Genomic DNA, 53516 nt, shown 5'->3' on the forward strand with positions numbered 1-53516 from the left:
TCACCGGGCTCTTCGAGTCGATCGGCGGCATCGCCCGCGCCGACGGCGACGACCTGATGCTCGACGAGGACACCGTCGACGGGGGCGTCGCCAACGCGGTCCGCGGCAACGACGGCAGGTTCCCGCCGGACTTCAGGCTCAGCAAGTCGGGGCGGGAGGACGCCGTATGACCACGGCCGAGCCGCCGCTGACCGGCTGTCTCGTCGTCGACCTGTCCACGGGCATCGCCGGCGCCTACTGCACGAAGATCCTCGCCGACGGCGGTGCGGAGGTCGTCAAGGTCGAGCCCCCGGAAGGCGACCCGCTACGGCGGTGGACGGCGTCCGGCGCCGATCTCGGACCCGGCCATGACGGGGCCCTGTTCAGCTTTCTGGCCTGCTCGAAGAAGAGCGTCGTAAGGGAACCGGCTCTGGTGCGTGGGCTGTTGGAGTCGGCGGACGTGGCGGTGTGGTCACCGGGTTCGCCCTTGTCTCCTCAGGAGATCCACCGCGCCCACCCCCACCTGGTCGTCACGTCGATCACGCCCTTCGGGTTGGAAGGGCCCTGGAAGGACCGCCCGGCCACCGAGTTCACCCTGCAGGCCTGGTCCGGCGGGATCATCGGGCTCGGGCGGGGCGCGCCGGACCGGGCGCCGGTGTGCGTGGGCGGGCAGGTCGGCGACTGGGCGTCGGGGGCGTTCGCGGCGGCCGCGACCATGGTGTCCCGGATGCGCGGAGGCGGCGAACTGGTCGACCTGTCCATGCTCGAAGCGCACATCCTCGCCCTGACCTATCACCCGGTCACCTTCTGGGACATGCTCGACCGGCCGTGGCAGCGGACCCGCAGACTGAACGTGCCGGGCGTGGCCGCGGCGAAGGACGGGCTCGTCGCGCTCGGCTGCGCGACGGCCCAACAGTTCTTCGACCTGTGTGCGATGGTCGGCCACCCGGAGTGGATCGACGAGGAGAACCCCTTCTCGATCATCGCGCGGGCAGGCGAGGTGGCCCCGGTGATCCAGGAGTGGATCGCGGGCCGCACGATGGCCGAGATCCGCGAGCTGGCCACCGCCTTCCGCATCCCCAACTCCCCTGTGGTCAACGGCTCCAACGCCGCAGCCATGGACCACTTCGAAGCACGCGGCACTTTCGTGCGCAACCCGCGCGACGGCTTCCTGCAGCCCGGTCCGCCCTATCGCCTGGGGTCGGCGCGACTACGGCCGCCCGGACCCGCCCCGCGGCTCGGTGAGCACACGGAAAGCAGCCGTACGACACCAAAAGTCGCTGATCAGGGCCTCTCTTTCAGCGGCCTGCGGGTCCTCGACATGACCGCCTTCTGGGCCGGCCCCTCCTGCACCCATGTCCTCGGGATGCTCGGCGCCGAGGTGATCCACCTGGAGTCCACGGCGCGGCCCGACGGCACCCGGCTGATCGCGGGTGTGCCGCCGAGCGTGGACCAGTGGTGGGAGCGGTCCCCGATCTTCGCGGGCCTCAACACCGGCAAGAAGAGCCTGACTCTGAACATCCAGAGCGAGCGCGGCCGTGAGGTGCTGCGCGAGCTGATCGCGACCTGCGACGTGATCGTCGAGAACTACACCCCGCGGGTGCTGGACCAACTCGGCCTGGACTACGAGGCGGTACGGCGGATCCGTCCCGACGCCATCGTGGTCCGCATGCCCGGCTTCGGCCTCGACGGGCCCTGGCGCGACAACGCCGCCTTCGCCTTCGTCATCGAGGACGCGGCGGGTCTGACCTGGCTCACCGGGCATCCCGACCAGAATCCGGTCGAGCCCTACTCGATCGGCGACCCCAACGCGGGCGTCCACGCGCTGAACGGCCTGCTGCTGGCCCTGGAACACCGTCGCCGAACCGGTGAGGGAACCCTGGTGGAGGCCGCCATGGTCGACGCGGCCCTCAACGTGGCGGCGGAGCAGGTCATCGAGTACTCGGCGTACGGCGCTCTGCTGGAGCGGGCCGGTAACCGGGGTCCGGCCGCGGCCCCGCAGAACCTCTATCTCACCGCCGACCTCGACGAGTTCGGAGCGCGGGACTCCTGGGTCGCGATCGCCGTGGCCACGGATCAGCAGTGGGAGGCGCTGCGGGCGACCCTCGGCCGGCCCGAATGGCCTCTCGGTCCCGACTGGCGCCGCGCGCACCAGGACGACATCGACGAACACCTCTCCGCGTGGTGCGGCGAGCGCGGCGCGGACGAGATCGTCGGCAGTCTCTGGTCCGCCGGGGTCCCCGTGGGCAAGGTCCTCCAGCCGCACCGCCAGGCCGAGTTGGAGCAACTGCGGTCACGCGGCTTCTTCGAGGAGGTGGACCACCCTGTCAACGGCCCGGCTCGGTACAGCACTTGGCCGGTACGGCTCTCCCGGGGCCCGGACCGCCACCACGTACGCCCGGCCCCGCTGCTCGGCGAGCACAATCATGAGCTGTTGTCCCAACTGGGGCTTACGGAACAGGAGATCGCCGCGCTGGAATCCGAGGGAGTCATCGGCCGGGCACCGGCCCGGTAGAGGAGTCGCCATGAAACCGAGGATCGGAATGATGCTCGCCAGCACAGTGGACAGCACGAGTGTCGTGGTCGTCCGCTGGTCGGCAGGCGATCAGCAGGTGACCTGCGGAGGCTCACCGATGGTCGATGCCGCTCAGCTGGAGGTCACGCCTCAAGGGCCGACCACCACGGGGCAGTCGGACGGAACGCTGCTGGGCAAGCGGTACGCCACCGAGGACGACACGGTCGAGCTGCTGTGCACCAGGCCCGGTGCGGGCACGCTCGCGGTGGGCGGAGTCCCGCTGGTCGTGAAGAGCGCCAAGCCGCTGCCTGCCTCCGACTGACGGGGCCCACGGCCGGCTGGACTGGGGACGTGTGCCGCGCTCATGGCGCCCGAGGAACGCCGCTCCGGCAGGAGGAACCGACCCGGGGACCGGGCCACCGCTCCCGCCGGAGCACCCGTTCGCCCGGAGCGTGGGAGCACGGCCGACACCCCGACGACGCCATGTCCCGCTGAGTGGCCCGCAGTTGAGGCCGAAGAGAGGCTCGGGGCGAGAAATCCATTGGCCGGCCCGCGCCCGACGCGGCAGGATGATCGCGCGATGTGGACCCGGCGAGGGGAACGGTGGATGAGGCGGAACCGTCTCGGCAAGGCCGACGTGCACGTCACGGAGCTGGGCTTCGGTGGTGGTCCGCTCGGCGGGCTCTTCGCACCACTGGACGACGAGACCGCCGCGGGTGCCCTCAAGGCGGCCTGGGACGGCGGGATCCGCTACTTCGACACCTCTCCGCACTACGGCATCGGCCACTCGGAGCGCCGCACCGGCGCGCTGCTGCGGAGCAAGTCGCGCGACGGGTTCACCCTGTCCACGAAGGTCGGCCGGCTGCTGGTCCCGCAGGACCCGGCGGGCCGTACGGACGAGAGCTTCTCGGTGCCCGCCACCCACCGCAGGGTGTGGGACTTCACGCGGGACGGCGTCCTGCGCAGTGTGGCGGACTCGCTGGAGCGGATGGGCGTCGACCGCGTCGACGTGCTGTTCCTGCACGACGCGGAAAACCGTTTCGAGGACGCGCTGCGCGACGGTTACCCGGCCCTCGCCGAACTGCGCGCGCAGGGCGTGGTCGGCGCTATCGGTGCCGGGATGTACCACCCCGGCAAGCTGACCCGGCTGGTCGAGGAGACAGACGTCGACGTCGTCATGCTGTCCGGCCGCTACACGCTCCTGGACACCAGCGCACTCGACGAACTCCTCCCCGCGTGCGTGGAGCGGGGCGTCTCGGTGCTCGCGGCGTCCGTCTTCAACTCGGGCCTGCTCGCCTCGGCCCGCCCCACCGAGGGGGCCACCTTCGACTACGCCCCGGCCGCACCGCGGCTGCTGGAGCGCGCGCACCGCCTCGCGGATGTCTGCGAGGCCCACGGTGTGAGCCTCCCGGAGCTCGCGATGGCCTTCCCGCTGCGGCACCCGGCGGTCGCGGGCATCGTCGTCGGCATGCGCACGGCGGACGAAGTGCACAGCAGCCTGGCCGCGTTCGGCACGGAGATCCCGGCACGGCTGTGGGAAGACCTGCGCGGCGAGGGGCTTCTGGACGAGCGGGCGCCTGTGATGTGACCCTCACACCCACCGAGTTCATTTAATGCGCATCCAGTATGCGTATTTGATAGCCTCCCTTTCGTGAGGTTGACGAAGTTCACCGACCTGGCGCTGCGCGCCGTGATGCGCCTGGCGGTCTCCCCGCGGGACGAGTCGCCGACCACCCGGGAGGTGGCGGAGGCCATGGACGTGCCGACCGCGCACATGGCGAAGGCGATCAGCCGTCTGCAGCATCTCGGGGTCCTGGAGGCCCGCCGGGGCCGCGGCGGCGGACTGACCCTGACCGAACTGGGCCGACAGGCCTCGGTCGGCTGGCTGGTGCGCGAGCTGGAAGGCGAGGAGGAGGTCGTCGCCTGCGAGGGCGATCCCCCCTGCCCGCTGCGCGCGGCCTGCCGACTGCGCCGAGCGCTGCGCGACGCACAGGAGGCCTTCTACGCCGCGCTCGACCCCCTCACGGTGACCGATCTGGTGCGCTCCCCCACCGGACCCGTTCTCGTCGGACTGACCGGCCACCGCCCCGAGTGAGCGGCCCCCGCCACCCCCGGCATCCCGCACCATTAAATGCGAAGATCTTTTACCAATTAAGGAGACCTCGTGCTGTCCGAGCAGTCCGCCCCTGTCGTCCGCGCCACGCTGCCCGTCGTCGGTGCCGCCATCGGCGAGATCACCGCGAACTTCTACGCCAGGCTCTTCGACGACCGACCCGAGCTCCTGCGCGACCTGTTCAACCGCGGCAACCAGGCCAACGGGGAGCAGCAGAAGGCGCTGGCGGGCTCCATCGCCGCGTTCGCGACACTGCTCGTCGAACACCCCGGGTGCCGGCCGGACACGATGCTCGCGCGGATCGCCCACAAGCACGCCTCGCTCGGCATCACCTCGGAGCAGTACAAACTCGTCCACCAGCACCTCTTCGCCGCGATCGGCGAAGTCCTCGGTGACGCGGTGACCCCCGAGGTGGCCGCCGCGTGGGACGAGGTGTACTGGCTGATGGCCAACGCCCTCATCGCCCTGGAAACCCGTCTCTACCAGGACTCCGGCACCCCGGAGGGCGAGGTCTGGCGGCGGATGGACGTCGTCGAGCGGCACGAGGAGACCCCCGACACGGTCTCCTTCGTCCTGCGCCCCGCCGACGGCACCCCGGCGGCGGCCTTCCGCCCGGGCCAGTACGTCAGCGTCCGCACCGAACTCCCCGACGGCGCCCGCCAGATACGCCAGTACAGCCTCTCCGGGGCACCGAAGGACCCGACCTGGCGCATCACCGTGAAGCGCGTCCGTGCCGACGCCGGCCCCGCGGGCGAGGTGTCCTCCTGGCTGCACGAGCACGCCCGCCCCGATGACACGCTCACCGTCTCCGCGCCGTTCGGCGACCTCGTACTCCCCGACGACGACGGGCCGTTGCTCCTGGCGTCCGCCGGGATCGGCAGCACCCCGATGCTGTCCATGCTCCACCACCTGGCCGCCACGGGCTCGACCCGCCCGGTGATCGTCATGCACGCCGACCGCACCGTGGCCGACCACGCCCACCGCGCCGAACAGCGCCGACTCGTCAAAGCACTCCCGAACGCCGAACTGCACCTGTGGTACGAGGAGTTGGGCGAGAGCACCCCGGAGGCGTCCGCCGGTCTGGCCGACCCGGACTCTCTCGACCTGCCCGACGGCGTGACCGCGTACCTGTGCGGCCCGCTCCCCTTCATGCGCGCGGTCCGCGGCGATCTGCTCCACCGCGGCCTGCCTGCTCACGCCGTCCACTACGAGGTCTTCGGCCCCGACCTCTGGCTCGGCGCCGAATAGCCGACCGACGCCACGGACCGTCACCCCGGAGGACGTCACCTACTACGGCCGTACCACTCACCCCCACCGGGTTCCGCGCAGCGCGCCCATGGATTGGGGCCCGGGTCCCCCAAGACCCCACGGCCGGCGGGCGGGTCCCGCCGGGCTGCGGGCCGCCTATCCCTGGGGTGGCTGCGAGGGGATGCTGCCCGTCACCGCCAGGTCCCGGTACCACAGGGCGCTGTCCTTGAGCGTGCGGCGCTGGGTCTCGTAGTCGACGTGGACGATGCCGAAGCGCTTCGCGTAGCCGTAGCCCCATTCGAAGTTGTCGAGAAGTGACCACGCGAAGTATCCGCGCAGATCGACGCCGGCGAGGAGCGCACGGTGGGCCGCGGTGAGATGGCGACGGAGGTAGTCGACACGCTCGGGGTCGTGGACGGCGCGGCTGCCGTCGGGGCGGGTGGAGAGGTCGTCGTCGAAGGCCGCGCCGTTCTCGGTGATCACCAGGGGCTGCTCCGGGAACCGGGCGTGCAGGTCCAGGAGGAGCTCTTCGAGTCCGTCGGGGTCGATGTTCCAGCCCATGGCGGTGTGCGGACCGTCCTGTGCGACGAACTCGACGTCGGGTGAGCCGGGCCAGGGCGAGCCGCCCATGTCCTTGTGTCCGTCATTGTTCTGACGGGGTGTCACACCGTCCCAGAGTCGGACGGTGGTGGTGGCGTAGTAGTTGACGCCGAGCAGGTCCAGCGGCTGGTGGATCCGGGCGAGGTCGCCGTCCTGGACGAGCGCCCAGTCCGTGACGGCGGCGGTGTCCTCGACGAGGTCCCGCGGGTAGTGACCGCGCAGGAGGGGTTCGGTGAAGGCGCGGTTGGCCAGCGCGTCGATACGGCGTACGGCCTCGTCGGCACCCTCGCCCTCGCCCCTCAGGACGTGGAAGTTGAGGGTGACGGAGTACTGCGGATCGTTGGTGGTGACCGCCCTGAGCTGCTGAACGGCCAGGCCGTGGGCGAGGTTGAGATGGTGGACGGCGGTCAGTGCCGCGGCACCGTCGCTGCGGCCGGGGGCGTGGGCGCCGGATCCGTAGCCGAGGTAGGCGCTGCACCACGGTTCGTTCAGCGTCGTCCAGATCGCGACGCGGTCGCCGAGAGCCTCGCCGGCGACTCGTGCGTAGTCGGCGAAGGCGAAAGCGGTCTCGCGGTTCGTCCAGCCGCCCTCGTCCTCCAGGGCCTGGGGCAGGTCCCAGTGGTAGAGGGTCGCCACGGGGGTGATGCCACGGTCGAGCAGTCCGTCGACCATGCGGTTGTAGAAGTCCAGCCCCTTGGGGTTGGCGGGGCCCCGGCCGGTGGGCTGGATCCGCGGCCAGGCGAGGGAGAACCGGTAGGCCCGCAGGCCCAGGGACGCCATGAGGTCGAGGTCGTCATCGAGCCGGTGGTAGTGGTCGGCCGCGACGTCACCGGTGTCGCCGTTCCACGTTCTGCCCGGTGTGTGGGAGTAGGTGTCCCAGATCGAGGGACCGCGTCCGTCCTCGGTGGCGGCGCCTTCGATCTGGTAGGCGGCGGTAGCGGCCCCGAGGAGGAAGTGGGCGGGGAACGCGGGCTGCTGAGAGTCCGTGGTGGCCATGCGTATCTCTCCCATGCCTTGGGGGTTGTGGGTCGCATCAGAGATGTTAACGTTAACAAGCCGCCAGGCTCCCCGCCCCGACGAATCCCGCTACGGCCCCGCCCGCCCCGGAGATCGCCCCGTGCCGACCTTCTCCGACCCCGTTCTCGCCGGCAGCCATCCGGACCCCTCGATCTGCCGGGCCGGGGAGGACTACCACCTGGTCACGTCGTCGTTCGCGTTCCATCCCGGGATTCCGGTCCCTGGTGCGCCGGTTCGAGTACACGGCTGTCCAGCAATGACCCTGGTTTCAGGAACCCGGACGCGGCGGGGCGGTGCTGTGTCGTACGACGAGCTCCGGTGTGAGCTTCTGCCGTTCCGGCTGCTCTCCGCCGAGCATCCGCACCAGGAGTTCGATGGCGCTGCCGCCGAGGTGGGCGAAGTCCTGTCGGACCGTGGTCAGGGCGGGCACCAGGTAGCCGGCGCCCTTCATGTCGTCGAAACCGACGAGTGACACGTCCCGCGGTACCTTCACGCCGCGTTCCGCGAAGGCCGCCAGCGCACCCATGGCCATCTGGTCGTTTCCGGCGAACACCGCGGTCGGCAGGCCCGCGCCGTCCGCGCAGAGCCGGTGCGCGAGCCGGAATCCGCTCTCGGCGCTGAAGTCGCCTTCCAGCAGGGCGCCTTCCGCTCCGGCGGCGGTGAGTTCGGCCTGCCAGCCGTCGACGCGGGCCCGGGCGTCGAACGTGCGCAGTGCGCCGGTGAGATGGGCGATATGCCGGTGTCCGAGGCCGAGGAGGTGGCGAACCGCCAGCCGGGCGCCGAGTTCCTGGTCGACCTCGACGAAGCCCAGAACGGGGTTGGGCCCGCTGCCGGACATCACCACCGCCACCGGCACCCCGAGGGAGAGCCCGGCCAGTGCCTCCACCACGACCGGCCGGTCGGCGACCACCGCGATCGCCTCCACCGACTGGTCGGTGAGCCGTCGCAGCGTCTCCATGAGGTCGGCGGTGGTGCTCTCGCCCTGCCGGCTGGCCAGGCTCACCCAGTAACCGGCCTGTTTGGCGGCCGTCTCCACGCCCAGGAGAATGCGCGGCAGCTCGAACAGCTCCGAGCCGACGATCACCACACCGATCGTCGAGGAACGCCGGCTCTTGAGGGCCCTGGCGACACTGTTGCGGCGGTAGCCCAGCTTCTGGATCGCCGCCTCGACCCGGGTCCGGGTCTCCGGCCGGACCGACGGATGGCCGTTGACGACGCGGGAGACGGTGATGTGCGAGACGCCCGCCTCCCGGGCCACGTCCATCATGCCTGGCGGCCGGTCCATGAACCTCGTTCCTCCGCCCTCGACTCCCCGGGCGGCCTCTCGCCCACCGCCGATACTGTCACAGGCGTTCACACCACCGCCGAAGTCCACGACCGGTGGGCTCAGGCGTCCCGCGCCGTGTGCACGCGCTGTCCCTCGACGAAGGTCTGGAGGACCCGCGTGCCGGCGATCTCCTCGGGCGGACCCGCGAACGGATCCCGGTCGAGTACGACGAGATCGGCGGACTTGCCGACGGTGATGCTGCCGCTGATGTCGTCGAGGCGGTTCACCTGGGCGCTGCCCGCCGTGTACGCAGCGATGGCGGTGCCCAGGTCGAGTCGCTGGTCCGGTAGGAACTCCGGGGTGTTGCCGGGGGCGTCGGGTGCGATGCGGTTGACGGCGACATGGGTCGCCTGGAGCGGGTCGGGGCTGCCGACCGGCCAGTCGCTGCCGGCGGCCGGGGCGGCACCCGCGCGCGGCCGATCACCGGGCGTGGCGGGACGTCCACCAGGACCTGGACCCGCAGACGTACCCGGCGCTCACGGCCGAACCCCAGGGGCTGCCCGGCATGGCGGACAGCTCATTCGAGGAGACGGTGGATTTCCTGCTGGAGGCGCTGCCAGCGAGGGCGCCGGGGCGCTGAGCCTGCACAGGGCTCGGACGCCCTCCTCGGACTCGGCCCGGGGCTCCGCGTTCACCCAGGCCCCGGAGCCACCGTCTCGACGGCAGTGCACCACCGTCGACCTGGGCGCCCTCGACGGCACCTGAGGCTCGGGGTTCGCTCTCGACCGTGACACGGTGGCCGGCGGCTGCGCGATCGCCGGAGAGTTCGCATGGCACGCCTCCGCGCACAACCGGCCCACGCGCGTCATGACTGGCCCGGGATGGTCGGGAGAACGTGGAGCGCGGGCTCACGCTCACGCCCGCCACGGCCAACTCGTCGCGACGGGGCCCACGTTGGACGGCACCCGGCCGACGGAAGCACCGGCCGGGTGCCGTACGGCGGACAAGGGGCGCGAATGCGACGTAGGGCCTTGACTCCCACCTCGCCCCTCGGACATCTGCGCAGGAGCATCACACAGGCTGCACACGGACTTTCGAAAGCCTCGCTACTTTTGCCTCCGGCTCGATCCTCCGTGCGAACGAGACCGGCCACGGCCATAGGGCCGATGGTGCAGTCGACTCAGGAAGACCAGATGGACTACTGCTCCTCGTGCCGTCGGCATCTCAACGGCGCCCTGGCGTGTGCCGGATGCGGCGCCTACGCCCCCGACATCGCTCCTCCCGTCCAGATCCACACGACGGGTGTGTCGGCGGCCGCGGCATGGGACGAAGCGCCCATCCGGCACGACGCGGGGCACTACGAGGACCCGGCGGCCGTGGCCGACTCGCCCGAGCTCCCGTCCGACGACGTGGCGGACGCGCCGGTCGCGCCGGAGGGCCGGGCGGCGCGGCGACGCCAGCGCGCCCGCTGGAAGAAGAACCAGCGCAAGGCCGTGGTCGCGACCGCCGTCGCCCTCGTGGGCGGTGGCCTGACCGTCTCGGCGATGAGCCAGCAGTCCGGTGCGCGACCCCAGGCGGCCACCTCGCCGGACAACCGGTCCATGGGCATGGCGGAGTTGCCGACCTCGGACGACACCCCCACGGTGTCGACTCCGGCCGAGGCGCACCAGGCCGCCACGACCACGCCCGCCACCAAGGCCGGCTCGCACCGGCGGACGGCCGACTCGGCGTCCACCACGACCCGGTCGTCGGTCCACACGGACTCCGCCGCCTCCCCGGCGCCCACCGCGACGGCCGCCCCACGGTCGCGGTCCCAGTCGCAGGCCACGCTCTCGACGTCGGTATCGACCGATGTCGGCACCACCGACACGACGACGAAGCAGACTCCTTCGTCCACGGCCACGGACACCACGACGACCACGACAACGACGACGGCCACCGACAGCTCCTCCGCTTCACAGACGACCCCCTCGTCGTCGGCGACCGAGCCCACCGGCCTGTGTGTGCTCAACCTGCTCTGCATCAGCTGATCACGGCGGAAGCGCGGCGAGACCCGGAAGAACGGGTCTCGCCGCGCTCTCTTGCGTCCGGGGGCATGACACCGTGAAGGTAGGCATGTAGATTGCGGCCGTCCATAACGTGCGCAACATCACGTTCGCCGCGAGGCCGCTGAGGCCTGCTTTCGCTCAACACAGCGCAAGGTCAACCAAACTGACTCGCCCTCATTCACCCTTCTGTCAGGAGGAGCCCTATGCGACGGCGCATTCCCGGGCTTGCGATAGCGGTGGTCACGATCGTCGGTGCGGCCGGATGTGGATCCTCGTCCGACTCGACGAGCGGTGCGTCCGCCTCGGGCAGCGGCAAGACCACCGAGGTCAAGGTGGGTATCGTCCCGATCGTCGATGTGGCACCGCTGTACCTGGGGAAGCAGAAGGGCTTCTTCAGCAGCCGCGGCATCGATCTGGCGATGGTGAGCGCCCAGGGTGGCGCCGCGATCGTTCCCGGCGTGGTGAGCGGCCAGTTCCAGTTCGGGTTCAGCAACCCCACCTCGCTGATGCTCGCCCAGACCAAGGGGATCGCGGTCAAGTCGGTCATCAACGCGTGCACCACGACGGGAAACACCACGACCGACGTCACGGGCGTGATGGTCAAGAAGGACAGCCCCATCAAGTCCGCGAAGGAACTCGCGGGACACACCGTGGCGGTCAACACCCTGAAGAACATCGGGGACACCGTGGTGCGTGAGGCGGTCCGCAAGGACGGCGGCGACCCGTCGAAGGTCAAGTTCGTGGAGATGGCTTTCGACCAGATGCCGGCCGCTCTCGCCGGTGGCCAGGTGGACGCGGCCTGGATGGGCGAGCCCGCGCAGACGATCGCGAGGTCCCAGGGCGCCCGTTCCGTGACGGCACCGTTCGCCGAGACCGACCCCGAGCTCACCCTGGCGACGTACTTCACCTCGACCAAGCTGACGCAGGAGAACCCCGACCTGGTCAAGCGGTTCAAGGAAGCGGTCGCCGAGTCGCTCACCTACGCCTCCGCGCACCAGGACGAGGCGCGCCAGGCCGCCACCACCTACACCAAGATCGACGCGACGGTGCTGAAGAACCTCACGCTCCCCCTGTGGCCGACCGAGACCAACCTGGCCTCCGTGGAGAAGCTGGCCTCGCTCGGTGAACAGGACGGCCTCTTCGGCGACGCCAAGCCCGACCCGAAGGCGCTGTTCCAGTGACTCCCTCGACCGTCGCGCCTGTCAGCCCGCCCGGCACGCACCGGGGCGGTGACGGCCTGCCGAGGTGACGCGGTCTCAGAGCGGTGGCGCCGCCTGCGTCGAGGTGGCCTCGGGAGACAGATGGACCGCCTGCGCTTCCGCCGCGTTCCTACGGCGCCCGCGCAGGCGGCGGATCCACCCGGCGACCGCCACACAGGCGGCGGTTGTCGCGATCAGCACGAGCCGCCCCTCTCCTCCGCGACCGGGGCGTGCGGGTGCGGACGTCCCCTCGCCCAGTCCTCGGCAGCCGCCACCCCGTCGAACGCGGCGGCGGGGCAACCGAGGATCAGTGGCGCCGCCTTGACCAGCTTCCCGGCCCGGCGCACACCCAGGGGCGTACAGCGCCGTTTCAACTCGGAGACGCTGGCGAGCCGTTCGCATGCGAGCAAATGCACGAGACGTGGACGCCGTTCGCAAGTTGCACCTTGAAACATTTCCCCGACCGGGGTTCCGGCGCGCACCGGCCCCCGCATGCCCCGAGGCCACCCCGGGCGGGCAGGTCCGGTACGTTCCCGTTCATGGACCGGCAGGAACGTTCACCATCCCGATCCCCGCTGCCCTGGGGCACGCTGAAGCGCGATCAGATCGTGGTGGCCGCGCTCACCATCGCCCGTGACGAGGGCTTGGAGGCTCTCAGCATCCGCCGGCTGGCGGACCGGCTCGGCGTGTCCCGCATGGCGCTGTACCGCCACATCTCCGACAAGGACGATCTGCTCGACATGGTGGCCGACGCCATCGCCGACCGCGATCTGGCGGTGCCGGAGGCCCATGACGGCACCTGGGAGGAGCGGCTGCGTGCGCTCGCCCGGGCGATGCGCACCCAGTTGCTGGCCTACAAGGGTCTGACCGACCTGATCGTCACCCGCGGCAATCGCGGCTCCAGTGTCCTGAAGCTGACCGAGGCGATTCTGGCCATCCTCGACGACGCGGGATTCGACGCCCACTGGGCGGCCCGCTACTACCAGTCCGTCATCGACGTCCTGGTCGGCCGCGTCCACCGCGAGCTGAACTCCACGCTCACCAGCCCCGAGCGGGCCGAGCGGATGACCGCCGCCGCGATGGCACACCCTCCGCAGGCCTGGCCTCGGCTGCGGGAGGTCGGTCCACATCTGCAGACCGTCACCGCCGAGGAGATCTACGAGACGGAGGTCGAGCTCCTCATCGGCGGCCTGCGCTCCGCCCCGCAACGCCGTGAGCGCTCCCACGGCTCCACACCCGCCGTGACCGGCCAGGAGGACGACCATCCTCTCGGCTGCCCGTTGTGCGAGCCGCCGAGCCCGCCTGCGACTGCCTGATCAGGACCGCGCCGGCTCGGCTTCCGATGCCGGCGCGGCACCCCGGCGCGGCATGGCGAGCGTGGCGACGAGCGCGGCCACGGCGACGAGCGCGAACAGGATGAATCCGTGGGTGTAACCGGCGACGTCAGGCAGGGCGGGGATCCTGGGCGACGGCGAGGCCGCGAGCAGCGCTGACGCGATCTGAGCGCCGAGGGCGCCGCCGACCGTACGGACGATGGTGTTCACACCGACCGCCACGCCCGTGTGACGGGGCTCGACCGAGGCGACCACCAGATTGCCCAGGGCCGCGAACGCCAGACCGTAGCCCGTCCCGACGAGCACACCGGTCAGGCAGAAGTCCCACACACTGCCGTGGGCGACGGCGAGCCAGGCGAAGGCCACCGCGGCACAGCCGGCGCCGGCGCACATCGGCACCCGGGGCCCGAACCGCTCGGTCAGACGGCCGGACAGCGGGCTCGCGATCAGGGTGAAGACGCCCACGGGGAGCATGACGAGGCCCGCGCCTGCGGCGGACAGAGTGAAGCCGTACCCTCCGGCCTCGGGCGTCTCGACGAAGCGCGGGATCAGTGTGATCGAGCCGAACATCGCGGCACCGATGATGAAGGCGATCAGGTTGGCCGCGGCGAACGCACGCACCTTCAGCAGCCGCAGGTCGATGAGCGGGTCCGCGGACCGCAGTTCGACGACCGCGAACGCCGCGAGCAGGACGGCGGCGCCGACGAACAGGGAGAGGATTCCGGCCGACTCCCAGCCCCAGGTGTTGCCCTCGCTGATCGCCAGCAGCAGGCAGACCAGAGCACCCGAGAGAATCACGGCACCGACGAGGTCGATCCGGCCGCCCGATGCCCCCTTGCCGGCCGGCAGGAACCGGATTCCGGCGAGCGCGACGATCGCGAGGGCCAGGGTCAGCCAGGACAGCGACTCCGTGCCGAAGGCCTCCACGAGCGGCCCGGCGATCACCATGCCGGCCGCACCGCCGACGCCGAACATCGCGCTGAGCACGGCCACCACCCTCGGGATCCGGGCGGGTGGGACGGACGTCCGCACGATGCCCATCGCCAGCGGGAAGACACCGCCCGCCACGCCCTGGAGCACCCGCCCGGTGACGAGCACTCCGAGGGAGCCGAGATGAGTGCCGAGTGCCGCGACCAGCGCGCCGACCGCGAACGAGCTCAGGCAGCCCACCAGCACCCGACGGTAGCCGCGGGCGTCCCCGAGGCGGCCGGCGATCGGCACGGAGATGGCACTGGCCAGCATGAACGACGTGAGCACCCACGCCACGCCGGTCGATGACGTGCCCAGGTCGCTCTGGAGGCTGGGCAGGGCCGCGACCACGACCGTCTGCGCCAGGCTGGCGCCGCAGGCCGCGACCAGCAGCGCGGCCACCACGGCCCGTCCCTCCGATCCGGCTCCGCTCGGGCTGTCCACGTGCGTCTGCTGGGCGGTCACGTCACGTCCTCGGGGTCTGGTGCGACTGTCCGTTCTCCGGCAGGCTACGAGCTTGCGGACACTGTCCACAAGATAATGTTCAAGCCAGGACGATCACTCACTCCCGTTGCCGGCCCACCTCGGGACCGTCAAGGTGCGCCTGGGACGAGGCGGCCCACGTGGTCGATCCGCTCTCCTGAGGCGCGGACGCCTACCTGCTCTCTCGCGTACCGACACGACTGGAGCGCAGGGCGGCGGAGATCCGGGAACGCTGCACCCAGGCCCTGGGGCGACGAAGCATGCTGGTCACGCTCGGGGGACGGGAGCGTTCGCTCGCCGACTTCACCGGGCTGGCGGCTGCGGCCGGGCTGTGCGCACGACGGTGGGCCATCCCCTCCTGCCGTCAACTCATCGAATGCACAGCCGAGTTGGCGGAACCTTCTCCACCGCACCGACCAGTCCCGGTCCGCCTCTCGCCGAACCCACCGGGAACCGGTCCCGGGCGTAAGCGGGCCCGAAGCCGCGGCTCAGGCCCAGGCAGTCACCGGCACGAACGAGCTGTCCTGCCGGAACAGATCCGTCCCGTCCGTCCGCTCGACCCGGAGTTGGTAGTTGTAGTGGCGCAGGTAGTACCCGGGATAGTTGTACGACTCCCAGCGGATCGAGCCCGACGACGAGCCCGTGCGGGCGATGAAGGTGGCGTCCTTGGCGAAGGTCGATGTGCCGTCGTTGGCGTCGAAGCGGGCGCGGAAGTCCCAGTGGCGCAGGTAGTTGCCGGAGGAGTCGCGGAAGGAGTAGCCACCCGAGTCGGCGAGGCCCGCGACGACCGTGAAGGTGGACGCCGTCTTCTCGGCCGACGTGCTGGAGCCGGTCACCACCGGGAGGTTGAGCAGCGAGGACTGCGTCTGCCAGTAGCGCGTGGAGTAGTTGGCCGACTGGAAGGAACGCGTGACGTTCTTGGCGAGCGAAGGTCCGCCGGACACCGTCTCCTTGATGACCGTGAAGTGCCGGGCCGTGCCTGAGACGACCGGCAGCGCGGTCGGGGCCGACCAGGTCGCGAAGGTGTCGTAGCTGTCGCTGTAGTAGTAGTTCCCGTCGCCGTAACCGTCGAAGAAGATCCGCCAGCCGCCGTTGTCGAGCTGGATCACGGACGGGCCCTCGCGGTAACTGCCCCAGCCCGCCCAGTCACCCGTCCTGGAGATCGTGTAGGGCCCCGTCAGGGACGACGCCGTCGCGTACTCGATGTACTTCGCCGTCTCGTTCTTGGTGAAGGCGTGGTACGTCGAGCCGACCTTCACGATGTACGTGTCGATGTGGTTCGAGCCGATGCCGGAAAGCGCCACCGGTGAACTCCACGCCGTGAGCGCCGAGTTCCTCGCCTTCAGCAGATACGGCGTGAAGATCCATTCGTCGCTGGTGACCGAGCAGGACACGATGACGTTCACGCTGCCGTCGCTGTCGACGAACCACTCCGGTGCCCACGCGCGGGACAGGTTGGCGATCGGGACCGTGTAGTCGTACAGGAAGGTCCAGTTGGTCCGGTCGGAGCTGCGGGCGAAGCCGATGGTGGTGCTGACGTCCTGCCAGGTGTGGGTGGTGTAGGTGACGTAGTAGTAGCCGTCCGTGTGCTTGAAGACGCTCGCGTCGCGGATTCTGTTGCTGGGCGGCGTGTAGGCGGAGGACTTGAGCAGCCGGAAGTCCGTGGCGTCGTCGGACTGGTAGACGTTCACGGTGCCGTCGTTGCTGTTGAGGAAGGGCACGACGGTGTACCGCGTCGCGTAACCGCTCGGCGGGGCGGCGGCGAAGGCCGAGCCGGGCAGTTCACCCAGCAGGACGGCCGAGGCGGGCAGGGCCGCCATCGCGCGCAGCAGGGTACGCCGGGAGGGTGTGGGGGGTCGTGAGGTCACGGGCGGCTCTCCCTCGAAAAAGAAGTCGGCTCTAATGTCCGACATACCGAACAGAGTTCGGAAAGTCGGTCAGACGGTAAGGCGGTGACCGGAACACGTCAATCCCCTTGCGCACCATCATGTTTCGTCGAAGCGCTTTCCGACGTTACCGTTCGGTAGATTGCTCGGTCCGTAGCCGGAGGTGTCCCCGTATGACGTACGAGCGTTCCGCAGGGTTGGTGGCGACCGCCCGAGCGCTGGCCGACGGCGAGGTCACCGCCCTGGCCCTCGTCGAGCAGACCCTGGCGCGGATCGAGGCCTCCCAGGGCTCCCTCAACGCCTTCCGGATCGTACGGACGCAAGCCGCCCTCACCGAGGCCGAGGCCGCGGACGCCGAACTTGCGGCCGGGGTGCGGAAACCGTTGCTCGGAGTGCCCGTCGCCGTCAAGGACGACATGGACGTGGCCGGCGAGCCCACCGCGTTCGGCTGTCAGGGGGAGTTCCCGGCGGTCGCCAGGGACGGCGAGGCGGTACGGCGGCTGCGGGCGGCCGGCGCCGTGATCGTCGGCAAGACCAACACCTGCGAGCTCGGGCAGTGGCCCTTCACCGAGGGGCCCGCGTTCGGGGCGACCCGCAACCCGTGGAGCCTCGGGCATACGCCGGGCGGCTCGTCCGGCGGGTCCGCCGCGGCCGTCGCCGCCGGTCTCGTGCCCGCCGCGCTCGGCTCGGACGGGGCGGGTTCGGTACGGATTCCCGCGTCCTGGACCCATCTCGTCGGCATCAAGCCGCAGCGCGGCCGTATCTCCACCTGGCCGCGCGGCGAGTCCTTCCAGGGCATCACCGTCAACGGCACACTGGCCCGCACGGTCGCCGACGCGGCCCTGCTCCTCGACGCGGCGAGCGGCAACCACGACCTGGACCCGCATCGCCCGCCCGCCGTCGACGCCTCCGCGGCGGTCGGCCGCGACCCGGGCCGACTCCGTATCGCGCTCGCCCTGAAGCCGCCGTTCACCGCGCTGCCCGCCCGGCTCCAGCCGGAAGTGCGTGCACGGGTCGTCGAACTCGCCGAGAAACTCGCCGACTTGGGGCACACGGTCGAGGAGGCCGATCCGCCGTACGGCCAGATCGGGCTCACCTTCATCCCACGTGCCACCGTCGGCCTCGCCGAGCGGGTCCGTGAAGCGCCCTTCCCCGCGCTCCTCGACCGCCGCACCCGCGAGTCGGCCCGGCTCGGCGGACTGCTCGGCGGGGTCCCGCTGCGGGCGGCCCGGCGCGCGGAGGCGGTCCTGCACCGCCGTATCGGCGGGTTCTTCACGTCGTACGACGTCGTCCTCGCCCCGACCACGGCCGCTCCCCCGCCGCGCATCGGGGCGATGCTGCAGCTGGGCGGGCTCGCCACCGACCGGGCGATGATCGCGGCCTGTCCGTACGCCTGGCCGTGGAACGTGCTGGGGTGGCCCGGCGTCAACGTCCCCGCGGGATTCGTCGGCGGTGGTCTGCCCGTCGGGGCCCAGTTGCTCGGACCCGCGCACAGCGAACCGCTCCTCCTGTCGCTTGCGGCGCAGTTGGAGACGGAGCTGCGCTGGCACGAGTCGTGGCCGCCCCGGCAGGCGGCCGTGGATTCCCCCGCCGCCTGACGGCGTTCCGCCCGTACCCTGTGACCATGGACGATGCGTCGATGGTCGGGCTCATGGGGCGGGTCACGGGGACGGTCGGGCCGGGCCTCGTCGGCGAGGTGATCGTCCGGGTGCGGGGCGGTGCCGAGCACTTCCTCGCCTACCCCGCCTCCGGCACGGACCGGATCGAGCGGGGGACCGTGGTGATGGTGGTGGAGTACCTGCCGCCGAGAACGGTCTACGTGCAGGCGGCATACGACAGTTGAGCCTGTTGACGCGCAGGTGAGAGTCGTGTGTATCAAGGTTTCGACAAGGATTCGTCAACGTCTTCACCCGGGTCTCGAACAGGCGCACACTCCCTTCGTTCGGTGCCGAAAGGGCACCATGCAAAGGGGGCGTATGCCGATGATCGTCGGCGTCGTTGCGGGGGTGGCAGTCGCTGCCATCGCCGTTGTGATCGGTCTGTTCAAACTGATGTGGCGTGTCGCGGAGCCCAACGAGGCACTGATCATCTCGGGCTCCAACCACAAGACGGAGGGGCTCGAAGCGGGGATGGGATTCCGCATCGTCACCGGGCGCGGCACGCTGGTGCTGCCCGGTGTGCAGGCGGTGCGCAAGCTCTCGCTCGACCTGAACGAGACCGAACTGCATGTGGACTGCGTGACCCACCAGGGCATTCCGCTCAAGGTGCGGGGCGTGGTCATCTTCAAGGTGGGCGACGACTTCGTGTCGATCGCCAACGCGGGGCGTCGCTTCCTCGACCAGCAGAAGCTGATGTCGGAGCGGGTGCACAACGTGTTCGCCGGTCATCTGCGGTCCATCGTCGGCGGGCTGACCGTCGAGGACATGATCCGCGACCGGGAGAAGCTCACCGGTCAGACCCGGGCCGCCTGCGGCACGGAGATGGAGAAGCTGGGGCTCATCGTCGACTCCCTGCAGATCCATGAGATCGAGGACCCGACCGGGTACATCCAGAACCTGGCGATGCCGCACGCGGCCGCCGTCCAGCGGGACGCGCGGATCGCCCAGGCGGAGGCGAACCGGCTGGCCACCGAGGCCGAGCAGCAGTCGTTCGCGCGGATGGCGGAGGCCACCCGGGACAGCGAGATCCTCCAGGCCGGGTACCAGGCCGAGCGGGACAAGGCGGCCGCCAAGGCGCGGCAGGCCGGTCCGCTCGCGGACGCCGGAGCCCGGCAGGAGGTCGTCGTCCAGGAGACCCGGGTCGCGGAGCTGGAGGCGCACCGCAGGGAGCAGCAGCTCCAGGCGGACGTCCGCAAGCCGGCGGACGCCCAGGCCTATGAGAAGCGCACGCTCGCCGAGGCCGAGCGCGACGCGCGGATCTCCGGGGCCGAGGCCAAGGCGAAGGAGACGGAACTGGCCGCGGTGGCCGAGGCCACCCGGGTCAAGGCGGCCGCGAGTGCCGAGGCCGAGGCGACCAAGGCCCGCGGTACGGCCATGGCGGCGTCGACCCGGGCCACCGGTGAGGCCGAGGCAGCGGCGGCTCAGGCCAGGGGTCTCGCGGAGGCCGAGGCGGCGAAGGCGAAGGGGCTCGCGGAGGCGGAGGCCATCAAGGCCCGCGCCGCCGCGCTCGCCGAGAACCAGGAGGCGGTCGTCGCCCAGCAACTCGCCGAGAACTGGCCGGAGATCGTCAAGGCGGGCGCGTCCGCGTTCGGCAACGTCGACAACATGGTGGTGCTCAACGGTGCCGACGGCATGGCGGACATGTTCGCCAAGGCGCTCACCATGGGCGGCACCGGACTGGGTCTGGCGCGTCAGCTCCTTGCGTCGATGAACCAGAACGGGCAGACCGCGAACGGGACTTCGCTCAACGGGGTCGCGTCGCCGCCCGTCCAGAAGGTTCCGGTCCAGGAGTAAAGGTCCAGGAGTAGAGGGGAGTCCGTCCGGGGCCCTTGGAGAAGGGGGCCCCGGACGGCCCGCGTTCACCGCGCGAGCAGCGTGACACCCAGACCGAGCAGCGCGACGACCTTCGCGGCCTCGAAGGCGACGTAGAAGAGGTGCCCGCGTGAGCGGGGCAGGTCCTCGCCGGCCAGGACGCGATCGGAGCGCCGGTTCAGGCGGGGGCGGATCACGGCCAGTTGACCGACCAGCAGCACCACCGCGGCCACGGTCCACGCGACGGCCCGGCCCGGTGCGTCACCGGCGGCGACCGCCACGACCACCACGGTGGCCAGCACACACTCCACGACGTTCAGCGCCCGGAAGACCAGCCGCCCGATCCCCAGGCCGATCCGGACACTCACGCCAGGGGCGCGGAACTTCAGCGGTGCCTCCAGGAAGGAGATCGCCAGCACCATCCCGAGCCACACGAAGGTGGCCGCGGTCGCCGTCGCACTCGCCGTCGCGTTCATCCAACCGACCGTACCTCTCCCCCGGTTCGGACCAGGCCTTAAGGTTCCGACGTGACTGCGTTTACCGATGAGAACGTCCCCGGCCGCTTCGGCGCCACCGCCACCACCGAGGCCGACCCCCGCGAGGTCGGCAGGGTGCGCACCGAGTACTCCCCCGCGCACGACGGCGACCCCGACCCCGGGGAGATCGTGTGGACCTGGGTGCCCTTCGAGGAGAACGACGGGCGGGGCAAGGACCGTCCCGTGCTCGTGGTCGCCCGCGAGGCAGGCGGCACCTTCCTCGCCGTCCAGCTGTCGAGCAAGCGGCACGACGGGGACCGGGAGTGGGTCGCGATCGGCAGCGGGCCCTGGGACAAGTCCGGGCGCGATTCCTGGGTGGACGTCGACCGTGTCCTGCGCCTCCACGAGGAGGGCATGCGCCGGGAGGCGTGCGCCCTGGACCGGGGTCGGTTCAACCTGGTCAGGCAGCGGCTGCACGAGCGGTACGGCTGGACCTGACAGCCGGAGCCGACCGGGCGGGCGCCACCCCGGGCCGCGTCGAGCCGCACGCCATGACCGGGCCCGATGGCACCGGCCCGCATCGGCCGCCACGCCGACCGAAAGCCGAGAGCCGAGAGCCGAGGCACCGCCCTCACGTCTGAAGCTGTCGCTCCCCAAAAGCCCGTACGAACGCCTCCCGCACCACCGCGCCCCGTGTGCGGTCCAGCACCCCGAACACCACGTGCTCGAAGGCCCCGGCGAACCGTCCGCCGGAACCGAGCAGCGCCCGGAACGCCCCCGCCACCCGCGCGGGGTCGTTCTGGAACACCCCGCACCCCCAGGCTCCCAGCACCAGTCGCCGGTAGCCATGGGCCGCGGCCACCTCCAGCACCCGCTCGGCCCGCACCGCGAGGGCCCCCGGCAGCTCGGCGACCCGCTCGGGGGCCGTCCGCCGCACCACCCCGGCGTTCGGGGCCGCCGCGGTCAGGAAACCCACCAGGTGCGGTGAGTCCAGCAGGCGGCCGCGGTCGTCCCGGAACACGGGCACGGCCGGTGAGTGGATGACCCGGTCCGTGTAGAACGGATCACGGTGGGTCCGGTGATGGTCGTAGAACTCCCGGGCCCGGAGCTGGCAGGTGTACAGCGCGGAAGCCCGGCACAGGGCCTCCTCCTGGGCCTGGGCGCCGTTCAGATAGCCGCCGCCCGGATTGCGCGCCGAGGCGAAGTTCAGGACGGCTGTCCGCCCGCCGAGCCGACGGGCCGCCTCCAGGCTGCTCTCGCCCGTGACCTCGAAGAACGTGTCCACAGGAGCCACGGGCAGCACCTCAACGGGCCCCGGACCGTACATCCGCGTCCCCGCCCGGGCCGCCTCGATCCCGGCGGCCACGGAGATCTCACGCCCGTCCGGCGCGCGATACCGCCCCGCCGCCACGATCTCTTCCGTCTCCTGCGCGATACCGCGCAGACGCGCGCTCATGGCGCTACCCCCGTAAACGCCATGACCGCACGCCGCGCGGTCTCCCCCGTTGTGCCCATGCAGGAATCGTGGGCGATGCTGGGGATGCGGTGCAACAGAGTTTCCGGGGATCGACACAGCCGGAAAACGCCTTGAAAACCCCGGGGAAACGGAGATCCACAGCCCCTAATGCATGGATGTGCCCCCTTGTGCGGAACGGCACGAGGGTCTTGGGTGGGACGAGCGTTGCCGGTCCGACCCACCTGATCCCCGGGCCGGTGGCATGGTGGAATCTCAGGAGGATCCCGACATGTCCGACTCTCTGGGCGACTGTACGAGGCCTCGTACGTCGCTTCCCGAAGCCGAGCTGGAGGCCCTGGTCCGCGGTATCTGCTTCAAGACCGGCCCGCCCCGTCGCATCGGGGTCGAAGTGGAATGGCTCGTCCACGAGCTGCGCAGGCCGCGGCTCCCCGTGACACCCGAACGACTCGCGGCAGCCTACGCCGCACTGCGGACCGTGCCCCTGAAGTCGGCGCTCACCGTCGAACCAGGCGGTCAGCTGGAGCTGAGTTCTCAGCCCGCCGACTCCCTGATGGAGTGCATCGGTACCGTCTCCGCCGATCTCGCCGCCGTACGGGCGGCCCTCGCCGAGCACGGCCTCGGCCTCGTCGGCCTCGGCCACGACCCCTGGCACCCGCCCCGCAGATTTCTGCACGAACCGCGCTACGACGCCCTGGAGACCTGCCTCGACCGCACCGGCCCGGCAGGGCGCGCCATGATGTGCACCTCGGCCTCCGTGCAGGTGTGCGTGGACGCCGGCCACGAGGAGCCCGGCCCACTGGGCCTGGGACGCCGCTGGTCGCTGGCACACCAGCTGGGCCCGGTCCTGGTCGCGGCCTTCGCCAACTCCCCCCTCGCCGGCTCCGAGCCCACCGGCTGGCTCTCCACCCGCCAGCTGCTGTGGACGGAGATCGGCAAGGGCCGGGCGGGCGGCCCGGACCTGCACACCGACGCCCGCAGCGCCTGGGCCCGGCACGTCCTGGACGCGCCGGTGATGTGCATACGGCGGGACAGCGGGCCCTGGGACGTTCCGGAGGGGCTCACCTTCCGGGAGTGGGCCAGGTCGGGGGTGCCCCGGCAGCCGACCCGGGAGGATCTCGACTACCACGTCTCGACCCTGTTCCCGCCGGTCAGACCTCGCGGTCATCTCGAACTGCGCATGATCGACGCCCAGCCCGGCGAGAACGGCTGGATCGTGCCGCTCGCCGTGGCGGCCGCGCTCTTCGACGACCCGGAGGCCGCCGAGACCGCCTACCGGGTGGTGAAGCCGCTCGCCGAGCGGACCCTGTCCCTGCCCGCCCCGCACAATCCGCTGTGGATCGACGCGGCCCGGTACGGTCTGGCCGACCCCGAGCTGCACGAGGCGGCGATCGCGTGCTTCGCGGCGGCCCTGGAGGCCCTGCCCCGGCTCGGCGCCACGACGGAGGTCACGGAGGCCGTCGAAACGTATCTGCACCGCTATGTGATCCGGGGCCGCTGCCCCGCCGACGATCTGCTGGACCGCACGCACGGTTCGCTCGGGAAGGAAATCCGCACATGACCGACCCCGCAGTCGACCCCTCCGTCGACCCCGAGACCTTCCGTGAGCGGGCGGTGTCCACGCTGGTCACCGCCAGGGACCGTACGACGCTCCTCACCGGCTGCGTCGAGGACCCCGACCTGACCGCCCAGCACTCACCCCTCATGTCGCCGCTCGTGTGGGACCTCGCCCACATCGGCAACCAGGAGGAGCAGTGGCTGCTGCGGACGGTCGGCGGGCAGGAGGCGATACGGCCCGAGATCGACGGCATCTACGACGCCTTCGAGCACCCGCGCTCCGAACGCCCCACCCTGCCCCTGCTGTCGCCCGCGGAGTCCCGGCGCTACGCCGCCGAGGTGCGCGGGCGGGTCCTCGACATCCTGGAGGGCAGCACGCTGCACGGCACCCGGCTCACCGAGGCCGGGTTCGCCTTCGGGATGATCGCGCAGCACGAACAGCAGCACGACGAGACGATGCTGATCACCCATCAGCTCCGCAAGGGCCCGCAGGCCCTGACCGCCCCGGACCCGGAACCGGCCCCGCTGTTCACGGGACCGGCCGAAGTCCTGGTCCCCGGCGGCCCGTTCACCATGGGCACCTCCGACGAGCCGTGGGCGCTGGACAACGAACGCCCGGCGCACCGGCGCGAGGTGGACGCCTTCCACATCGACACGACTCCGGTGACGAACGCCGAGTACCAGGCGTTCATCGAGGACGGCGGCTACGACGACGAGCGCTGGTGGGCCCCGGCCGGGTGGGCCCATGTCCGCCAACACTCCATCCACGCCCCGCTGTTCTGGAGCCGCGACGGCAAGCAGTGGCTGCGCAGGCGCTTCGGAGTCACCGAGGTGGTGCCGCCCGACGAGCCGGTGGTCCATGTGTGCTGGTACGAGGCCGACGCCTACGCCCGTTGGGCCGGACGGCGGCTTCCCACCGAGGCGGAGTGGGAGAAGGCGGCCCGGCACGACCCCGCCGGCAACCGCTCCATGCGCTACCCGTGGGGCGACGCCGACCCGGTGCCGGAGCACGCCAACCTGGGTCAGCGCCACCTCCGCCCTGCCCCCGCCGGAAGCTATCCGGAGGGCGAATCACCGCTCGGCGTACGCCAGTTGATCGGTGACGTGTGGGAGTGGACGGCGAGCGACTTCGAGCCCTACCCCGGGTTCCAGGCGTTCCCGTACAAGGAGTACTCGGAGGTGTTCTTCGGCCCCGACCACAAGGTGCTGCGCGGCGGGTCGTTCGCCGTGGACGCGGTGGCCTGCCGGGGCACGTTCCGCAACTGGGACTACCCGATCCGGCGGCAGATCTTCTCCGGCTTTCGCACGGCCCGTTCCTCGGGAGCCGTCTGATGTGCCGTCATCTGGCCTACCTGGGACCCGAGGAACCGCTCGGCAGACTCCTCGTGGACCCCCCGCACAGCCTGTACCGCCAGTCGTGGGCACCCCGACGGCAGCGGTACGGCACGGTCAACGCAGATGGTTTCGGGGTCGGTTGGTACGCCGAGGACGACCCGGCACCGGCCCGCTACCGGCGGGCCGGGCCCATCTGGGCCGACCTGTCCTTCGCCGATCTGTCACGGGTCGTGAAGAGCACGGCGGTCCTGGCCGCCGTCCGGGACGCGACCCTGGCGGGCGCCGACGCCGAGGCCGCCGCGGCGCCGTACGCCTCGGGCCCCTGGCTGTTCAGCCACAACGGCGCCGTCGCCGGCTGGCCGCACTCCCTGGCCCCGCTCACCTCCTCGCTGCCCCCGGCGGACCTGCTGTCCATGGAGGCCCGCAACGACTCGGCGTTCGTGTGGGCGCTGGTCCTGAACCGGCTGCGGGGCGGCGACGAGGAGGGGCAGGCACTGGCCGACACGGTCCTGGAGGTGGCCGAGGCGGCCCCCGGCTCCCGGCTCAACCTCCTGCTGACCAACGGCGAGGCCATCGCCGCGACCGCCTGGGGGGACACCCTCTGGTATCTCCAACGGCCCGGCCTCGGCACGGTCGTGGCCTCCGAGCCGTACGACGACAACCCGCACTGGCAGGAGGTCCCCGACCGCACACTGCTCGCGGCGAGCCGCACCGATGTGCTGCTCACGCCGCTCAAGGAACCGTCCGTGGAACCATTCGAGGAGCCCCGCACGTGAGTCCGTTCCTGCTGACCCGCACCCTGCCCGAGGACGCCACCGAGGCCGCCCTGCGCGCCGACGTCCTCAAGGGCCTGACGCACACGCCCAAGACGCTGCCGCCGAAGTGGTTCTACGACGCCCATGGCAGCGAACTCTTCGAGCAGATCACCGAGTTGCCCGAGTACTACCCCACCCGCGCCGAACGGGAGATCCTCGTCGCGCGGTCCGGCGAGATCGCCGCGGCGACCGGCGCCCGCACCCTGGTCGAGCTGGGCTCCGGCTCCTCGGAGAAGACCCGGTATCTGCTCGACGCGCTGACCGGGCTGCACACCTACGTCCCGGTCGACGTCAGCGAGAGCGCACTCACCCAGGCCGGGCACGCGCTGATCGCCCAGCGCCCGGAGTTGAGCGTGCACGCGCTGATCGCCGACTTCACGGCCGGGCTGACCCTGCCGGGGGCGCCGGGCCCGCGCCTGCTGGCCTTCCTCGGCGGCACGATCGGCAACCTGCTCCCCGTCGAGCGGGCCGCGTTCCTCGGCTCCGTCCGCGCGCTGCTCTCCCCCGGTGACGCGCTGCTGCTCGGCACGGACCTGGTCAAGGATGAGAACGTGCTGGTCAGGGCGTACGACGACGCGGCCGGAGTGACGGCCGCGTTCAACAAGAACGTCCTGACCGTCGTCAACCGCGAGCTCGGCGCCGACTTCGATCCCGACGCCTTCGACCATGTGGCGCTCTGGGACGCCGGGAACGAGTGGATCGAGATGCGGCTGCGCTCCCGCAAGGAACAGACCGTGAAGGTCCCGGCGCTCGGTCTGGCCGTCGACTTCGCGGCGGACGAGGAGCTGCACACCGAGATCTCGGCGAAGTTCCGCAAGGAGGGCGTCCGTAACGAACTCTCCGCCGCAGGGCTGGAGTTGACCCACTGGTGGACGGACCGTGAGGGACGGTTCGCGCTGTCGCTGAGCGTGGTGCGGTAGAAGGCGGGCCGGCGAGGGGGGCCGTTCGTCCCGGCCCCCTCGCCGGTGTCAGTCCAGTGCGGCGGCCATCCGCCGGACCGCCTCGGTGATCAGCTCGGGATTCGTCGCGAGGTTCAGACGCACGAAGCCCGCGCCGCCCGTTCCGAACGGGATGCCGGAGTTCAGTGCGACCTTGCCGCGCTCCAGGAAGACGGCAGCCGGATCGTCGCCCAGATCCAGTGAGCGGCAGTCCAGCCAGGCCAGGAAGGTGGCCTGGGACGGTTCGTAGCGCACGGCGGGCAGGGACTCGGCGAGGAGCCCGGCCAGCAGCCGACGGTTGTCGTCGAGGCCCATGAGCAGGCCGTCGAGCCAGGCACCTCCGTCCCGCAGTGCTGCGGTGTGGGCGATGACGCCGACATGGCTGGGGCCGTGACCGACCTCCTCGGGCAGGCGCGCGAGGTCGTCGGCCGCGTCGGGCCCGGCGACCGCCACGGCGGCTTTGAGCCCGGCCAGGTTCCACGCCTTGGAGGCCGACAGCAGCGACAGCCCGCTCTCAGCGCCTGGAACGCTCAGGTAGGGCACGAAAACCGTGCCCGGGGCCACGACCGGCGCGTGGATCTCGTCGGCCACGACCCGCACGCCGTAAGCCTGCGCCAGCGCCGCCACAGCCGTCAGCTCGTCGGCGGTGTGCACGGTGCCGGTCGGGTTGTGCGGGCTGCACAGCAGGTACACGGGCCGGTCCGCGCCCTGATGGACCCGCCCGAAGGTCCCCTCCAGCGCGCCGAGGTCGATCCGGCCGTCCGCGCCGAGCGGCGCCTCGACGACCTGCCGGCCCATGCTCTCGACGAACTGGTAGAACGGCGGGTACACGGGCGAGTTGACGACGACCGGATCCCCCGGCCCGGAGACCAGTTTGATCATCTCGACGACGCCCAGCATCACGTCCGGCACGATCGCCGTACGCTCCACCGCGAGCCCGTCCCAGTCCCACCGCTTGCTCGCGAAGGCGGCCAGCGCCTCGGCGTACCCGGTCCCGGCCGGGTATCCGGTGTCTCCCAGTGTCACCGCGTCCCGGATCGCCTGCGCGACCGGTTCGGCGAGGGGGACGTCCATCTCGGCCACCCACAACGGAAGTACTTCCTGCGGATACGTCCGCCACTTCATGCTGGTGCGTTGCCGCAGCTGCGCCAAGGAGAGCTGGCGCAACGGGTTCGCGGCGGCGGAGGCAGGAATGTCACACGGCATACCGTCCATGGGCCAAAGATAGGTGGCGTCCGCCCCTCGGTGAACCGGCGGACCACTCGCGCTCCGCCGTCGCCTGGGGCACCGTGGAACCATGACTAACCACACCTACCGGGTGACCGAGATCGTCGGCACCTCGCCCGACGGCGTTGACCAGGCGATCCGCAACGGCATCACCCGCGCCTCCCAGACCCTCCGCAATCTCGACTGGTTCGAGGTGACCCAGGTGCGGGGGCAGATCGAGGACGGACAGGTCCAGCACTGGCAGGTCGGCCTCAAGGTCGGTTTCCGCCTCGACGAGTCCGGCTGACCGCGTTCAGGTCCGCCCCTCCCGCTCCTGCGCCACCTCCAGCGCGGCGGAAGGGGCGGACCAGCGTGCACGTACGACGGTGAAGCCGGCCCGCTGGGCGTCCTCGCAGACCAACTCGTCGTCGTCCACCAGCACCCGGATCTCCCGGGTCCTGGCGAGCTGCTTGAGGATCTCCAGCTTGGTGCGCCGGGCCGGCCGCCGGTCGTCGTTGCGGCGCATGTACGCGCGCCCCTCGGGCAGTTGCTGCGCGCCGAGCCAGGCGAGCGTGTCCCGTCGGCAGCGCTCGGGGCGGCCGGTGAGGTACACGATCTCGCACTCCTCGGCGCTCTCCAGCACCAGCGCAATGCCCTCCGGGATCGGCGGATCCGCGGGCGCGGCGGCGAAGAACGCGTCCCAGTCGCGCGGCTTCCGCTCCAGGAACCGCTGCCGGTGGGCCGTGTCGGCAAGGGTGTTGTCCAGGTCGAACACGGCGAGCGGGGACTTGTCGCTGTCGGTCACACCGCCACCCTAGCCCCGGCGACCGGCCGTCGGAGCACGCCTGCAGGCGAAGGGGTACCCCGCCCGCACCCCGTGGTCGGTGCAGGCCGCATGCTTCTCCCATGCCCTCGACGTCCCGCTCGTTCCTGACCGGATCCGCCTCCTGCACCGTCGTCATCTGCCGGGGCTGCTGCTGTGGCGACGCCCGCAAGAACCCCGGCACCGACCACACCTGGCAGCTGGAGCTGCTGCGGGCCGGTGCGGCCGAGCACGGCTTCCAGGTCCGTACGACCGACTGTCTGGGCCCCTGCGACCAGGCGAACGTGATCGTCGTACGCCCCTCGGCGGCCGGGCGCCGGGCGGGTGGCAAGGCCGCCTGGATCGGGTTCGTCATGGACGACGAGGGCACCGAGGAGGTGGTGCAGTGGGCGGCGGCGGGAGGACCGGGGGTCGCAGAACCGCCGCTCACGCTGGAGCTGCAGTTCATCGAACCGCCACGGGAGGCCCGGATACGGTCCCGTCGCCGCCGTCAGCCGTAGAACTCGGCCCGGACCCGACGCAGCCACGCCTCGGCCGGCCCTTCGTCGGGCCGGTCGGGCAGCACACTGCGGGTCTCGGCGAAGGCGCTCTCGTAGTGGGCGAGCAGCGAGCGGGCGGTCGCGGGGTCCGCGGCGACGGAGTCCCCGAAGCGGTGGTACTGCTCGGGATCCTCGACCCGCACGGCGAGCCGCCCCGTGGCGTACAGCTCCAGGCCCTGGTGGCACAGGCGCTTGAGGTGCCGGGCGTGCTTGGCGGTGCGGGGGTCGCCGCCGCGGCTCTCCAGCTTCCTGAACTGCTGGGTGGCGTACCCGAGATAGGCGTCCCGGACCCGCTGGGCGCTCAGGAACGACCCGCGGATGCCGATGAGTTCGTCGCCCAGCGGGGTGCGCACCTCGTACAGCTCGTCCGGCAGCCACACCAGTTCCATGACGGTCGGATTGCCGCCGAGGGCGAGCCGGCACCACTTCGCCGCCTCGTGGAGGGTGCGGTCGGGTGCCGTGGTGACGTGGGACTCCTTCGGCGTGTGCAGACCGAGCAGGGTCTCGGTGGGCGCGGCGAACATGCCGAGCCGGTCCACGTCGGACCCCTCACGGGCGAGTCCGTACGCGGTCGAGCCGACGATGCCGGAGAGCAGGATGTTCTGGGCGGTCACCCGGCCCATTGTGCTGACCTGCGCGGATGCCGGTCATCTGGTTTTCCGTGGCAGGTGGCCGCCGTCCGCTTCTCCGTCCTGGACCGCTCCCGCACCCGCGAGGTCGGTACCAACGCCGAGGCCCTGCGGGACACGGTCAGGCTGGCCCAGGAGCTGGAGCGGCTCGGCTACCACCGGTTCCGGAACACCACGGTGTGCCCGGCGTCGCCGAAACCTGGGACTTCGACAGCTGGGTCACCCCGACGTCTCAGATGGGTGCGGCTCTTCTGCAGTGAGCTGGTGATGCCGTGCGCCGTCACCGTTCGTGCTCGGACGGCGGATCGTCGTGTCCCAGGGCGTGGTCTTGGAGGCGGCGATGGTGTCGTGGCTGGAGGAACTCGATCGGCGGGAGGCCGCCGCGCGGGAGGTGGCCCGGGCGGCCGGCAGCGTGACAGCGCCCTATCTGGCAGCCGTCACGACCACTGAGGGGAAGTGACCCGCCGTGGTGGTCAGAGCGTGCGCCTGACGGTCTCCGCGCTGCCCGCACGTCTCGGCGGCGCGGGCGAGTGACTTCCGTTCGCTGTGGCTGCCGGGTGCGATCAGTGGCAGCACCTCCACCTCGGCCACCAGTCCCCGTGCCGACACGACCCGCCACACCGATGCCAGCAGGGAGTCGTTGCCGATGAAGGCGGGGGCCGTGCTGGCGCCGCCGTCGGCGAGGCGGTAGCGCAGTCTCACCGGCTGGACCGGGGCCCCGGCGTCCAGGGCCGCCTGGAAGACCGCGCGCCGGAAGTGGCCCTGCGCGCGGCCGCACCAGGTGCTGCCCTCCGGGAAGACCGCGACCGCGGCGCCTTCGCGCAACGCGTCGGCGATACGGGCGACCGTGTCCGGGAGGGCCCGCAGCCGGTCCCGGTCGATGAACAGCGCACCGCTGCCTGCGGTCAGCCGACCCGCCACCGGCCAGTGCCGGATCTCGGACTTGGCGAGCATCCGGGCGGGGCGTACGGCGGCGAGCAGCGGGATGTCCAGCCAGGAGATGTGGTTGGCGACCAGGAGCACTCCGCCGGTGGGCGTGGTGGTGCCGGACATGCGGACCCGGACCCCCGAGGCCCGCACCACCGCCCGGCACCACCACCTGACCGTGCCGGCCGGGATCCACCGGCCGACCGGCAGCAACACGATCCCGGCGAGCGTGACCGCCGTGACCGCCACGAGCCGCAGCACGGCACGGGGTACGGCCGTGGCGGTTCCCGCCCTCTCCAGGCACGCCCCGGGGGTGCAGGGCGCGCTGGGCTGCCAGACGCTCATCAGGCCGGGACGAGCGAGAGGAAGTGCCGCAGGTAACGGGCGTTGACGCGGCGCATGGACAGCAGCACGTACATGTCGGCGACCCCGAAGTCCGGGTCGTGGGCGGGCTGGCCGCACACCCAGGCGCCGAGGCGGAGGTAGCCGCGCAGCAGCGGGGGCAGCTCGGTGTGGGCGGCGGGCGTGCCCTCCGCGGGCTCCCAGGGCAGCAGGGGCCGTACCCGGAACTCCTCGGGAGCCAGGTACTTGGCGCGCACCCGGTCCCAGGTGCCGGCCGCGAGCGCGCCGCCGTCGGCGAGCGGGATGGAGCAGCAGCCTGCCAGCCAGTCGTGGCCGCGGTCCACCATGTAGCGGGCGATCCCGGCCCAGATGAGGCCGATGACCGCGCCGTCGCGGTGGTCGGGGTGCACACAGGAGCGGCCGACCTCGACGAGGCCCGGGCGGATCGTGTCCAGCGGCGCGAGGTCGAACTCGCTCTCCGAGTACAGGCGTCCGGCGACCGCGGCCCGCTCCGGGGGCAGCAGCCGGTAGGTGCCGACGACCTGGCCGGTCACGGTGTCACGGACGAGCAGGTGGTCGCAGTAGGCGTCGAAGCCGTCGATGTCGAGGCCCGCTTCCGGGGTCGTCAGGAGGGCGCCCATCTCCCCGGCGAACACGTCGTGCCGCAGCCGCTGCGCGGCACGTACGTCGTCCTCGTTTCGGGCCAGGGTGACGGTGTAGCGGGTGGGGGCGACGCTCTGCGGGGGACGGTCCAGGGTGGAAACGCCGGTCATGGCACTCTCCAGGTCACAGGCGGAGGCGGCAAGCGGTGCCGCTGTCCCTGTTCTTCCGACGCCGGTTGGCGTGTACGTGACCGGTTCCGAGAGCGCGGATGTGCGGAGGTTGAACTGCTCGGACAAGGTGTCCGGCGCCTCCGACTCCGTCGACCGGACGGTGTCCCGCCGGTGACCGGAGGGAGGCAACGCCGGGGCTCTCACCGAGAGACCCTGGTGGGGCCGGACCTGAGCACCACGTCCGACCCCACCCGTCCGCACCTTTTCGGCGAACGTCTGTCAGCGCCTGGCGGCCTTCCGGGTCGCCCGCAGCCACTCCCTGTTCATGCTGGTGATGGAGACCAGAGGGATGCCCTTCGGGCAGGCCGTCGCACACTCGCCCGCCAAGGTGCACCCCCCGAACCCCTCGTCGTCCATCTGCGCCACCATGTCCAGCACCCGGGTCTCCCGCTCGGGCGCACCCTGCGGCAGCACGTTCAGGTGATTGACCTTGGCCGAGGTGAACAGCATCGCCGCCCCGTTGGGACAGGCGGCCACACATGCCCCGCACCCGATGCACTCGGCGTGCTCGAACGCGAAGTCGGCATCGGGCTTCGGCACCGGCGTGGCATGTGCCTCGGGAGCCGCCCCGGTGGGCGCCGTGATGTACCCACCGGCCTGGATGATCCGGTCGAAGGCCGACCGGTCCACGACCAGGTCCTTGATCACCGGGAACGCGGACGCCCGCCACGGCTCGATGTCGATCGTGTCGCCGTCCGAGAAGGACCGCATGTGCAGCTGACAGGTGGTCGTCCGCTCGGGCCCGTGCGCGTCCCCGTTGATCACCAGCGAACACGCACCGCAGATGCCCTCACGGCAGTCGTGGTCGAAGGCCACGGGGTCCTCACCGCGCAGGATGAGCTCCTCGTTGAGGGTGTCCAGCATCTCCAGGAAGGACATGTCGGACGAGATGCCGTCCACCTCGTACGTGGACATCGCTCCGTCGGCGTCGGCGTTCTTCTGCCGCCAGACGCGCAGGGTGAGCTTCATGCGTAGCTCCGCTGAGTGGGGTGGACGTACTCGAAGACCAGGTCTTCCTTGTGCAGGACGGGCGCCTCTCCGGTGCCGGTGAACTCCCAGGCCGCCGCGTAGGCGAACTCGTCGTCCCTGCGGGCCGCTTCGCCGTCGGGTGTCTGGGACTCCTCGCGGAAGTGGCCGCCGCAGGACTCGGCGCGGTGCAGCGCGTCGAGGCACATCAGCTCGGCGAGCTCCAGGTAGTCGACGACGCGATTGGCCTTCTCCAGCGACTGGTTGAACTCCGCGCCGGTACCCGGGACCTTGATGCGGCGCCAGAACTCCTCGCGGATCTGCGGGATGCGCTCAAGTGCCTTGCGCAGCCCGGAGTCGGTGCGCGCCATCCCGCAGAACTCCCACATGAGTTCGCCGACCTCGCGGTGGAAGGAGTCCGGAGTACGGTCGCCGTCCACGGCGAGGAGCAGATGGACCCGGTCCTGGGTCTCCGCCAACACCTCCTGGACGGCGGGGTGTTCGTCGGTTACCGGGTCCTGGTGGGGGTTGCGGGCGAGGTAGTCGTTGATGGTCGCCGGCAGCACGAAGTAGCCGTCGGCCAGGCCCTGCATCAGGGCGGAGGCGCCGAGCCGGTTCGCACCGTGGTCGGAGAAGTTGGCCTCGCCGACGGCGAACAGACCGGGGACGGTGGTCTGGAGGTCGTAGTCGACCCACAGTCCGCCCATCGTGTAGTGCACGGCGGGATAGATCCGCATGGGCACCTCGTACGGATCCTCGTCGGTGATCCGCTGGTACATGTCGAAGAGGTTGCCGTACTTGGCCTCGACGGCCTTCCGTCCCATCCGCTCGATGGCGTCGGCGAAGTCGAGGTACACGCCCTGTCCGCCGGGGCCGACGCCCCTGCCCTCGTCGCAGACGTTCTTCGCGGCGCGGGAGGCGATGTCGCGCGGGACCAGGTTGCCGAAGGACGGGTAGATGCGCTCCAGGTAGTAGTCGCGCTCGTCCTCGGGGATCCTGTTCGGCGGTCGGGTGTCGCCCTTGGCCTTCGGCACCCAGATCCGGCCGTCGTTGCGCAGCGACTCACTCATCAGCGTCAGCTTGGACTGGTGGTCGCCGGTGCGTGGGATGCAGGTCGGATGGATCTGGGTGAAGCAGGGGTTGGCGAAGTGGGCGCCGCGGCGATGGGCCCTCCAGACGGCCGTCGCGTTGGAGTTCATGGCGTTGGTCGACAGGTAGAAGACGTTTCCGTAGCCACCGGAGGCCAGCACCACCGCGTCCGCGAAGTACGTGTCGATGCGACCGGTGACGAGATCCCGGGCCACGATCCCCCGCGCCCGCCCGTCGACGACGATCAGGTCGAGCATCTCGGTGCGCGGGTGCATCTCGATGTTCCCTGCCGCGATCTGCCTCGACAGCGCCTGATACGCCCCCAGCAGCAACTGCTGGCCCGTCTGCCCGCGGGCGTAGAAGGTCCGGGAGACCTGTACACCGCCGAAGGAGCGGGTGTCGAGCAGCCCGCCGTACTCCCGCGCGAAGGGCACGCCCTGCGCCACGCACTGGTCGATGATCTCAACGGAGATCTGCGCGAGGCGGTGGACGTTGGACTCGCGGGCCCGGAAGTCGCCGCCCTTGACGGTGTCGTAGAAGAGCCGGTGGATGGAGTCGCCGTCGTTGCGGTAGTTCTTGGCCGCGTTGATGCCGCCCTGCGCGGCGATGGAGTGGGCGCGGCGCGGGGAGTCCTGGTAGCAGAACTGGACGACGTGATAGCCCTGTTCGGCGAGGGTGGCGCCGACGGAGCCGCCCGCGAGACCCGTCCCGACGACGATCACCGTGTGCTTGCGCCGGTTGGCGGGGTTGACCAGCTTGGCCTCGAACCGGCGCCTGTCCCATCGTTCGTTGACGGGCCCGGGGGGCGCCTTGTCGTCTGTCAGCGCCGAGCCTGTCGTGTAGTCGACGTAGGTCATGTTCAGCTCACCACTCCGGTCATGACACCCACGGGTACGGCGATGAAGCCGGCCGTGAGCAGCAGTGCGAGGACATTGGCGACGGCCTTGAGGGCCCGGTCGCGGCTGCGGCTGCCGGCGCCGAGGGTCTGCGCGGCGCTCCAGAAGCCGTGCCGGACGTGCAGGCCGAGGGCGAGCATCGCCACGATGTAGATGACGTTGCCGTACCAGGTGGAGAAGGTGTCCACGACGTTCTGGTACGGGTGGCCCTCCTGGAAGCCGCCGGAGTGCACGGTGCCGGTCGTCAGGTCGAGGATGTGCCACACGATGAACAGGCCGAGGATGATCCCGCCCCAGCGCATGGTGCGCGTCGCGTAGCTCGCCCGCCGCTTCTTGTGGACGTACTTGCGGGGCCGCGCCCGGAGGTCACGGCGGCTGAGCTGGTAGGCGGAGGTGGCGTGGGCGCCCACGGCGACGACCAGCACCACACGGATCAGCCAGAGCGTCCACTCGTAGTGCATGAACGGTTCGCCGACCGTGCGCAGCCAGTGCGCGTAGTGGTTGAACTCGCCCGCACCGAAGAAGATCTTCAGGTTGCCGATCATATGGACGACCAGGTACAGGAGCATGATCAGGCCGCTGACGGCCATCACGGTCTTCTTGCCGACGGAGCTGTCCCACACGGTGCGTGCCATGGACGGCCGTCGGTCCGTCCGCGTTGCCAGAGCCATGACTCAAGACGTTAGAACCGAAGGTCCCGATCGGTCCAAGACATGGTCCGGCTTGATTCCATAGAGAGCAGCTATCGTACGAGTGTGCAGTTCCAGCAGCTCCAGTACTTCGTGGCGGTCGCCGAGACCCGCCACTTCACCCGTGCCGCCGATCTCGTCCACGTGGCGCAGCCGTCCCTGTCCCAGCAGATCAAGGCGCTGGAGCGGGAGCTCGGGGCGGACCTCTTCCTCCGGGCCCGCGGCAACATCACGCTCACCGACGCGGGCGAGGCCCTGCTGCCGCTGGCCCGCCGTATCCTCGCCGACGCGGACACCGCCCGGCACGAGGTGCAGGAGCTGGTGCAGCTGCGCAGCGGCCGGGTCCGGCTCGGGGCGACCCCGAGTCTGTGCACCGGTCTGCTGCCGGACGTGCTGCGCGCCTTCCACGACCGCTATCCCGGCATCCGGCTGATGATCGAGGAGGGCGGCTCCCACGATCTCGTACGACTGCTCGCGCGCGGCGCCCTCGACCTGGCGCTGGTGGTCCTCCCGCTGCCCACGCCGTCCCCGGCGCTGACGACGGTGGAGCTGCTGCGCGAGGACCTGGTCGTCGTCTCCTCGCCGGAGGCTTCCGCACCCGGTGGTCCGGGCCGCCGCACCGTGCGCATCTGCGACCTGGAGAGCGAGCCGCTGGTGATGTTCCGGCACGGCTACGACCTGCGCGAGCTGACCGTGGCCGCGTGCCGTGCCGAGGGGTTCGAACCGGACTTCGCGGTGGAGGGCGGGGAGATGGACGCGGTCCTTGGCTTCGTACGGGCGGGCCTGGGCGTGGCCGTCGTACCGCGCATGGTCGCCACGCGCTCGGGGCGGGGGCTGCGCGTCACCCCGCTCGCCCGGCCGGGTCTGCACCGGACGATCGCGCTGGCGCACCGCAGCGATGTGGCCCCGCCGCGGGCGGCGCGGGAGTTGCAGCGGATGCTGCTGGAGCGCTGAGCGGTCGTAGCATGGCGTTCTCTCAGGCAGGGGTGGGCGGGGATGAAGCGGCGAATCGTTGCGGTGGGCGCGGCACTGCTGGTGCTGGTGGGGTGCGCGGGGAACAGCGCGTCCGGCGGACCGAAGAGCCCGGCCGTCTCGTCGCCGTCCGGTGGCTTGGGGCCGACGGTGGAGACGACCTCGACGTCCGTCTCGGGCCCGTGGCGCGCGTGGACGGCGTCCCTCTCCAGCCAGGAGGCCCACGGCAGTTGCGGCGCGACGGCGCACCAGGTGGTGTGCGCGACCAACTCCGGTGGATTCGTGGGGCGTTCGCGGGCCGATGGCCGTATCACCTGGACCGTGGCCGGGGGCGACCACGGCAAGAGCGCCGGACTGGTCGTCGACGCGGCCGACGAACGGGCCGTGACCGGGGTCGCGGGTGTGCTCCGCGCGGCGAACCTGCGGACGGGTGCGCAGGCGTGGGCCCATCAACTGCCCACCAGCCGTGCCTACTTCGCCCTCGGCGCCGCGGACGGGATCGTCTACGCTCTCCACGCACCGGATTACTTCACCGGCACCGCCGCCGTCCTCGACGCCGTTCGCGCATCCGACGGCACGCCCCTCTGGCACCGGTCCGTCGCCTGGAGCACGGGCGAACCCCTGGCCGCCTTCCGGGGCCGCGTCTACACGGCCGACGGCACCCGGGTCACCGCCCGCGACGCCCGCACCGGCGACACCGTGGCGACCAGCCCCACGGGCGTCGAGTGCCCGCACCTCGTCACCGGCGGCCACTATCTGGTGTGCACCGGCAGCCCGATCTCCGCCGGGGACACCTTAGCGCGCATGCGGCGCCTGGATCCGGCGACGCTGAGGCCGCTGCCGACCCCGAGGAACACGGTCGACAAGCCCGTACGCGGGGTGATCTCCGACGACGGGGTCCTGGTGCTGTACGAGGCCGGCGCCGAGGACACGAGCGCGGGCAACTGGTTCGCGTACGACCTTGAGAACGACCGCAAACTCTGGAGCACGTACGCCACCAAGGCGGACGCCACCGTGGCCGACGGCCGGTTCGTGACCTTCACCCCCGTCAACGACCGCACCAATCGGGACCGCGTGATCACGATCGACCTGCACGCCGGTCCGCAGGGGACCGGAACCGCCGCTCCCCGCATGTCCCCGGCGTACTCGCAGACCAGAGCCGGCGAAGGCCCCTTGGTCTTCGCACCGGGCGGGGACACGGGCCACGTCGTCGTCATGGCCCGTACCCACGGTTCCCTGCGCTCACTGCCGCTGCCCTGAATCGCCGACGCAGCGGGCGGCAACCGACCCGCCGGAGGCGACGAGCCGGGTCTCACGGCAGCGAGCAGCGGGCCGAGCGCCCTGGCCCGCCCGAATCCCGCAGGGGGGCCGAAGGCCCGAGCCCGCCCGAATCCCACAGCAGGCAGAACGCCGCCCCAGCCTGTACGGAGTCGGTGACAGCCAAGGCGCCCAGTCCCCGGAGCCGACGACAGACCGAGCGGCCAGCCCGCCCGAGGCCAGCGCCTGGAGCGGCACTCAGCCCCTCCCAAGCGCACGGCAGGCCGACCCGACCTGGCTACACCGAAGCCGACGCCCATCCGCGGCCCTCAGCCCGTCGCGTCCACCAGTGCCAGCTCGTGCAGTCGCTCCGGCGGGCCCGGGCGGGCGTAGTACCAGCCCTGGGCCGTGTCGCAGCCCAGTATCCGCAACTGCTCGGCCTGCGCCCCGGTTTCGACGCCCTCGACCGTCACCGCGAGGTTCAGGCTGTGGGCGAGCGAAACGATCCCTTCGACGATTTTGAGGTCGACCGGATCGGCGGGGAACTGCTGCATGCTCTGGGTGAAGGACCGGTCCAGCTTGAGGACGTTGACGGGGAGTCGGCGGAGGTTCGCCAGGTTCGAATAGCCGGTGCCGAAGTCGTCCAGGGCGATGTCGACGCCCATCTCGGCAAGCCGACGCAACGGCTTGAGCAGGTCGTCGTCGGCGCCGATGAGGGCCGACTCGGTCACCTCCAGGCAGAGAGCCTCCGGTTCGACACCGGCGCGCTCCAGGATGTCCACGGTCTCCTGGACCAGTCCTGGGTGGGTGAGCTGGCACGGTGAGAGGTTGACGTTGATGCGAAGGGGGCCGCCGTCGCCGTACCGTTCTCGCCACTCGTGGGCCTGACGCACCGACTGCTCCAGGACCCAGCGGCCGAGCGGCACGATCAGCCCGGTGTCCTCGGCGAGCGGGATGAAGCGGTCCGGGCCGAGCACGCCGTGCTGCGGGTGCAGCCATCGCACCAGCGCCTCGGCGCCCCGCACACTGCCGTCGCCGAGATGGACCAGCGGCTGGTACTCGATGAAGAACTCGCCCCGCTCCAGGGCCGCGGGCAGCTGTGTGGTCAGACCGTGCCGGGTGATGGCGCGGGCGTCGGCCTCAGGGTCGGCGAGCTCGAAGCGGTTGCCGCCCGCCGACTTGGCGCGGTACATGGTGATGTCGGCGCTGCGCAGCACCTCCGCGGGGCCCCGCTCCCCCGCAGGGCCCTCGACGATGCCGATGCTGCCGCGCACGGTCAGCTCCCGGCCGTCGATACGGACCGGGGCGAGCAGCACGTTCATGATGCGCGACGCGAGCTCGTCGACCTCGCTCTCGGTGTCGGGGCCGGTGGTCAGCGCCACGAACTCGTCACCGCCGAGGCGGGCCACCATCTCGCCCGGCGCGGTCGCGCAGGACTGCAGCCGGTCGGCGACCTCGACGAGCAGCCGGTCGCCGGCCGCGTGGCCGAGGCTGTCGTTGATGGTCTTGAAGCCGTCGAGATCGAGATAGCACAGGCCGAACCGCTGACCGTCCCCCGCACTCAGTGCCTTCTCCAGGCGCTCGAAGAACAGCGTGCGGTTGGGCAGTCCGGTGAGCGCGTCGTGCGTGGCCTCGTAGCGCAGCCGGAGGTTGAGCAGCCGGCGCTCGGTGGTGTCCTCCATGAGGGCGAGCTGGTACTGCGGGACGCCGTCGGCGTCGCGCAGCAGGGAGACCGTCAGGTTGGTCCACAGGACCGTTCCGTCCGGGCGGGAGAAGGCCTTTTCGAGGTGGTAGTGCTCGCGCTCACCCCGGACGAGTTCGTCGTAGAGCGTCCAGGTCTGGGGCGCGTCGTCGGGGTGGGTCCACTCCTGGACCCTGCGTCCGCGCATCGTCTGGTCGGTGATGCCGAACATGCGCAGCAACGCGCCGTTGACCTGGAGGACGTTGCCGTCCAGGTCGGCGATGCCGATCCCTATGGCCGCGCCCTCGAACACCGCGCGGAACCGTGCCTCGGTGGCGTGCAGCGCCTGTGCCACCGCGCCCTGCGCCTCAAGGGCGGCCCGCGCGATGGCCTCCTGTTCGGCCAGCGTCCGCTCGCGCAGCGCCTGCGCGTATCCGGCGGCCATGGCGTGCTGGAGCCGTGCGGACCGGCTGCGCAGGTCCTCCGAGTCTCCCTCGCCGCCGCAGTAGAGCACCAGATAGGCGTCCACGCAATCCAGGGAGCGGGCCAGGGCCTCCGGGTCCGTGCAGTGCGCCGCGACGAGGGCGGCGCCCACCGCCCGGCCCTCGTCCGTGTTGACGACCCTGGCCGCGAGCGCCTCGCTCAACCGGCGGGCCAGCGGCAGCAGTTGCTGTTCGAACTCCGGCCGGGTCGAGGACGTCGACGTCACCGGGAACACCGCCCGGCTCCAGATCGTCGCGAACCGTCGCAGTCTGTCCTCCGGGCTGTCCGGCTCCGCGCTCACGCCGTCCGCCCCACGCCACCGAACTGGGAGAAGGCCCACGGGTCCTCGTCGTCGGGGTCCCAGTTCTCCGACTCCGGCCGCCACCGCGGCATCGGCACCAGTCCGGGTTCCACCATGTCGTACCCCTCGAAGAACCGTGCGATCTCGTCGTGCGAGCGCATGATCAGCGGATTGCGGATGTCCGTGTACACGTCCATCGCACCCTCGACCTGCTCCTGCGGCAGCGGGATTCCCTCGTACGCCGCGTGCGTCAGCACCAGCAGGCTGCCGGGCGCGAGCGCGTCGCGCAGCTGCGCCACCGCTCCGTGGGGGTCGTCCGTGTCGTCCACGAAGTGCAGTATGGCAACGAGGAGCAGCGCCACCGGACGGTTCAGGTCGATCAGTCGCTGGACCTCGGGGCTCTGAAGGATCTCCTGGGGCTTGCGGAGGTCGGCCGCCACGACGCCCGCGTCCGCGTTGCCCTCGATGACCGCCTGGCTGTGTGCGACGGCCACCGGGTCGTGGTCGACGTAGACGACCCGGGCGCCGGGGCTTGCGCTCTGGGCGATCTCGTGGACGTTGCCGAAGGTGGGGATGCCGGAGCCGATGTCCAGGAACTGGGTGATGCCCTCTTCGGCCGCGAACCGCACCGCCCGCCGCATGAACGCCCGGTTCGCCTGCATGATCTTCGGCAGTCCGGGCACGAACTCCATGGCCTTGCGGGCCGCCTCGCGGTCGGCTTCGAAGTTGTGCGAACCGCCCAGGTAGAAGTCGTAGATACGCGCGACGCTCGGCACGGAGATGTCGATGCTCCGGGGAGCCCAGGCGGGACGCTCCATGTATCTCTCCAAGGCGTAGACGATCCGGTGTTCGAGCTGAGGCTACTGATCGCCCGCCAATGGAGCGAGCGGAAACGGAAATTGACCATCCGTTCCCGGTCACTGCCTGCGGCACGTGCCGCTTCGGGACCCCTGCGGGTTCCTTACGAAACGTAGGCGCCGCACTGCGGAGAGTTCCGGAGTGGGCGCCGACTCGCGGGGAGTTGGGGGGAATGACGGCAAACCGGCCCGACCCCTCCGTGCGGCGCGGAGGGGTCGGGCCGGTGGTTCGGTGAGGCCGGTGTCACTTGTCGGAGACGCCGACCATCTCGCCGTTGGGACGGACGGCGTACCAGGTGCCGCCGACGCCCTGGCCGTTGGTGTCGCCGGCCTCCTTGTCACCCGAGAAGGTGTAGATGGGCGAGCAGTTGACCGTCTGCTGCTTGACGCCGTCGGAGCGGGTGAAGCTCATCAGGCCCTTCTTCTGCACGTCCTTGGTGTCGTTGGCCGACACCGGTGCCACCGCCGGCCACTTCTCCAGGCAGGCGCCGGTGCAGTTGGAGACCGGCTCGGGCCAGGCCTTGTCCTTGGCGAAGCGGTAGACCGTCATGCCGTTCTTGTCGACGACGATCTCGCCCAGGTCGGGGTCGTTGCGCGTGGACAGACCGGGCAGACTGGCGACCGACGCCTTCTTGCCCGTGGGCGCCAGCGCGTACCACTTGCCGCCCACGCCCTGGCCGGTGAGGTCACCGGCCTTGGTGTCCTTGGCGTAGCGGTAGGCCGGCCAGCCGCCGATGGTCAGCTGCTTGGTGCCGTCGGTGCGGGTCACCTCACCGAGCAGCGCCTTGTCGATACCGGCACCGGCCGAGGCGTCATCCGCGGGCACCGGCGGCCAGGCCGTGGCGCAGTCGCCGTCACAGTTCGACTTCGGCGGCTCGGCGGTGTCCTCGTCGAAGCGGTAGAGGGTGAGGCCGGTGCTGTCGGTCAGCACGTCTCCGAGCTCGGCGTTCGCGGACACCTCCAGCTTGCCGGCCGAGGCCGACTGGGCTCCCAGGTTTCCCTGTCCCACCGCGGTCGAGCTGGCGCTGGGGCTGGTACCGGTTCCGATGCCGGAACCCACGCCGCCGTAACCGCCCGCCGCAGCTGTGGCACCGACGTTCTGACTGCCCACCGACGACGTGCCGCTTTCCTGACCGCACGCCGTCGTCAGCGCCAGCACCGCCGCAGCGCTCGCCACGAGTGAGGCGCTCCGCCAGGAGGTCTTCATCGTCAACTCCCCATACTTTCTTAGGGTGTTGCAGCGCCCTGCTGCGCCGCCGCACGACAATGGGTACGCAGCGGAGCAGGGGTTGTGTTCAACCGTCCCGCAAATTTCTTTCCGGAGGCTGTGACCACACCCACCTCGGATCGCACACACGTACGCACCATCGGACGGGCAGGCGCTCGGCGTTCAAACACCGGGCGACCCTTTGTCCCTCCTTCGGATCAATCTCTTCGCTCCCGAGCGCGGGACGGCGTGCCAGGCCTCATGATCTCCGTCGTGCATCGACCCGAATCGCCTCAATCCGCTTCCGCCATACGGGTGTTGGCCCTGCTGACATTGACGTGGGCGCTCATCGGCCCGACGGCCGGAGTGGCCGAGGCGGATGCCTGCGCCTACGCCTCGACCGGCCCCGAGGGCACCGAGGTGGTGGCGGTCGCCGGAAGCCTCACCTGGCCCACTCCCCTGCCGTGCCCGAAGCCGAGGCCCACCCCGACTCCCACTCCATCCGAGCCTGCGTGTACTCCCACGCCCTCGCCCGACCCCACGCCGCCGAAGCCGCCTCCGACGCGGAGGCCGCCCAAGCCGACCCCGACACCGACTCCCGAGCCGCCGTCCCCCACACCTCCGCCGCCCGCACCGGCACCGCTACCGGCCGTACCACAGCCCCGGCTGACACCGCCCGCCACACCCCCACCCGCCCCGACACCGACTCCCACCCCGACACGGACACCGCCCAAGCCGGTCCCCGGCCCCTCCTCGACGCCGGTGACCTACCCGGCCTACCACCACGCGAAGGCACCCGAGAGGCCCACGCACAGCACGACCTCGCCCGTGATCTACGTCCTGCTCATCACCGCGCCCGCGGTGGTCGCCGTGGCCGCCCTGCGGCCCCGCTAGTGCCGATCCTGGAGGCATCCCTTGCCGGAATGGCTTGTTCTCATCCTCGCGATGCTGGCCGCGTGTGCCGTGGTGGTCGCCATCACGCTCATCCGCCACAAGGCTGCGCCCCTGGACGAGGATCCCAGCGAGACCCCGGACGTCATCGAGTACATGACGATGTGGATCGGGGTGGTGTACGCCATCGTCCTGGGTCTGGCCATCGCGGGCGTCTGGGAGGCGCGCAGTTCGGCCCAGGACCACGTCCAGGCGGAGGCCCAGGCGCTGCACGAGATCTCGGAGCGGGTCCAGGTCTATCCGGCCGACGTCCGTGACCGTATTCGAGACGATGTCAACGCGTATGTCGGACACGTCGTCACCGTGGAGTGGAAGGAGATGGCCGACCGCAACCGGACCACCGAGCGCGGTGCCGAGCTCCTCGACCGCCTCCGCACGGACGTCACCTCCTACGAGCCGACGACCGACTTCCAGGCCCAGGCCTACCAGCCGCTCGTGGACCAGGTGGCGGCCGTGGACCAGGCCCGCAACGCCCGCGCCGACTCGGTCGACCCCACCATGCCCGGGGTGGTCTGGTTCGGCCTGCTGGGCGGCGGGGTCATCACCATCGGGATGGTCTTCGCCCTGCAGATCCGGCGTACCGCCCGCGAGCTGATCCTCGCCGGACTGTTCTCCGCGCTGATCGCCTTCCTGCTCTTCCTGATCTGGGACTTCGACGCACCGTACAGCCGGGGCATCACGGCGTCGGCGGAACCGTTCCTGGCTCTCTTCCCGGGCGCCAAGGGCTGACGCGTCCCACCACGAGAGTCTGCGGGGAACGTCCGGCGTGCGACACACCGTCGGCGTCCCCTGACCGGCCCACACGCATGACCCATTCGGCGCGACTGCGATCGCGCGAACGTACACCTGTTCCTAGCGTTTCGGTCATCGAGGTGCACTTCTCACATAGGCGGAAAAGGTCCGCAGCTGCTCCTCGGGGACCGGAGGAACCACCATGCACGCGATACGCGTCGCTTCGGCCGCTCTGCTGGGTGTGACCGCCCTGACCTTCTCCGCACCGGCCGCCGTGGCGAAGGGCGACAACAACATCACGCCCTTCGGCTTCAGCGTCCAGCCCTCGACCATCGCCGCGGGCGGACAAGTGACGTTGCTGCTGGAACGGGACCACGGCGGCTGCAAGGGCTCGGCGACCGTCACCTCGGCGGTCTTCGACACCATCACCATCCCCTCGCACAGGAGCCGGGCGACAGCCGTCATCGACTGGGACGCCAAACCCGGCGCGGCCTACCAGGTGACGTTCACGTGTGACGGCGTGAGCGGGTCCACGAGCCTGACCATCGCGGGCGGCCGTCCGGTCGGTCCCACACCGGAGCCGCTCCACCCCGGCCGGGGTGTGCAGGCCGGTGAGGGTGGCAGCTTGGCCGGGTTCGACCTCAAGGAGATCGGCATGGGCGCCGCACTGATCGCAGGCTCGATCGGGGCGGCATACCGCCTCTCCCGTCGCCGCAGCGGCGAGGACGGCGCCTGAGACGCACCACAGCCGTCCGCGCCGGATCCCGAGAGGGACCGGGGCGGACGGCTGTGTGACATGCGGTCACAGATCTCCGAAGGGGGCGGAGATTCAGATGCTCCGCTCGGACCGGCGACGCATCCAGAAGACTCCGCCGCCGATGACCGCGAGGGCCACGAGACCGCCGCCGATGGCCATGTCCGTCGGAGTGGCCCCGGTGGAGCTGCTGCCACCGAGACCTCCTCGGACGCCGCCGACGACGGTGAAGGCCGTGGGGTTGATGACGGTGCCGTTGCCGCACACGACGCTGATGCTGTGCGATCCCGTGCGCGCGTCCCGGTTGACCGTCGCGGTACCGGTCGCGAGGTTGTTGGCGCCCACGCTCAGCGTGACCCGCGAGAACGCGTCCGAGCTCGCAGTGGCGGGGGCGGTGCAGTTGTTCACGGTGATGGTCAGCTGTCCGCCCCTGGCGATGACGCTGGGCAGTGCGACGACATTGCTGGGGCTCAGGTTCATGCCGTCCCGGGCGACGGCCGCCGGGGCGGTGAGTCCGAGTACGGCGACGGCGGCGCCGGCGGCCGCCAGGGCACGAGTAGTACGCATGTGATCCTCCGCGGGAGACACCCCGGGAACCGTCCCCGGTTGATCGGCGAGAAAGCACCTCCCAGACAGACCCTCAGATGCCTTGCGCGGGCCCGCATTTCGAGAATGGTCCGTCCTGGTGAGAGGACACGCCGAGCGACAAGCACACAATCGGATATCTCCGCAGGTCACGGACCGTCAGAAAATTCCTGCTCACGGCAACTCGGATGGCGCACCACGCGTATTCGGGGGCCACCCGTTCGCCGCTGCCCCGTCGCCGGTTCCGCGCGCGGGACTTAGCGTTCTCGTATGCGCGAATGACGCGGCGACGGCCGCGTCGAGAGGGGAAGTCAATGTCTGCGTCCGGGCTGGCCGATCTGGTCGAACAGGAGGAGCAGCGGAAGAAGCGCGCTCCCTGGGGCGTGATAGCGCTTGTTCTGCTGACCGGCCTCGCGCTCATTCGGAACGGTTCGGGGGAGTTCGACGTCGGGCCGCCACAGCCCGCGTCGGCGGCCGCGGCGGACAGCCGGGTGCACGGCACCGTCTTCGGCAACGCCCCCGATCCCCTGCCGTACGCCGCGCCCGACCGGGTCTCCATCCCGGCGATCCGGGTCGACGCCCCGGTCCTGCCGGTCGGCCTGGACGCGGACGGCTGGGTCGGCGCACCGCCGCCGGAGGACCCGAACCTGGCCGGCTGGTTCACTGGCGCGGTCTCGCCCGGCGAGAAGGGCACCGCGGTCGTCGTAGGGCATGTCGACAACCAGCAGGGCCCCGCCGTGTTCTACGGACTCGGGGCCCTGAAGAAGGGAAATCGGGTCGAGATCAGGCGCAAGGACGAAAAGACGGCGATCTTCGAGATCTACGGCATCGAGGTCTTCGAGAAGAACAATTTCCCCGGCGACCGCGTCTACGGCTCCAAGGGCACCCCCGAATTGCGGGTCATCACCTGCGGGGGCGGTTTCTCCAAGCAGACCGGATACGCCGGAAACGTCGTCGCGTTCGCCCGCCTGGTCGAGGTCCGCTGAGCGTTCCCCGACCCGGCGGGCGTGTTCCGGTCATGCGTACTGCCGTCGCGGAACGGTGATGTGGTAGCCGGAATCGAGCAGCTGCGGAAGATAGTCGCGCAGCGCCCGGACACTCTGGGAGCGGTCGCCCCCGGCGTCGTGCGAGAGCACCACGACGCCGGGGGCGGCGCCGTTCTCCACCCGGCCGACGATGCTGCGGGTGCCCGGGGTGGTCCAGTCGAGGGTGTCGACGGTCCAGGCGAGGGGTTCCATGCCCAGTTCGGCGCCGAGCTGGAAGGCCGCGCGGTTCCAGGCGCCGTAGGGAGCGCGGAACCATTCGGGCCGCTCGCCGTAGGCGTCCTCGATGACGTCGCAGGTCCGTTCCATCTCGGAGCGGATACGGGAGCGGCTGAGCCGGGTGAGCAGGGGGTGGGACCAGGTGTGGTTGCCGACGACGTGTCCCTCGTCGGCCATCCGGGCCAGCAGGTCCTCGTTGTGGACGGCCATCTCGCCGCACACGAAGAACATCGCGTGTACGTCGTACTCGGCCAGGGTGTCCAGGATGTGCGGGGTGTAGCGGGGGTCGGGGCCGTCGTCGAAGGTCAGCACCATGGTCCGGCCGCGCCCGGACACCTTGAGCATCGGCTCGTGGCGTACCAGTGTCTTCCGCTGGGCGGCGCGGGGCGGACCGTAGCCCGTGAGGGGCTGGAGGCGGTAGGCCGAGGGCTTGAGCGGACGGGCCGCGGCCGGGGGGCCGACGGCGGGGAGCGCCGGCCGGACCGCCTCCTCGCCCGTGATCGCCGCGAGCACTCCGGCCGTGCCGACGGCCCCGACGGCGGCGGCGCCGGCCAGCAGGGCCCGGCGCCGTGTGAGCAACTGATCCTTCGTCATGACTCATCAGTCGCCCGACGGACCGCCGACGCACCTCAGCGACACCGGTGTGGCGGCACGAATACACCCAACCGGCCCAGCGGAACGGCGTCGGCGGCGCCCGCAGGTCCGGCACGCCGTCCGGACCTGCGGCTTCCGATAGCCTCACAGCCGTGACGGAACAGCATGCGCACCAGTTCGAGCGGGGTACGGACGGCCCGAAGGTGATCCTCGTCGGCGTGGACGGCTCCGACTCCTCGCTCCGCGCCGCCGCGTACGCCGGAGGTCTGGCCCGGCGGCAGCACGCACTGCTCACCGTGGTCTACGTCCAGCCGGTGATCGCCGCGGGCGCCGCGCTCGGCGCTCCGGTCGCCGAGACCACGGACGAGATCGCCGAGGACCTGGTCGCCCGGATCCGGCACGCGACCGAGCAGAACAAGGGGATATTCGATGTGCGCTGGGAGTTCCACACCTTCCGCGGCGACCCCTACAGCGGGCTGACGAAGGCCGCGGACGAACTCAAGGCCGACGCGGTGGTGGTCGGTGCCTCGGAGCAGGCCGGTCACCGGATCGTCGGTTCCGTCGCGGTGCGGCTGGTCAAGGCGGGGCGGTGGCCGGTGACGGTGGTGCCGTAGACCGGCGAGGCGCTAGAGGGAGCGCAGGAAGTCCAGCACGATCGCGTTGAACTCCTCGGGCCTCTCCAGGTTCGGGAAGTGTGAGGTGCCCTCCACCAGTACCGAGCGGCCGTTCCGGGCGGTGGCGGCGAAGAGTTCCGCGTCGGCGATCAGGTCCGGTGACTCGAGCGTGCCGTTGATGACCAGCACCGGGACGTCGATCTTCGGGACCCGGGACCAGGTGTCGGTCATGGGTACGTGCCAGTCGCGTTCGCCCGGTGTGTGCTTGGCGATGGTGTGCAGGGCCATCTCGCACAGGTGGTTCAGGATGTGCGGGTCGAGCTCGTCGGGCGAGCGGAACGGGCCGCTCACGGCCCCGAGGAAGATTTTCGTCCAGCCCTCGATGTCACCCGAGTGCAGGGCCCGGTGGGATTCGACCACCACCTTCCTGGTCTCCTCGTGGGTGTACTGGAAGTCGCTGACCGAGGACCCGCTCAGGACGATCCCCCGGACCAGTTCCGGATACTCGATCGCCATGTCACCGGCGATGGCTCCGCCCATCGAGACACCGGCCACGACCGCGGGAACCAGGTCGAGATGGCGCAGCAGGCCGGCGAGGTCGTCGGCCCAGCGGAAGGGCTTGGTGGCGTTGTCGGTCCAGCCGTGGCCGCGGACGTCCACGGCGATGACACGGTGGGCGGCGGCGAGGACCGGCGTCTGGGCTTCGAAGAGGCGGTGGTCGACGTAACCGGCGTGCAGGAGGACCACGGGGTCCCCGGCTCCGGTGTCGAGGTAGGCGATGTTCCCGTCGGCAGATGCGAAGAAGTTCAGTTCCGAAGCAGCTGTCATGACAACCAAGGTGTCACACTGGGAATACTTTGACAACCTGGTTGTCATGATGGACCGGTGCATGATGAGCGGGTGAACGACATCGACGAACCACTGCCGCCCGACGATCTCGGCCACCGCGTCAGCGAGGTCTTCGACCTGGTCGGCGCGCTCTACCGGCGCGGCCTGCGCAAACTGGAGCAGGACGAGGCGGTCGGCGGGGTGTCCGTCGGAGTGCGTTCCGTCCTTGTCCTGCTCCACAGATACGGGCCCATGACGGTTCCCCAGATGGGCCGGATCATGGCGCTGACCCGGCAGTTCGTACAGCGCATGACCAATGACGCGATGGACCGCGGCTGGGTGGAGGCCACGCCCAACCCCGCCCACCAGCGGTCCTCGCTGATCCGGATCACCGACGAGGGCGTGGCCGTCATCACCGCGATTCTCGCGCGCGAGCACGCCCTGAACCGGCAGGTCGGCGGCGGCGAGCTGACCGACGCCGAACTCCGGGCGTGCGCACGCGTGTTGAAGGAGATGCTGCGGACCTTCGACCATGTGGACGTGGACTGACCTACCGCCCCATGGTGAGCCCGTCCTTGCCCGCACCCCGGCTCAGCACGACCTCCCGGATGCGGTCGCGCACGCCGCTCAGATCGGCGCCCTGCGCGATCGCCCTATTGAGGTCCACCACCCGGCCCGCGTCCACGTCGAACATCTGCGGCACGAACTCCGCCTTGGTGACCCGCCAGCGCCCACCCGGCCGGGCGGGCGGGGCGAAGGTGAAGCGGCCCAGGGTGGACTGATTGCCGCGCGGGTCCTGGGCGCCCTCGTGGTTGAACATCTCGCCGGCGATCTGGTCGCCCATGCCGTAGATCACCCAGGTGCCGTTGACCTTCTCGTACGCCTGCGGGACATGGGCGTGGGTGCCGAGGATCAGGTCGACGTCGGGGCGGGTGCCGGTGCGGGCCGCGGTGAGGTCGCGAGCCAGGGCCAGTTGCTGCTCGTCGGGCGCGTCCTGCCATTCGGTGCCCCAGTGCAGCGATACGACGACCACGTCGGCGCCCGCCTTCCGGGCGGCCCGGGCGTCCGCCAGGATCCTGTTCTCGTCCATCAGGTTGACCGCCCAGGGCTGCCCCTGGGGCAGCGGGAAGCCGTTGGTGTCATAGGTGTAGGCGAGGTGGGCCACCTTCGCCGGGCCCGCGCGCAGGACGGTGACCGTGCGCGCCTCCTGCTCGGTGCGGGCCGATCCGGCGTGCCGTACGCCCGCGCGGTCGAGGGCGTCGAGGGTGCGGCGGATGCCGTCGGCGCCGTCGTCGAGGCTGTGGTTGGAGGCGGTGGAGCAGCCGTCGTAGCCGGTGGCGGCGAGGCCCTGGGCCACCTCGGGCGGCGACTTGAAGGTCGGGTAGCCGGTGTAGTTCCCGTTCGCGCCGTAGACGGTCTCCATGTGACACAGCGCCAGATCGGCGCGGGAGACCACGGATCGGATTCCGGCCAGCATCGGACGGAAGTCGTAGCCGTTGCCGCCCGCGTCGAAGCGTGCCTGGTCGATGATCGAGCTGTGCGGAAGAACATCACCGGAGGCGACGAGCGTGAAGCCGCGCGACTCGGCGGCGGACGGGGCCGGATGCCCGGATGTGTCGTGGTCGTGTGCCTGGCAGGCGGCTCCTCCGGCGAGAAGTGCCGTGAGGGCCAGGGCAACCTGCCGTCTGCGTGCAATCATCAGCTCACCCCACTGTGGTCATATTTGCTGACGAATAGGTATGAGCTTGTCCGCGTCCGCAAACGGCCCGGCCGCCTTCTTGACCCGTCCGGGGCGGAAGGGGCGCGGACGGGACGCGGAAGGGACCGTTCATCGAACCGTTCGTCGACGCGATCGACCGTCCGCCGCAGATCCTTGTGCGTGGCCTGTCCCCCGGCCCCGCACTGAGGTGCCATACGGCCATGACGGCCGGAACCACCCTCACGAACGGGACGACCGCCGAGCACGAGCTCGCCGCACTGCAGCGGGAGCACGGCCGGCCCCTCTTCGCGCTCCTCCTCCGGCTCAGCGACGGCGACCGGCAACGCGCCGAGGACCTTGTGCAGGAGACCCTCGTCCGCGCCTGGCAGCATCCCGAGGCACTGCGCGCCGACACCTTCGAGTCCGTACGGCCCTGGCTGCTGACCGTGGGTCGGCGGCTCGCGATCGACGCGCGGCGGGCCCGGCAGGCACGGCCCGCCGAGGTCGGCGACGCGGTGCTGGAGAACGCGCGGGTGTGCGCCGATCACGCGGAGCGGGCGGCCGCCACCCTCGACGTACGCGAGGCTGTGAAGACACTCACTCCGGAGCACCGTGAAGTCCTGGTGCTGGTGTATTTCCAGGGGGCGAGTGTGGCGGAGGCCGCCGAGGTCCTCGGGATTCCGCCCGGTACCGTGAAGTCCCGCGCGTACTACGCGCTGCGCGCCCTGCGCAGGGTGCTTCCGGGATACGCGGCCGACCTGCGGTGAAACCAATGGAAAAGTCAAACCTCCGTAAAGCGCCTTGCTGAAGACCCCGGTTGAGTAATCGGCTGTCCTCATCCGTGTTCCGGACTGGGGACCCGGCGACGGGCGACGCGCACGCACCGGAGGAAGGCAGGAAGGGATGCTGCACAGAGGTCAAGAGAGCACGGACGGCACCGGCGGCGGCGAACTCGTCGTCCCCATGGCCTGGTTGTACGCCGAGTACATCGCCGACGAGCTCCTGCGTTCCGGCGATCTGATGCCACCGACGTCCTTCGAGTTCCGCGCCGGGCGGGACGCGCTGGCGCTGACCGTCTTCCTCGCCGACACCGAGGGAGAGCTCTCGGGCATCCAGGTCGTCTCCCAGCTGGAGAACTGGCTGTCCCTGACGGCGTACGACCAGCCCTGGCAGGACTGGGTGTGCGAGCGGATGGCCGCGCTCACCGCCGAGGCGGTGGCGACCGGCGAGCCCGCGCCGGACCTGGAACTCGCGGCGGCGGCCTGGCGCTGGCTGGAGGAGACGGAGCTGCTCGCACCCGATCTGAACGCCGTGCCGGGCGGCGGATCGGGGATCGGGGAGGACGAGGGGCCGAAGGTGTGGACACCGGCTTGGCAGCTCGGTCTGCCCCTCGGTCACCTCGCCATCCACCTCTTCTAGATCTTCTGGATTCTTTTCGATTCGGACCAATCCGCGGTGTCGACCGCTCCGAATCCCTTGGTCACGTTTCTGTGTACGCCTTGAGTGATTCGGCGGGCTGGTGCGTACCGGTGGGAGCAAGGAGTAACCCCACCCACACCCAACGGCACGAGGTTTCCGCATGAGGTCCTTGGAGAGGCATCGCGACGTCGGCGCGTACGCGCTCGGCGTGCTGGACGAGGCGGAGGCCTTCCGCTTCGAGGACCACCTCATGGAGTGCCCCAAGTGCGCGGCACACGTGACCGAGTTCGGGGCCGTGACCCGCCAGATGATGCTCTATCGCCGGGCGACCCCGCGGGTCGTGCACCCGATGACCCAGCCCGGCCCCCAGCTTCTGAACCGCCTCCTCGGCGAGGTCGCGGCACGTCACCGGGCGCGCCGCAGGCGGCTGCTGTACACCGTGGCCGCCTCCGTCGTCCTCGTGGTGGGCGGCCCCACGCTCGCGGTCATGGTGGCGGGCGGCACCGCCGACAAGACCGTCAGCGTCGAGGCCACCGACGCCAAGTCCGGCGTGTGGGCGCAGGTCATCACCGAGGACGAGGACTGGGGCACCCAGGTGGAGCTCAAGGTCAAGGACGAGGCCGGCCCGCGCGCCTGTCATCTCGTCGCGATCAGCCAGGACGGCAAGGAGGAAACCGTCACCGGCTGGAACGCCCCCGGCCACACCACCGCCGACAACACCATGATGGGCAGCTCCACCTTCCACGCCGACCAGATCGACCACTACGAGGTGCGGACGTCGGGCGGGGAGCACCTGGTGACACTCGATCCCAGCTGACGCCGGCCCGGAGGACGGCGGCGGGCGTGCGGTCGACGACCCACCCTCGGGTATGGGCCTCGTTCGGATCGACGTTGTCCTGGCCGATCCACGGAGATGTGTCCTGGAGGAAGTCCGCGCGGATGCTTCAGCGTCTTTCCGGCCCAGCGGTTCGACAGTCAGGGCGGGGTCACTTCAGCAGTCGGGACATCCTGCGGTCCGCGAGCGGCCTGCCGCCCGTCTGGCAGGTCGGGCAGTACTGGAGCGAGGAGTCGCTGAAGGAGACCTCTCGGATGGTGTCGCCGCACACGGGGCACGGCTCGCCGGTGCGGCCGTGCACGCGCAGGCCGGACTTCTTCTCCGCCTTCAGGCGGCCCGCCGCGACACCCCGGGAACGCTCGACCGCTTCGGTGAGGGTGGCACGCAGGGCCTCGTAGAGCCGGGTGGTCTCCTCCGTCGTGAGCGTCGAGGTGGGTTTGAAGGGGGACATCCTCGCGGCGTGCAGGATCTCGTCGCTGTACGCGTTGCCGACGCCCGCGATCAGGCCCTGGTCGCGCAGGGCGCCCTTGAGCTGTCGCCGTTCGCCCTTGAGCAGCGCCGTGAGGCGGGCCTCGTCGAAGTCGTCGGCCAGGGGGTCCGGGCCCAGCCTCGCCACCCCGGGGACTTCCTGAGGGTCCCGCACGACGTACACCGCGAGGCGCTTCTGCGTGCCCACCTCGGTGAGGTCGAAGCCGGCGCCGGTCTCCAGGGCCACGCGCAGGGCGAGGGGGCCTTTGCCGGGCCGTGGCGGGCCGTCGGGGAGGCGGTCCTTCCAGTGCAGCCAGCCCGCGCGGGCCAGATGGGTGACGAAACGGGGCCCGCC

At 70.8% G+C, this 53516-nt stretch carries 53 protein-coding genes and 2 pseudogenes (1 of these 55 only partly in view); 31 read left to right on the plus strand and 24 right to left on the minus strand.

Annotated features, from left to right (window positions below):
• The 6 genes from ACI2L1_RS09710 to ACI2L1_RS09735 form a co-directional block, all read left to right on the plus strand.
• Positions 1-170, plus strand: the 3' portion of a protein-coding gene (locus tag ACI2L1_RS09710; protein ID WP_404738774.1) for an enoyl-CoA hydratase/isomerase family protein. 796 nt of this gene lie to the left of the window's left edge; 170 of the gene's 966 nt are visible here — the last part of the coding sequence; the start codon falls outside the window, past its left edge; it ends in the stop codon at positions 168-170.
• Positions 167-2494 carry a CaiB/BaiF CoA transferase family protein gene (locus ACI2L1_RS09715; protein ID WP_404738775.1) on the plus strand — a complete coding sequence of 776 codons (2328 nt, stop codon included), beginning with the start codon at positions 167-169 and terminating at the stop codon, positions 2492-2494. Before ACI2L1_RS09710 ends, ACI2L1_RS09715 begins: the two co-directional genes overlap by 4 nt.
• 10 nt (positions 2495-2504) lie before the next feature.
• Positions 2505-2816 carry a hypothetical protein gene (locus tag ACI2L1_RS09720; RefSeq protein ID WP_404738776.1) on the plus strand — a complete coding sequence of 104 codons (312 nt, stop codon included), beginning with the start codon at positions 2505-2507 and terminating at the stop codon, positions 2814-2816.
• Between the two features lie 285 nt (positions 2817-3101).
• Positions 3102-4082 carry an aldo/keto reductase gene (locus tag ACI2L1_RS09725; RefSeq protein WP_404738777.1) on the plus strand — a complete coding sequence of 327 codons (981 nt, stop codon included), beginning with the start codon at positions 3102-3104 and terminating at the stop codon, positions 4080-4082.
• Positions 4083-4145: 63 nt separating this feature from the next.
• Entirely contained in the window at positions 4146-4589 is a 444-nt protein-coding gene (gene nsrR, locus ACI2L1_RS09730; protein WP_404738778.1) for a nitric oxide-sensing transcriptional repressor NsrR, read from the plus strand.
• Between the two features lie 69 nt (positions 4590-4658).
• Positions 4659-5855 (plus strand): globin domain-containing protein, encoded by a 1197-nt coding sequence (locus tag ACI2L1_RS09735; RefSeq protein ID WP_404738779.1) that lies wholly within the window; start codon positions 4659-4661, stop codon positions 5853-5855.
• A 156-nt stretch (positions 5856-6011) separates the two neighbouring features.
• Here ACI2L1_RS09735 and ACI2L1_RS09740 read toward each other — a convergent pair whose 3' ends face one another.
• The 3 genes and pseudogenes from ACI2L1_RS09740 to ACI2L1_RS09750 form a co-directional block, all read right to left on the minus strand.
• Complete coding sequence (locus tag ACI2L1_RS09740; protein WP_404738780.1) at positions 6012-7451, minus strand: GH1 family beta-glucosidase; 1440 nt, start codon at positions 7449-7451, stop codon at positions 6012-6014.
• Between the two features lie 289 nt (positions 7452-7740).
• Positions 7741-8757 (minus strand): LacI family DNA-binding transcriptional regulator, encoded by a 1017-nt coding sequence (locus ACI2L1_RS09745; RefSeq protein ID WP_404738781.1) that lies wholly within the window; start codon positions 8755-8757, stop codon positions 7741-7743.
• 101 nt (positions 8758-8858) lie between these two features.
• A pseudogene (locus ACI2L1_RS09750) lies at positions 8859-9224 on the minus strand (amidohydrolase family protein); the annotation flags it as partial.
• 681 nt (positions 9225-9905) lie between these two features.
• Between ACI2L1_RS09750 and ACI2L1_RS09755 the strand changes: the two are divergent.
• Together ACI2L1_RS09755 and ACI2L1_RS09760 are read left to right on the plus strand one after the other, a co-directional pair.
• Positions 9906-10769 carry a hypothetical protein gene (locus tag ACI2L1_RS09755; RefSeq protein WP_404738782.1) on the plus strand — a complete coding sequence of 288 codons (864 nt, stop codon included), beginning with the start codon at positions 9906-9908 and terminating at the stop codon, positions 10767-10769.
• 221 nt (positions 10770-10990) lie between these two features.
• Positions 10991-11968, plus strand: coding sequence for an ABC transporter substrate-binding protein (locus tag ACI2L1_RS09760; protein ID WP_404738783.1), 978 nt, complete (start codon positions 10991-10993; stop codon positions 11966-11968).
• A gap of 75 nt (positions 11969-12043) precedes the next feature.
• On the opposite strand, the gene ACI2L1_RS09765 is transcribed toward ACI2L1_RS09760, so the two are convergent.
• The gene (locus ACI2L1_RS09765) at positions 12044-12187 is read right to left on the minus strand and encodes a hypothetical protein (RefSeq protein WP_404738784.1); all 144 of its coding nucleotides are present in this window, start codon (positions 12185-12187) and stop codon (positions 12044-12046) included.
• 338 nt (positions 12188-12525) lie between these two features.
• Between ACI2L1_RS09765 and ACI2L1_RS09770 the strand changes: the two genes are divergently transcribed.
• Positions 12526-13302 carry a TetR/AcrR family transcriptional regulator gene (locus ACI2L1_RS09770; RefSeq protein WP_404738785.1) on the plus strand — a complete coding sequence of 259 codons (777 nt, stop codon included), beginning with the start codon at positions 12526-12528 and terminating at the stop codon, positions 13300-13302.
• On the opposite strand, the gene ACI2L1_RS09775 is transcribed toward ACI2L1_RS09770, so the two are convergent.
• Together ACI2L1_RS09775 and ACI2L1_RS09780 are read right to left on the minus strand one after the other, a co-directional pair.
• Entirely contained in the window at positions 13303-14754 is a 1452-nt protein-coding gene (locus ACI2L1_RS09775; RefSeq protein ID WP_404738786.1) for an MFS transporter, read from the minus strand. It lies immediately after the preceding gene.
• A gap of 506 nt (positions 14755-15260) precedes the next feature.
• Complete coding sequence (locus ACI2L1_RS09780) at positions 15261-16640, minus strand: glycoside hydrolase family 43 protein (protein ID WP_404738787.1); 1380 nt, start codon at positions 16638-16640, stop codon at positions 15261-15263.
• A 191-nt stretch (positions 16641-16831) separates the two neighbouring features.
• On the opposite strand from ACI2L1_RS09780, the gene ACI2L1_RS09785 reads away from it, so the two are divergent.
• The 3 genes from ACI2L1_RS09785 to ACI2L1_RS09795 all read left to right on the plus strand — a co-directional run bounded on the left by ACI2L1_RS09785 (position 16832) and on the right by ACI2L1_RS09795 (position 20110).
• Positions 16832-18256, plus strand: a complete 1425-nt coding sequence (locus tag ACI2L1_RS09785; RefSeq protein ID WP_404738788.1) for an amidase — start codon at positions 16832-16834, stop codon at positions 18254-18256.
• A 26-nt stretch (positions 18257-18282) separates the two neighbouring features.
• Positions 18283-18501: a hypothetical protein gene (locus tag ACI2L1_RS09790; protein WP_253266726.1), complete on the plus strand. Its 219-nt coding sequence runs from the start codon at positions 18283-18285 to the stop codon at positions 18499-18501.
• Positions 18502-18634: 133 nt separating this feature from the next.
• The gene (locus ACI2L1_RS09795; RefSeq protein ID WP_404738789.1) at positions 18635-20110 is read left to right on the plus strand and encodes an SPFH domain-containing protein; all 1476 of its coding nucleotides are present in this window, start codon (positions 18635-18637) and stop codon (positions 20108-20110) included.
• A 65-nt stretch (positions 20111-20175) separates the two neighbouring features.
• Here ACI2L1_RS09795 and ACI2L1_RS09800 read toward each other — a convergent pair whose 3' ends face one another.
• Positions 20176-20604: a hypothetical protein gene (locus ACI2L1_RS09800; protein WP_404738790.1), complete on the minus strand. Its 429-nt coding sequence runs from the start codon at positions 20602-20604 to the stop codon at positions 20176-20178.
• 51 nt (positions 20605-20655) lie between these two features.
• Here ACI2L1_RS09800 and ACI2L1_RS09805 point away from each other — a divergent pair, with 51 nt between their 5' ends.
• On the plus strand, positions 20656-21102 hold the full coding sequence (locus ACI2L1_RS09805) for a type II toxin-antitoxin system PemK/MazF family toxin (protein WP_404738791.1): 447 nt from the start codon (positions 20656-20658) through the stop codon (positions 21100-21102).
• Between the two features lie 133 nt (positions 21103-21235).
• Here ACI2L1_RS09805 and ACI2L1_RS09810 read toward each other — a convergent pair whose 3' ends face one another.
• Positions 21236-22060, minus strand: coding sequence for a TIGR02452 family protein (locus tag ACI2L1_RS09810; RefSeq protein WP_404738792.1), 825 nt, complete (start codon positions 22058-22060; stop codon positions 21236-21238).
• A gap of 289 nt (positions 22061-22349) precedes the next feature.
• Between ACI2L1_RS09810 and egtA the strand changes: the two genes are divergently transcribed.
• From egtA to egtD, 4 genes are read left to right on the plus strand one after another with little or no spacing between them, the layout of a single operon-like run.
• Positions 22350-23639: an ergothioneine biosynthesis glutamate--cysteine ligase EgtA gene (egtA, locus tag ACI2L1_RS09815; protein WP_404738793.1), complete on the plus strand. Its 1290-nt coding sequence runs from the start codon at positions 22350-22352 to the stop codon at positions 23637-23639.
• A complete protein-coding gene (gene egtB, locus ACI2L1_RS09820; RefSeq protein ID WP_404738794.1) occupies positions 23636-24967 on the plus strand; it encodes an ergothioneine biosynthesis protein EgtB in 1332 nt (443 codons plus the stop codon). The genes egtA and egtB overlap by 4 nt, the downstream gene beginning before the upstream one ends.
• Positions 24967-25746 (plus strand): ergothioneine biosynthesis protein EgtC, encoded by a 780-nt coding sequence (gene egtC, locus ACI2L1_RS09825; protein ID WP_404738795.1) that lies wholly within the window; start codon positions 24967-24969, stop codon positions 25744-25746. The genes egtB and egtC overlap by 1 nt, the downstream gene beginning before the upstream one ends.
• Positions 25743-26705, plus strand: a complete 963-nt coding sequence (egtD, locus tag ACI2L1_RS09830; protein WP_404738796.1) for an L-histidine N(alpha)-methyltransferase — start codon at positions 25743-25745, stop codon at positions 26703-26705. The genes egtC and egtD overlap by 4 nt, the downstream gene beginning before the upstream one ends.
• Before the next feature lie 48 nt (positions 26706-26753).
• Here the strand turns inward: egtD and ACI2L1_RS09835 are convergent, their stop codons facing one another.
• The gene (locus ACI2L1_RS09835; protein WP_404739008.1) at positions 26754-27929 is read right to left on the minus strand and encodes a MalY/PatB family protein; all 1176 of its coding nucleotides are present in this window, start codon (positions 27927-27929) and stop codon (positions 26754-26756) included.
• Between the two features lie 91 nt (positions 27930-28020).
• Between ACI2L1_RS09835 and ACI2L1_RS09840 the strand changes: the two genes are divergently transcribed.
• Complete coding sequence (locus ACI2L1_RS09840; RefSeq protein WP_123993773.1) at positions 28021-28236, plus strand: dodecin; 216 nt, start codon at positions 28021-28023, stop codon at positions 28234-28236.
• A gap of 6 nt (positions 28237-28242) precedes the next feature.
• Here the strand turns inward: ACI2L1_RS09840 and ACI2L1_RS09845 are convergent, their stop codons facing one another.
• A complete protein-coding gene (locus tag ACI2L1_RS09845) occupies positions 28243-28734 on the minus strand; it encodes a hypothetical protein (protein WP_404738797.1) in 492 nt (163 codons plus the stop codon).
• A 101-nt stretch (positions 28735-28835) separates the two neighbouring features.
• Here ACI2L1_RS09845 and ACI2L1_RS09850 point away from each other — a divergent pair, with 101 nt between their 5' ends.
• Entirely contained in the window at positions 28836-29252 is a 417-nt protein-coding gene (locus ACI2L1_RS09850; protein WP_404738798.1) for a (2Fe-2S) ferredoxin domain-containing protein, read from the plus strand.
• On the opposite strand, the gene ACI2L1_RS09855 is transcribed toward ACI2L1_RS09850, so the two are convergent.
• Positions 29243-29905: a DNA polymerase beta superfamily protein gene (locus tag ACI2L1_RS09855; RefSeq protein WP_404738799.1), complete on the minus strand. Its 663-nt coding sequence runs from the start codon at positions 29903-29905 to the stop codon at positions 29243-29245. The genes ACI2L1_RS09850 and ACI2L1_RS09855 overlap by 10 nt on opposite strands.
• A gap of 54 nt (positions 29906-29959) precedes the next feature.
• Between ACI2L1_RS09855 and ACI2L1_RS09860 the strand changes: the two are divergent.
• Positions 29960-30114 (plus strand): annotated as a pseudogene (locus tag ACI2L1_RS09860) (LLM class flavin-dependent oxidoreductase); the annotation flags it as partial.
• Positions 30115-30343: 229 nt separating this feature from the next.
• Here the strand turns inward: ACI2L1_RS09860 and ACI2L1_RS09865 are convergent.
• The 5 genes from ACI2L1_RS09865 to ACI2L1_RS09885 form a co-directional block, all read right to left on the minus strand.
• Entirely contained in the window at positions 30344-31192 is an 849-nt protein-coding gene (locus ACI2L1_RS09865) for a lysophospholipid acyltransferase family protein (RefSeq protein WP_404738800.1), read from the minus strand.
• The gene (locus ACI2L1_RS09870) at positions 31192-31962 is read right to left on the minus strand and encodes a GNAT family N-acetyltransferase (RefSeq protein WP_404738801.1); all 771 of its coding nucleotides are present in this window, start codon (positions 31960-31962) and stop codon (positions 31192-31194) included. The genes ACI2L1_RS09865 and ACI2L1_RS09870 overlap by 1 nt, the downstream gene beginning before the upstream one ends.
• Positions 31963-32241: 279 nt before the next feature.
• On the minus strand, positions 32242-32991 hold the full coding sequence (locus tag ACI2L1_RS09875; protein ID WP_404738802.1) for a succinate dehydrogenase/fumarate reductase iron-sulfur subunit: 750 nt from the start codon (positions 32989-32991) through the stop codon (positions 32242-32244).
• Positions 32988-34934 carry a fumarate reductase/succinate dehydrogenase flavoprotein subunit gene (locus tag ACI2L1_RS09880; RefSeq protein WP_404738803.1) on the minus strand — a complete coding sequence of 649 codons (1947 nt, stop codon included), beginning with the start codon at positions 34932-34934 and terminating at the stop codon, positions 32988-32990. The genes ACI2L1_RS09875 and ACI2L1_RS09880 overlap by 4 nt, the downstream gene beginning before the upstream one ends.
• Before the next feature lie 2 nt (positions 34935-34936).
• Positions 34937-35608, minus strand: coding sequence for a succinate dehydrogenase (locus tag ACI2L1_RS09885; protein WP_404738804.1), 672 nt, complete (start codon positions 35606-35608; stop codon positions 34937-34939).
• A gap of 120 nt (positions 35609-35728) precedes the next feature.
• Between ACI2L1_RS09885 and ACI2L1_RS09890 the strand changes: the two genes are divergently transcribed.
• A complete protein-coding gene (locus ACI2L1_RS09890; RefSeq protein WP_404738805.1) occupies positions 35729-36616 on the plus strand; it encodes a LysR family transcriptional regulator in 888 nt (295 codons plus the stop codon).
• 42 nt (positions 36617-36658) lie between these two features.
• A complete protein-coding gene (locus ACI2L1_RS09895; protein ID WP_404738806.1) occupies positions 36659-37894 on the plus strand; it encodes a PQQ-binding-like beta-propeller repeat protein in 1236 nt (411 codons plus the stop codon).
• A gap of 326 nt (positions 37895-38220) precedes the next feature.
• Here ACI2L1_RS09895 and ACI2L1_RS09900 read toward each other — a convergent pair whose 3' ends face one another.
• The 3 genes from ACI2L1_RS09900 to ACI2L1_RS09910 all read right to left on the minus strand — a co-directional run bounded on the left by ACI2L1_RS09900 (position 38221) and on the right by ACI2L1_RS09910 (position 42420).
• Positions 38221-40356, minus strand: a complete 2136-nt coding sequence (locus ACI2L1_RS09900) for a putative bifunctional diguanylate cyclase/phosphodiesterase (protein ID WP_404738807.1) — start codon at positions 40354-40356, stop codon at positions 38221-38223.
• Complete coding sequence (locus ACI2L1_RS09905; RefSeq protein ID WP_404738808.1) at positions 40353-41174, minus strand: SAM-dependent methyltransferase; 822 nt, start codon at positions 41172-41174, stop codon at positions 40353-40355. The genes ACI2L1_RS09900 and ACI2L1_RS09905 overlap by 4 nt, the downstream gene beginning before the upstream one ends.
• A 283-nt stretch (positions 41175-41457) precedes the next feature.
• A complete protein-coding gene (locus ACI2L1_RS09910) occupies positions 41458-42420 on the minus strand; it encodes an SCO0930 family lipoprotein (protein ID WP_404738809.1) in 963 nt (320 codons plus the stop codon).
• 762 nt (positions 42421-43182) lie between these two features.
• Here ACI2L1_RS09910 and ACI2L1_RS09915 point away from each other — a divergent pair.
• The 3 genes from ACI2L1_RS09915 (at position 43183) to ACI2L1_RS09925 (ending at position 44839) form a co-directional block, all read left to right on the plus strand.
• Positions 43183-43314 carry a hypothetical protein gene (locus tag ACI2L1_RS09915; RefSeq protein ID WP_280845768.1) on the plus strand — a complete coding sequence of 44 codons (132 nt, stop codon included), beginning with the start codon at positions 43183-43185 and terminating at the stop codon, positions 43312-43314.
• 21 nt (positions 43315-43335) lie between these two features.
• Complete coding sequence (locus tag ACI2L1_RS09920; RefSeq protein ID WP_404738810.1) at positions 43336-44100, plus strand: hypothetical protein; 765 nt, start codon at positions 43336-43338, stop codon at positions 44098-44100.
• Positions 44101-44305: 205 nt separating this feature from the next.
• Positions 44306-44839, plus strand: coding sequence for a hypothetical protein (locus ACI2L1_RS09925; protein ID WP_404738811.1), 534 nt, complete (start codon positions 44306-44308; stop codon positions 44837-44839).
• 93 nt (positions 44840-44932) lie between these two features.
• Here the strand turns inward: ACI2L1_RS09925 and ACI2L1_RS09930 are convergent, their stop codons facing one another.
• The gene (locus ACI2L1_RS09930; RefSeq protein ID WP_404738812.1) at positions 44933-45424 is read right to left on the minus strand and encodes a hypothetical protein; all 492 of its coding nucleotides are present in this window, start codon (positions 45422-45424) and stop codon (positions 44933-44935) included.
• A 332-nt stretch (positions 45425-45756) separates the two neighbouring features.
• Here ACI2L1_RS09930 and ACI2L1_RS09935 point away from each other — a divergent pair, with 332 nt between their 5' ends.
• The gene (locus ACI2L1_RS09935; protein ID WP_404738813.1) at positions 45757-46428 is read left to right on the plus strand and encodes a class F sortase; all 672 of its coding nucleotides are present in this window, start codon (positions 45757-45759) and stop codon (positions 46426-46428) included.
• A 30-nt stretch (positions 46429-46458) separates the two neighbouring features.
• Here ACI2L1_RS09935 and ACI2L1_RS09940 read toward each other — a convergent pair whose 3' ends face one another.
• A complete protein-coding gene (locus ACI2L1_RS09940) occupies positions 46459-47298 on the minus strand; it encodes a polysaccharide deacetylase family protein (protein ID WP_404738814.1) in 840 nt (279 codons plus the stop codon).
• A gap of 152 nt (positions 47299-47450) precedes the next feature.
• Between ACI2L1_RS09940 and ACI2L1_RS09945 the strand changes: the two genes are divergently transcribed.
• Positions 47451-47912: a universal stress protein gene (locus ACI2L1_RS09945; protein WP_404738815.1), complete on the plus strand. Its 462-nt coding sequence runs from the start codon at positions 47451-47453 to the stop codon at positions 47910-47912.
• Between the two features lie 12 nt (positions 47913-47924).
• Here the strand turns inward: ACI2L1_RS09945 and ACI2L1_RS09950 are convergent, their stop codons facing one another.
• Positions 47925-48740 (minus strand): alpha/beta fold hydrolase, encoded by an 816-nt coding sequence (locus tag ACI2L1_RS09950; RefSeq protein ID WP_404738816.1) that lies wholly within the window; start codon positions 48738-48740, stop codon positions 47925-47927.
• A 72-nt stretch (positions 48741-48812) separates the two neighbouring features.
• Here ACI2L1_RS09950 and ACI2L1_RS09955 point away from each other — a divergent pair, with 72 nt between their 5' ends.
• Positions 48813-49289: a MarR family winged helix-turn-helix transcriptional regulator gene (locus ACI2L1_RS09955; protein ID WP_404738817.1), complete on the plus strand. Its 477-nt coding sequence runs from the start codon at positions 48813-48815 to the stop codon at positions 49287-49289.
• 1 nt (position 49290) lies between these two features.
• On the opposite strand, the gene ACI2L1_RS09960 is transcribed toward ACI2L1_RS09955, so the two are convergent.
• Positions 49291-50439, minus strand: a complete 1149-nt coding sequence (locus tag ACI2L1_RS09960) for a CapA family protein (RefSeq protein ID WP_404738818.1) — start codon at positions 50437-50439, stop codon at positions 49291-49293.
• A gap of 221 nt (positions 50440-50660) precedes the next feature.
• Here ACI2L1_RS09960 and ACI2L1_RS09965 point away from each other — a divergent pair, with 221 nt between their 5' ends.
• From ACI2L1_RS09965 to ACI2L1_RS09975, 3 genes are all read left to right on the plus strand, one after another.
• Positions 50661-51206 carry a sigma-70 family RNA polymerase sigma factor gene (locus tag ACI2L1_RS09965; RefSeq protein ID WP_404738819.1) on the plus strand — a complete coding sequence of 182 codons (546 nt, stop codon included), beginning with the start codon at positions 50661-50663 and terminating at the stop codon, positions 51204-51206.
• A 136-nt stretch (positions 51207-51342) separates the two neighbouring features.
• Positions 51343-51858 carry a hypothetical protein gene (locus ACI2L1_RS09970; RefSeq protein WP_404738820.1) on the plus strand — a complete coding sequence of 172 codons (516 nt, stop codon included), beginning with the start codon at positions 51343-51345 and terminating at the stop codon, positions 51856-51858.
• Between the two features lie 160 nt (positions 51859-52018).
• The gene (locus tag ACI2L1_RS09975) at positions 52019-52675 is read left to right on the plus strand and encodes a zf-HC2 domain-containing protein (RefSeq protein WP_404738821.1); all 657 of its coding nucleotides are present in this window, start codon (positions 52019-52021) and stop codon (positions 52673-52675) included.
• Between the two features lie 169 nt (positions 52676-52844).
• On the opposite strand, the gene ACI2L1_RS09980 is transcribed toward ACI2L1_RS09975, so the two are convergent.
• Positions 52845-53516, minus strand: a 672-nt coding sequence (locus tag ACI2L1_RS09980) for a zinc finger domain-containing protein (RefSeq protein ID WP_404738822.1), incomplete at its 5' end; no start/stop codon positions are given.

Origin of the sequence: Streptomyces sp. NPDC019531 (assembly GCF_044903305.1) — a bacterium.
In the GTDB taxonomy this organism is placed as follows: Bacteria; Actinomycetota; Actinomycetes; order Streptomycetales; family Streptomycetaceae; genus Streptomyces.

Coding starts and splice junctions, on each gene's coding strand:
- ACI2L1_RS09760 (WP_404738783.1), top strand. CDS start 10,991: ATGCGACGGCGCATTCCCGGGCTTGCGATAGCGGTGGTCACGATCGTC.
- ACI2L1_RS09930 (WP_404738812.1), bottom strand. CDS start 45,424: ATGCGTACTACTCGTGCCCTGGCGGCCGCCGGCGCCGCCGTCGCCGTA.
- ACI2L1_RS09970 (WP_404738820.1), top strand. CDS start 51,343: ATGCTGCACAGAGGTCAAGAGAGCACGGACGGCACCGGCGGCGGCGAA.
- ACI2L1_RS09770 (WP_404738785.1), top strand. CDS start 12,526: ATGGACCGGCAGGAACGTTCACCATCCCGATCCCCGCTGCCCTGGGGC.
- ACI2L1_RS09785 (WP_404738788.1), top strand. CDS start 16,832: ATGACGTACGAGCGTTCCGCAGGGTTGGTGGCGACCGCCCGAGCGCTG.
- ACI2L1_RS09740 (WP_404738780.1), bottom strand. CDS start 7,451: ATGGCCACCACGGACTCTCAGCAGCCCGCGTTCCCCGCCCACTTCCTC.
- ACI2L1_RS09875 (WP_404738802.1), bottom strand. CDS start 32,991: ATGAAGCTCACCCTGCGCGTCTGGCGGCAGAAGAACGCCGACGCCGAC.
- ACI2L1_RS09960 (WP_404738818.1), bottom strand. CDS start 50,439: ATGATTGCACGCAGACGGCAGGTTGCCCTGGCCCTCACGGCACTTCTC.
- ACI2L1_RS09745 (WP_404738781.1), bottom strand. CDS start 8,757: ATGGACCGGCCGCCAGGCATGATGGACGTGGCCCGGGAGGCGGGCGTC.
- ACI2L1_RS09810 (WP_404738792.1), bottom strand. CDS start 22,060: ATGAGCGCGCGTCTGCGCGGTATCGCGCAGGAGACGGAAGAGATCGTG.
- ACI2L1_RS09935 (WP_404738813.1), top strand. CDS start 45,757: ATGTCTGCGTCCGGGCTGGCCGATCTGGTCGAACAGGAGGAGCAGCGG.
- egtA (WP_404738793.1), top strand. CDS start 22,350: ATGTCCGACTCTCTGGGCGACTGTACGAGGCCTCGTACGTCGCTTCCC.
- ACI2L1_RS09880 (WP_404738803.1), bottom strand. CDS start 34,934: ATGACCTACGTCGACTACACGACAGGCTCGGCGCTGACAGACGACAAG.
- ACI2L1_RS09790 (WP_253266726.1), top strand. CDS start 18,283: ATGGACGATGCGTCGATGGTCGGGCTCATGGGGCGGGTCACGGGGACG.
- egtC (WP_404738795.1), top strand. CDS start 24,967: ATGTGCCGTCATCTGGCCTACCTGGGACCCGAGGAACCGCTCGGCAGA.
- ACI2L1_RS09720 (WP_404738776.1), top strand. CDS start 2,505: ATGAAACCGAGGATCGGAATGATGCTCGCCAGCACAGTGGACAGCACG.
- ACI2L1_RS09850 (WP_404738798.1), top strand. CDS start 28,836: ATGCCCTCGACGTCCCGCTCGTTCCTGACCGGATCCGCCTCCTGCACC.
- ACI2L1_RS09905 (WP_404738808.1), bottom strand. CDS start 41,174: ATGGAGCGTCCCGCCTGGGCTCCCCGGAGCATCGACATCTCCGTGCCG.
- ACI2L1_RS09865 (WP_404738800.1), bottom strand. CDS start 31,192: ATGAGCGTCTGGCAGCCCAGCGCGCCCTGCACCCCCGGGGCGTGCCTG.
- ACI2L1_RS09885 (WP_404738804.1), bottom strand. CDS start 35,608: ATGGCACGCACCGTGTGGGACAGCTCCGTCGGCAAGAAGACCGTGATG.
- ACI2L1_RS09795 (WP_404738789.1), top strand. CDS start 18,635: ATGCCGATGATCGTCGGCGTCGTTGCGGGGGTGGCAGTCGCTGCCATC.
- ACI2L1_RS09835 (WP_404739008.1), bottom strand. CDS start 27,929: ATGCCGTGTGACATTCCTGCCTCCGCCGCCGCGAACCCGTTGCGCCAG.
- ACI2L1_RS09755 (WP_404738782.1), top strand. CDS start 9,906: ATGGTGCAGTCGACTCAGGAAGACCAGATGGACTACTGCTCCTCGTGC.
- ACI2L1_RS09965 (WP_404738819.1), top strand. CDS start 50,661: ATGACGGCCGGAACCACCCTCACGAACGGGACGACCGCCGAGCACGAG.
- ACI2L1_RS09910 (WP_404738809.1), bottom strand. CDS start 42,420: ATGAAGACCTCCTGGCGGAGCGCCTCACTCGTGGCGAGCGCTGCGGCG.
- ACI2L1_RS09895 (WP_404738806.1), top strand. CDS start 36,659: ATGAAGCGGCGAATCGTTGCGGTGGGCGCGGCACTGCTGGTGCTGGTG.
- ACI2L1_RS09800 (WP_404738790.1), bottom strand. CDS start 20,604: ATGAACGCGACGGCGAGTGCGACGGCGACCGCGGCCACCTTCGTGTGG.
- ACI2L1_RS09725 (WP_404738777.1), top strand. CDS start 3,102: ATGAGGCGGAACCGTCTCGGCAAGGCCGACGTGCACGTCACGGAGCTG.
- ACI2L1_RS09925 (WP_404738811.1), top strand. CDS start 44,306: ATGCACGCGATACGCGTCGCTTCGGCCGCTCTGCTGGGTGTGACCGCC.
- ACI2L1_RS09975 (WP_404738821.1), top strand. CDS start 52,019: ATGAGGTCCTTGGAGAGGCATCGCGACGTCGGCGCGTACGCGCTCGGC.
- egtB (WP_404738794.1), top strand. CDS start 23,636: ATGACCGACCCCGCAGTCGACCCCTCCGTCGACCCCGAGACCTTCCGT.
- ACI2L1_RS09950 (WP_404738816.1), bottom strand. CDS start 48,740: ATGACAGCTGCTTCGGAACTGAACTTCTTCGCATCTGCCGACGGGAAC.
- ACI2L1_RS09940 (WP_404738814.1), bottom strand. CDS start 47,298: ATGACGAAGGATCAGTTGCTCACACGGCGCCGGGCCCTGCTGGCCGGC.
- ACI2L1_RS09870 (WP_404738801.1), bottom strand. CDS start 31,962: ATGACCGGCGTTTCCACCCTGGACCGTCCCCCGCAGAGCGTCGCCCCC.
- ACI2L1_RS09840 (WP_123993773.1), top strand. CDS start 28,021: ATGACTAACCACACCTACCGGGTGACCGAGATCGTCGGCACCTCGCCC.
- ACI2L1_RS09715 (WP_404738775.1), top strand. CDS start 167: ATGACCACGGCCGAGCCGCCGCTGACCGGCTGTCTCGTCGTCGACCTG.